This window comes from Agromyces capsici (assembly GCF_058349965.1).
This window is the reverse complement of record NZ_JBYRET010000001.1, coordinates 2,442,598-2,498,718: the sequence shown is the minus strand read 5'-3', so window position 1 is coordinate 2,498,718 and position 56,121 is coordinate 2,442,598. Positions and strand designations below refer to the sequence as shown.

The 56,121-nt window shown below is 72.3% G+C and carries 51 protein-coding genes, 1 tRNA gene and 1 pseudogene; 28 read left to right on the top strand and 25 right to left on the bottom strand.

Going from position 1 to position 56,121, the window contains the following annotated elements:
- Positions 1-255: 255 nt before the first annotated feature.
- Positions 256-1,773, bottom strand: a complete 1,518-nt coding sequence (locus AC3RKB_RS11665) for a glyceraldehyde-3-phosphate dehydrogenase (protein ID WP_491436308.1) — start codon at positions 1,771-1,773, stop codon at positions 256-258.
- Between the two features lie 244 nt (positions 1,774-2,017).
- Positions 2,018-2,317: a hypothetical protein gene (locus AC3RKB_RS11660; RefSeq protein ID WP_491436307.1), complete on the bottom strand. Its 300-nt coding sequence runs from the start codon at positions 2,315-2,317 to the stop codon at positions 2,018-2,020.
- 138 nt (positions 2,318-2,455) lie between these two features.
- Here AC3RKB_RS11660 and AC3RKB_RS11655 point away from each other — a divergent pair, with 138 nt between their 5' ends.
- Together AC3RKB_RS11655 and AC3RKB_RS11650 are read left to right on the top strand one after the other, a co-directional pair.
- On the top strand, positions 2,456-3,895 hold the full coding sequence (locus AC3RKB_RS11655) for an aldehyde dehydrogenase family protein (RefSeq protein ID WP_491436306.1): 1,440 nt from the start codon (positions 2,456-2,458) through the stop codon (positions 3,893-3,895).
- A gap of 107 nt (positions 3,896-4,002) precedes the next feature.
- Positions 4,003-4,590 carry a TetR/AcrR family transcriptional regulator gene (locus AC3RKB_RS11650; protein ID WP_491436305.1) on the top strand — a complete coding sequence of 196 codons (588 nt, stop codon included), beginning with the start codon at positions 4,003-4,005 and terminating at the stop codon, positions 4,588-4,590.
- 64 nt (positions 4,591-4,654) lie between these two features.
- On the opposite strand, the gene AC3RKB_RS11645 is transcribed toward AC3RKB_RS11650, so the two are convergent.
- Positions 4,655-6,736: a primary-amine oxidase gene (locus AC3RKB_RS11645; protein WP_491436304.1), complete on the bottom strand. Its 2,082-nt coding sequence runs from the start codon at positions 6,734-6,736 to the stop codon at positions 4,655-4,657.
- A 69-nt stretch (positions 6,737-6,805) separates the two neighbouring features.
- Between AC3RKB_RS11645 and AC3RKB_RS11640 the strand changes: the two genes are divergently transcribed.
- Complete coding sequence (locus AC3RKB_RS11640) at positions 6,806-7,387, top strand: hypothetical protein (protein WP_491436303.1); 582 nt, start codon at positions 6,806-6,808, stop codon at positions 7,385-7,387.
- Here the strand turns inward: AC3RKB_RS11640 and AC3RKB_RS11635 are convergent.
- On the bottom strand, positions 7,384-8,922 hold the full coding sequence (locus tag AC3RKB_RS11635; protein ID WP_491436302.1) for an APC family permease: 1,539 nt from the start codon (positions 8,920-8,922) through the stop codon (positions 7,384-7,386). The genes AC3RKB_RS11640 and AC3RKB_RS11635 overlap by 4 nt on opposite strands.
- 210 nt (positions 8,923-9,132) lie before the next feature.
- On the opposite strand from AC3RKB_RS11635, the gene AC3RKB_RS11630 reads away from it, so the two are divergent.
- The 4 genes from AC3RKB_RS11630 (at position 9,133) to AC3RKB_RS11615 (ending at position 13,040) form a co-directional block, all read left to right on the top strand.
- Positions 9,133-10,098, top strand: coding sequence for an AraC-like ligand-binding domain-containing protein (locus AC3RKB_RS11630; RefSeq protein WP_491436301.1), 966 nt, complete (start codon positions 9,133-9,135; stop codon positions 10,096-10,098).
- Positions 10,099-10,248: 150 nt separating this feature from the next.
- The gene (locus AC3RKB_RS11625; RefSeq protein ID WP_491436300.1) at positions 10,249-11,916 is read left to right on the top strand and encodes a thiamine pyrophosphate-binding protein; all 1,668 of its coding nucleotides are present in this window, start codon (positions 10,249-10,251) and stop codon (positions 11,914-11,916) included.
- 60 nt (positions 11,917-11,976) lie between these two features.
- Entirely contained in the window at positions 11,977-12,576 is a 600-nt protein-coding gene (locus tag AC3RKB_RS11620) for a DUF4232 domain-containing protein (protein WP_491436299.1), read from the top strand.
- 245 nt (positions 12,577-12,821) lie between these two features.
- Entirely contained in the window at positions 12,822-13,040 is a 219-nt protein-coding gene (locus tag AC3RKB_RS11615; protein WP_491436298.1) for an amphi-Trp domain-containing protein, read from the top strand.
- Between the two features lie 15 nt (positions 13,041-13,055).
- Here the strand turns inward: AC3RKB_RS11615 and AC3RKB_RS11610 are convergent, their stop codons facing one another.
- Positions 13,056-14,435, bottom strand: a complete 1,380-nt coding sequence (locus AC3RKB_RS11610; RefSeq protein ID WP_491436297.1) for an MFS transporter — start codon at positions 14,433-14,435, stop codon at positions 13,056-13,058.
- Positions 14,436-14,590: 155 nt separating this feature from the next.
- Between AC3RKB_RS11610 and hpaH the strand changes: the two genes are divergently transcribed.
- From hpaH to AC3RKB_RS11555, 11 genes are all read left to right on the top strand, one after another.
- A complete protein-coding gene (hpaH, locus tag AC3RKB_RS11605; protein WP_491436296.1) occupies positions 14,591-15,376 on the top strand; it encodes a 2-oxo-hept-4-ene-1,7-dioate hydratase in 786 nt (261 codons plus the stop codon).
- Entirely contained in the window at positions 15,361-16,179 is an 819-nt protein-coding gene (locus tag AC3RKB_RS11600; protein ID WP_491436295.1) for an aldolase/citrate lyase family protein, read from the top strand. The genes hpaH and AC3RKB_RS11600 overlap by 16 nt, the downstream gene beginning before the upstream one ends.
- A 64-nt stretch (positions 16,180-16,243) precedes the next feature.
- Positions 16,244-17,767: a fumarylacetoacetate hydrolase family protein gene (locus AC3RKB_RS11595; RefSeq protein ID WP_491436294.1), complete on the top strand. Its 1,524-nt coding sequence runs from the start codon at positions 16,244-16,246 to the stop codon at positions 17,765-17,767.
- A complete protein-coding gene (locus AC3RKB_RS11590) occupies positions 17,764-18,516 on the top strand; it encodes a GntR family transcriptional regulator (protein WP_491436293.1) in 753 nt (250 codons plus the stop codon). Before AC3RKB_RS11595 ends, AC3RKB_RS11590 begins: the two co-directional genes overlap by 4 nt.
- The gene (hpaE, locus tag AC3RKB_RS11585; protein WP_491436292.1) at positions 18,513-20,045 is read left to right on the top strand and encodes a 5-carboxymethyl-2-hydroxymuconate semialdehyde dehydrogenase; all 1,533 of its coding nucleotides are present in this window, start codon (positions 18,513-18,515) and stop codon (positions 20,043-20,045) included. The genes AC3RKB_RS11590 and hpaE overlap by 4 nt, the downstream gene beginning before the upstream one ends.
- 78 nt (positions 20,046-20,123) lie before the next feature.
- Positions 20,124-21,290, top strand: a complete 1,167-nt coding sequence (gene hpaD / locus AC3RKB_RS11580) for a 3,4-dihydroxyphenylacetate 2,3-dioxygenase (RefSeq protein WP_491436291.1) — start codon at positions 20,124-20,126, stop codon at positions 21,288-21,290.
- 64 nt (positions 21,291-21,354) lie between these two features.
- Positions 21,355-21,792, top strand: a complete 438-nt coding sequence (locus AC3RKB_RS11575; RefSeq protein WP_491436290.1) for a sugar 3,4-ketoisomerase — start codon at positions 21,355-21,357, stop codon at positions 21,790-21,792.
- The gene (locus AC3RKB_RS11570) at positions 21,789-22,994 is read left to right on the top strand and encodes an NAD(P)/FAD-dependent oxidoreductase (protein WP_491436289.1); all 1,206 of its coding nucleotides are present in this window, start codon (positions 21,789-21,791) and stop codon (positions 22,992-22,994) included. Before AC3RKB_RS11575 ends, AC3RKB_RS11570 begins: the two co-directional genes overlap by 4 nt.
- A complete protein-coding gene (locus AC3RKB_RS11565; protein ID WP_491436288.1) occupies positions 22,991-23,872 on the top strand; it encodes a glycosyltransferase family 2 protein in 882 nt (293 codons plus the stop codon). Before AC3RKB_RS11570 ends, AC3RKB_RS11565 begins: the two co-directional genes overlap by 4 nt.
- Positions 23,873-24,070: 198 nt before the next feature.
- Positions 24,071-24,319, top strand: a complete 249-nt coding sequence (locus tag AC3RKB_RS11560; RefSeq protein WP_491436287.1) for a hypothetical protein — start codon at positions 24,071-24,073, stop codon at positions 24,317-24,319.
- Between the two features lie 119 nt (positions 24,320-24,438).
- Positions 24,439-24,603, top strand: coding sequence for a hypothetical protein (locus tag AC3RKB_RS11555; RefSeq protein WP_491436286.1), 165 nt, complete (start codon positions 24,439-24,441; stop codon positions 24,601-24,603).
- A gap of 83 nt (positions 24,604-24,686) precedes the next feature.
- Here the strand turns inward: AC3RKB_RS11555 and AC3RKB_RS11550 are convergent, their stop codons facing one another.
- From AC3RKB_RS11550 to AC3RKB_RS11525, 6 genes and pseudogenes are all read right to left on the bottom strand, one after another.
- Positions 24,687-25,193 carry a MarR family winged helix-turn-helix transcriptional regulator gene (locus AC3RKB_RS11550; RefSeq protein ID WP_491436285.1) on the bottom strand — a complete coding sequence of 169 codons (507 nt, stop codon included), beginning with the start codon at positions 25,191-25,193 and terminating at the stop codon, positions 24,687-24,689.
- 26 nt (positions 25,194-25,219) lie between these two features.
- Complete coding sequence (locus tag AC3RKB_RS11545; protein ID WP_491436284.1) at positions 25,220-25,993, bottom strand: alpha/beta fold hydrolase; 774 nt, start codon at positions 25,991-25,993, stop codon at positions 25,220-25,222.
- 104 nt (positions 25,994-26,097) lie between these two features.
- A pseudogene (locus tag AC3RKB_RS11540) lies at positions 26,098-26,676 on the bottom strand (isochorismatase family protein); the annotation flags it as partial.
- A 104-nt stretch (positions 26,677-26,780) separates the two neighbouring features.
- Positions 26,781-28,304, bottom strand: coding sequence for a D-alanyl-D-alanine carboxypeptidase/D-alanyl-D-alanine-endopeptidase (locus AC3RKB_RS11535; RefSeq protein ID WP_491436283.1), 1,524 nt, complete (start codon positions 28,302-28,304; stop codon positions 26,781-26,783).
- Between the two features lie 40 nt (positions 28,305-28,344).
- On the bottom strand, positions 28,345-29,520 hold the full coding sequence (locus AC3RKB_RS11530) for a M20/M25/M40 family metallo-hydrolase (protein WP_491436282.1): 1,176 nt from the start codon (positions 29,518-29,520) through the stop codon (positions 28,345-28,347).
- Positions 29,517-30,506 (bottom strand): Gfo/Idh/MocA family protein, encoded by a 990-nt coding sequence (locus AC3RKB_RS11525; RefSeq protein WP_491436281.1) that lies wholly within the window; start codon positions 30,504-30,506, stop codon positions 29,517-29,519. Before AC3RKB_RS11525 ends, AC3RKB_RS11530 begins: the two co-directional genes overlap by 4 nt.
- 117 nt (positions 30,507-30,623) lie before the next feature.
- Here AC3RKB_RS11525 and AC3RKB_RS11520 point away from each other — a divergent pair, with 117 nt between their 5' ends.
- Genes AC3RKB_RS11520 through AC3RKB_RS11510 form a run of 3 tightly spaced genes read left to right on the top strand, consistent with a single transcriptional unit; the run spans position 30,624 to position 32,821 of the window.
- Positions 30,624-31,439 (top strand): SGNH/GDSL hydrolase family protein, encoded by an 816-nt coding sequence (locus tag AC3RKB_RS11520; RefSeq protein ID WP_491436280.1) that lies wholly within the window; start codon positions 30,624-30,626, stop codon positions 31,437-31,439.
- 14 nt (positions 31,440-31,453) lie between these two features.
- Complete coding sequence (locus AC3RKB_RS11515) at positions 31,454-32,395, top strand: SGNH/GDSL hydrolase family protein (RefSeq protein WP_491436279.1); 942 nt, start codon at positions 31,454-31,456, stop codon at positions 32,393-32,395.
- A gap of 36 nt (positions 32,396-32,431) precedes the next feature.
- Positions 32,432-32,821: an OsmC family protein gene (locus AC3RKB_RS11510; RefSeq protein WP_491436278.1), complete on the top strand. Its 390-nt coding sequence runs from the start codon at positions 32,432-32,434 to the stop codon at positions 32,819-32,821.
- Between the two features lie 242 nt (positions 32,822-33,063).
- Here AC3RKB_RS11510 and AC3RKB_RS11505 read toward each other — a convergent pair.
- From AC3RKB_RS11505 to topA, 5 genes are all read right to left on the bottom strand, one after another.
- Positions 33,064-33,136: transfer RNA gene (locus AC3RKB_RS11505), tRNA-Thr, on the bottom strand.
- 118 nt (positions 33,137-33,254) lie between these two features.
- Positions 33,255-34,733, bottom strand: a complete 1,479-nt coding sequence (locus AC3RKB_RS11500) for an alpha/beta hydrolase (RefSeq protein ID WP_491436818.1) — start codon at positions 34,731-34,733, stop codon at positions 33,255-33,257.
- 59 nt (positions 34,734-34,792) lie between these two features.
- Positions 34,793-35,977, bottom strand: a complete 1,185-nt coding sequence (locus AC3RKB_RS11495) for a DNA polymerase III subunit delta' (protein WP_491436277.1) — start codon at positions 35,975-35,977, stop codon at positions 34,793-34,795.
- Positions 35,978-36,027: 50 nt separating this feature from the next.
- Complete coding sequence (gene tmk / locus AC3RKB_RS11490; protein WP_491436276.1) at positions 36,028-36,648, bottom strand: dTMP kinase; 621 nt, start codon at positions 36,646-36,648, stop codon at positions 36,028-36,030.
- Positions 36,645-39,431, bottom strand: coding sequence for a type I DNA topoisomerase (gene topA, locus AC3RKB_RS11485; RefSeq protein WP_491436275.1), 2,787 nt, complete (start codon positions 39,429-39,431; stop codon positions 36,645-36,647). Before topA ends, tmk begins: the two co-directional genes overlap by 4 nt.
- Positions 39,432-39,631: 200 nt before the next feature.
- On the opposite strand from topA, the gene AC3RKB_RS11480 reads away from it, so the two are divergent.
- A complete protein-coding gene (locus tag AC3RKB_RS11480) occupies positions 39,632-39,865 on the top strand; it encodes a hypothetical protein (RefSeq protein ID WP_491436274.1) in 234 nt (77 codons plus the stop codon).
- Between the two features lie 114 nt (positions 39,866-39,979).
- Here AC3RKB_RS11480 and AC3RKB_RS11475 read toward each other — a convergent pair whose 3' ends face one another.
- The 4 genes from AC3RKB_RS11475 to AC3RKB_RS11460 are packed head-to-tail and all read right to left on the bottom strand — an operon-like array spanning position 39,980 to position 44,330.
- On the bottom strand, positions 39,980-41,110 hold the full coding sequence (locus AC3RKB_RS11475) for a bifunctional 2-methylcitrate synthase/citrate synthase (protein ID WP_491436273.1): 1,131 nt from the start codon (positions 41,108-41,110) through the stop codon (positions 39,980-39,982).
- A gap of 35 nt (positions 41,111-41,145) precedes the next feature.
- Positions 41,146-42,045 carry a methylisocitrate lyase gene (gene prpB, locus AC3RKB_RS11470; protein WP_491436272.1) on the bottom strand — a complete coding sequence of 300 codons (900 nt, stop codon included), beginning with the start codon at positions 42,043-42,045 and terminating at the stop codon, positions 41,146-41,148.
- 10 nt (positions 42,046-42,055) lie between these two features.
- On the bottom strand, positions 42,056-43,588 hold the full coding sequence (locus AC3RKB_RS11465; RefSeq protein WP_491436817.1) for an MmgE/PrpD family protein: 1,533 nt from the start codon (positions 43,586-43,588) through the stop codon (positions 42,056-42,058).
- Positions 43,589-43,646: 58 nt separating this feature from the next.
- Entirely contained in the window at positions 43,647-44,330 is a 684-nt protein-coding gene (locus AC3RKB_RS11460; protein WP_491436271.1) for a GntR family transcriptional regulator, read from the bottom strand.
- Positions 44,331-44,535: 205 nt separating this feature from the next.
- Here AC3RKB_RS11460 and AC3RKB_RS11455 point away from each other — a divergent pair, with 205 nt between their 5' ends.
- From AC3RKB_RS11455 to AC3RKB_RS11430, 6 genes are all read left to right on the top strand, one after another.
- Positions 44,536-46,518 carry an AMP-binding protein gene (locus tag AC3RKB_RS11455; RefSeq protein ID WP_491436270.1) on the top strand — a complete coding sequence of 661 codons (1,983 nt, stop codon included), beginning with the start codon at positions 44,536-44,538 and terminating at the stop codon, positions 46,516-46,518.
- A 283-nt stretch (positions 46,519-46,801) separates the two neighbouring features.
- Entirely contained in the window at positions 46,802-48,631 is a 1,830-nt protein-coding gene (acsA, locus tag AC3RKB_RS11450) for an acetate--CoA ligase (RefSeq protein ID WP_491436269.1), read from the top strand.
- Positions 48,628-49,680 carry a pyruvate dehydrogenase (acetyl-transferring) E1 component subunit alpha gene (gene pdhA, locus AC3RKB_RS11445; RefSeq protein WP_491436268.1) on the top strand — a complete coding sequence of 351 codons (1,053 nt, stop codon included), beginning with the start codon at positions 48,628-48,630 and terminating at the stop codon, positions 49,678-49,680. The genes acsA and pdhA overlap by 4 nt, the downstream gene beginning before the upstream one ends.
- A complete protein-coding gene (locus AC3RKB_RS11440; RefSeq protein WP_491436267.1) occupies positions 49,677-50,657 on the top strand; it encodes an alpha-ketoacid dehydrogenase subunit beta in 981 nt (326 codons plus the stop codon). Before pdhA ends, AC3RKB_RS11440 begins: the two co-directional genes overlap by 4 nt.
- Positions 50,650-52,179 carry a dihydrolipoamide acetyltransferase family protein gene (locus AC3RKB_RS11435; RefSeq protein ID WP_491436266.1) on the top strand — a complete coding sequence of 510 codons (1,530 nt, stop codon included), beginning with the start codon at positions 50,650-50,652 and terminating at the stop codon, positions 52,177-52,179. The genes AC3RKB_RS11440 and AC3RKB_RS11435 overlap by 8 nt, the downstream gene beginning before the upstream one ends.
- A complete protein-coding gene (locus AC3RKB_RS11430; RefSeq protein ID WP_491436265.1) occupies positions 52,176-52,418 on the top strand; it encodes an acyl carrier protein in 243 nt (80 codons plus the stop codon). The genes AC3RKB_RS11435 and AC3RKB_RS11430 overlap by 4 nt, the downstream gene beginning before the upstream one ends.
- A 296-nt stretch (positions 52,419-52,714) precedes the next feature.
- Here the strand turns inward: AC3RKB_RS11430 and AC3RKB_RS11425 are convergent, their stop codons facing one another.
- The 5 genes from AC3RKB_RS11425 to AC3RKB_RS11405 form a co-directional block, all read right to left on the bottom strand.
- A complete protein-coding gene (locus tag AC3RKB_RS11425) occupies positions 52,715-53,137 on the bottom strand; it encodes an Rv3654c family TadE-like protein (RefSeq protein WP_491436264.1) in 423 nt (140 codons plus the stop codon).
- A gap of 107 nt (positions 53,138-53,244) precedes the next feature.
- Positions 53,245-53,553: a TadE family type IV pilus minor pilin gene (locus AC3RKB_RS11420; protein WP_491436263.1), complete on the bottom strand. Its 309-nt coding sequence runs from the start codon at positions 53,551-53,553 to the stop codon at positions 53,245-53,247.
- Positions 53,554-53,569: 16 nt separating this feature from the next.
- Complete coding sequence (locus AC3RKB_RS11415) at positions 53,570-53,848, bottom strand: DUF4244 domain-containing protein (RefSeq protein ID WP_491436262.1); 279 nt, start codon at positions 53,846-53,848, stop codon at positions 53,570-53,572.
- Positions 53,849-53,903: 55 nt separating this feature from the next.
- Positions 53,904-54,905 (bottom strand): type II secretion system F family protein, encoded by a 1,002-nt coding sequence (locus AC3RKB_RS11410; protein WP_491436261.1) that lies wholly within the window; start codon positions 54,903-54,905, stop codon positions 53,904-53,906.
- The gene (locus AC3RKB_RS11405; protein ID WP_491436260.1) at positions 54,899-55,855 is read right to left on the bottom strand and encodes a TadA family conjugal transfer-associated ATPase; all 957 of its coding nucleotides are present in this window, start codon (positions 55,853-55,855) and stop codon (positions 54,899-54,901) included. The genes AC3RKB_RS11410 and AC3RKB_RS11405 overlap by 7 nt, the downstream gene beginning before the upstream one ends.
- Positions 55,856-56,121: the final 266 nt, after the last annotated feature.

Below are 56,121 nucleotides of genomic sequence, written 5' to 3'. Positions count from 1 at the left end.
CGGCCGCCTCGCGAGGGTTGAGGAGCGAGCGCAGCGAGCGTCTCGAAACCCGGAGCCGCGCGGCCGCCTCGCGAGGGTTGAGGAGCGAGCGCAGCGAGCGTCTCGAAACCCGGAGCCGCACGCGCACCGCCGGGTTTCGAGACGGCCGCAAGCGGCCTCCTCAACCCTCACAAGCGAGACGGCCGCGAGCGGCCTCCTCAACCCTCGCAAGCGAGACGGCCGCGAGCGGCCTCCTCGACCCTCACACGATGCGGCTCAGCCGACCTCGGCGACCTCGGGCACGGCGGCCGCGACGACCTGTTCGACGCGCACCGGCTGCCGCTCGGGCAGCACCACCGGGTGGGTGCCCGCCATCGCCTCGATGACGCGCACGACCTGGCACGAGTAGCCGTACTCGTTGTCGTACCAGACGTAGAGCACGACGTCCGTGCCATCCGCGATCGTGGCCAGGCCGTCGACGATGCCAGCACGGTTCGAGCCGACGAAGTCGGTCGAGACGACTTCGGGCGACTCGATGTAGTCGACCTGCTGACGCAGCGGCGAGGTGAGCGAGACCTGACGGAGGTACGCGTTCAGCGTCGCCTTGTCGGTCGGCCGCTCGAGCTGCAGGTTCAGGATGGCGAGGCTCACGTCGGGCGTCGGCACCCGGATGGCGCTGCCGGTGAGCTTGCCCTCGAGCGCGGGCAGCGCCTTCGACACGGCCTTCGCGGCGCCCGTCTCGGCGATCACCATGTTGAGCACCGCGGAGCGGCCGCGGCGGTCGCCCTTGTGGAAGTTGTCGATGAGGTTCTGGTCGTTGGTGAACGAGTGCACCGTCTCGACGTGGCCGCGCACGATGCCGTAGGCGTCCTCGATCGCGGCGAGCACCGGGGTGATCGCATTGGTCGTGCAGGAGGCCGCCGACAGGACGCGGTCGTCGGGGGTGATGGCGTCGTGGTTGATGCCGTGCACGATGTTCTTGATCGCGCCCTTGCCCGGCGCGGTGAGCAGCACCCGCGCGACGCCTGCGGACTCGAGGTGGCGCGAGAGCCCGGCCTCGTCGCGCCAGCGGCCCGTGTTGTCGACGACGATCGCGTCGGAGATGCCGTACGCCGTGTAGTCGATCGAGCCCGGGTCGTCGGAGTAGATGACCTGGATGAGCGTGCCGTTCGCGAGGATGGTGTTCGCCTCCTCGTCGACCGTGATGGTGCCCTGGAACGGGCCGTGCACCGAGTCGCGGCGCAGCAGGCTGGCCCGCTTCTGCAGGTCGTTCTCGGCACCCTTGCGCACGACGATCGCGCGCAGGCGCAGGCCCTGGCCGCCGCCCGAGTGGGCGATCAGGATGCGCGCGAGCAGCCGCCCGATGCGGCCGAAGCCGTAGAGCACGACGTCGGTGCCGGATGCCGCGGGGCGGGCGCCGTCGGCATCGGGGTCGACGAGCACGGGCGCCAGCTCGGCGCGCAGGAAGTCGACGAGGTCGGTGCCGGGCTCGGCGGCGTGGAACCGGGCGACGAGCCGGGCCACGTCGATCGACGCGGGAGCCGGCTCGACCTCGGTCAGCGCCTCGAGCACGCGCATCGTGTCGTCGAGCGCGAGCTCGACGTCGCCGGCCTGGCGCGCGAAGCGGTGGGCCTTCAGCAGGTCGATCGCCGAGGCGTTGATCAGGCGACGGCCGTGGATGCTGGTCACCACCCCGTGGCGACGGTAGAGGCCGCCGACGAGCGGGATCATCCGCTCGGCGAGCTCCTCTCGGGCGATCCAGTCCTCGCGGCGGGATTCGAACTCGTGGCTCACGTCAGGCCCTTCTCGGCCGCGCGCGTGGTGGGCAGCGTCGACCGCACTCAGTTTTGGGGGTGTACAGAATCGTATCGGCCCGTGCGAGCGGGAAGGGCGTACACGGCGGTACCTCGAGCCGCTGCCAGTGTACTCGACGTCCAGCGACCGGCGTTCATGGCACGACTCACGCGAAACGGCCCTACCAGGGGCGATTTCGCGTGAGTCGGAGGACGACGGATGGCGCGGGGGCGCGCCATCCGGATCAGAAGACGTCGTCGACGAGCGAGATGTCGTAGACCGCGACGCGCTGCGGCACGCCGTCGAACGCCGCCGCCCGGGCGTCGGACGCGAGGTACTCCTGCTCGAGCGCGCGGAAGGCGTCGGCGTCGCCGGGCGCGCTCACGGCCCAGACGAACCGGTTCGACTCGCGGAGCCCGTACGCGAACTCGATCGTGAAGCCCGCCTCGGGCCGCACGACCGGCATCCACTCCTGCCACCACGCCACGAAGGCGTCGTACTCCCCGTCGACGAGCGTGTAGTTGCGCAGCTGGATGGTCTTCACCCGAGCCATTCTGCCGTGCCGGTCGAGCGGATGACGCACCCATCCCTGCGCGGTCGGTCAACCGCGGCGCGCACCGCGACAAGTCGCGGCGCGCGCCCGTCCATAGCGTGGGTGGCCACGACTCGATGTGGAGGAGACATGACCATCGACACCCCGACCCGCGTTCTCGAGGCGCCGTACGCCGGCCTCCTCGACGCGATCACGCCCGAGACCGGCGAGACGCGCGAGATCCTCGACCCGGCGACCGGCGACCTGATCGGCCGGGCGCCCGTGCACACCGTCGACGACCTCGACCGCGCCGTCGCGACGGCCACGGTCGCGCAGCCGGCCTGGGCGGCGCTCGGGCACGACCGCCGGAGCGAACTGCTCCTCGCGGCCGCCGACGCGATCGACGCGAACGCCGAGGCGCTCGCGCAGTTGCTCTCGCGTGAGCAGGGCAAGCCGCTGAACGGACCGAACGCGCGCTTCGAGGTGGGCGGGGCATCCGGATGGATGCGCGCCGCGGCCGCGACGCCGCTCGAGACCGAGGTGGTGTTCGACGACGGGCAGACGCACGCCGAGCTGACCTACCGCCCGATCGGCGTCGTCGGCGCGATCGGTCCGTGGAACTGGCCGCAGATGATCACCGTGTGGCAGATCGCACCGGCGCTGCGCATGGGCAACACCGTCGTCGTCAAGCCCTCCGAGTACACGCCGCTCAGCGTGCTCGCGCTCGTGCACGTGATCAACGGCGTGCTGCCCGAGGGCGTGCTCCAGGTGGTCAGCGGCGGCCGCGACGTCGGCGCCGCGCTCTCGACGCACCCGTCCGTCGGCAAGGTGATGTTCACGGGCTCGACCGCGACGGGCAAGGCGATCATCCGCAGCTCCGCCGACACGGTCAAGCGCCTCACGCTCGAGCTCGGCGGCAACGACGCCGGCATCGTGCTGCCCGACGTCGACCCGAAGGCCATCGCCGAGGGCCTGTTCTGGGGTGCGTTCATCAACACCGGGCAGACCTGCGCCGCTCTCAAGCGCCTCTACGTGCACGACGACGTCTACGACGCCGTCTGCGACGCGCTGGTCGATGTCGCCCGGGCGATGCCGATGGGCGTCGGCCTCGACGAGGAGAACGTGCTCGGGCCACTGCAGAACCGGCAGCAGTTCGACATCGTCGACCGCCTCGTCGAGTCGGCCAAGGCCTCGGGCGCGCGCGTGCTGCTCGGCGGCGACCCCGACCGCGACCAGCCGGGCCACTTCTACCCGACCACGCTGGTCGCCGACATCGACGACGATGCCCCCCTGGTCGCCGAGGAGCAGTTCGGGCCGGCGCTGCCGATCATCCGGTACCGCGACCTCGACGACGTGATCCGGCGGGCGAACGGCGTCGACGTGGGCCTCGGCGCCTCGGTCTGGTCGTCGGATCGCGAGCAGGCTCGCGCGGTCGCCGCACGGATCGACGCCGGCACCGTCTGGATCAACTCGCACGGCGCGGTGCACCCCATGGTGCCGTTCGGCGGCGCCAAGCAGTCGGGGTACGGCCTCGAGTTCGGCGTCGAGGGACTGAAGGCGCTCGGCGTGCCCCAGGTGATCAACGGCTGACGCCACCTTCGCCACGACACGGCGGCCGCACGGAACCCCATCCGTGCGGCCGCCGTCGCGCTCCCCCGTATCGTGGAGCACGAGCGCACCGACATCCGGGAGAGGCCATGCCGAAGATCGTCGACCACGATGAGCGCCGTCTCTCGATCGTGCACGCGACGTGGCGGCTCATCGCCGCGAAGGGGTTCCGCGCGACGACCATGCGCGAGATCGCCAAGGCGTCGGGCGTCGCGAACGGCGGCCTGTTCCCCTACTTCCGGAACAAGGAGGAGCTGATCGGCGCGACGTTCGAGCACGTCTTCGCGGCGACGAACGAGCGCTTCGCGGCCGTGCGCGCCGACCTCGAGGGCCTCGCCGCGCTGCGCGCCCTCATGCTCCAGATCTTCCCGCTCGACGAGGAGCGGCTGCTCGAGGCGCGCATCGTCATCCCGTTCTGGGAGTACGCGGCGAACGAACCCGAGCTGCTGGCGCTGCACGAGCGCACGATGCAGCAGTGGCGCGGCGAGATCACCGACCACCTCGAGACGGCCAAGCGGCTCGGCGAGGTCCGCGACGACGTGGACGTCGCGAGCGTGACCGACCTCTTCATGGCACTCGTCGACGGCGTCCAGGTCGTCGCGGTGGTCTCTCCCGCGAGCTCGTCGGCGGAGCGCCTCACGCGCCTGCTCGACGGGTACCTCGACCTGCTCCGCTGACGAGACGTCGAGGGGCGGATGGCGCTGCTCGCGCCATCCGCCCGCCAGGAGCCCGGACTCGAGGTCAGTGCGCGTGGCCCTCGCAGGTGCACGCGCCGGCGGCGCAGTCGCACGCGCCCGCGTGCGACCCGTGCCCCGCGACATCCGTGTGGCAGGCCATGCCCATCGACTCGGACGACGGCACGTTGAGCGTGGGGTTGCGGTCGAAGAAGCCGTACGGCTTGAGCGTGAACTTGGCGTAGTCGACCGGCATGACGGGCCAGTCCTCGACGCGGGGGAAGTGCGTGGGGCCGAAGGTGTGCCACACGACCACGTCCTCGCCGTCGATGGAGCGGTCGGCCGCGGTATAGCGCGGCAGGCCGTCGCCGCCCGGGTTCTGGTTCACCAGGTCGCCCGCAGGGTACCGCTCGTCCTGCGCGTAGCGCGTGACCCACAGGTGGTTGCGCGTGAAGCCGGCGCGCTTGGCGATGACCGACTCGGGGTCGGCCATGAGCGTCGGCCCTCCCTGCGCGAGCAGCTCGTAGGCGACCGGCTGGCCGAGGCGGTTCGTCTTCTCGGTGTTCACGATGTGCCAGGCCCGGCCCACGCTGAGGTCGGCGTCGCGCACGGCCTCCGACTCGGTGCGCAGGCGCGTGCGCTTCTTGGTGAACGCGTTGCCGTACTCGTTCCCCTCGCCCATCGGCACGCGCACGGCGTCGACCTCGTCGACCGCGTTCGCGACGCCGTCGACCATCATGTCGAGGCGCGCGCTGAAGAGGTGCTGGTGGTAGGGCGCCCCGAGCCCGGGCGCGACCTGGCTGGCGTAGTCGCCGGCCTCGGGGTCGAAGGCCGAACTGAACAGCACGCCCGTGAGCTTGGCCTCGCACTCGATCGTGCCGTCGAGGTAGAGGTACCAGTAGAACCCGTAGTCGTAGTTGCCGACGGTGGTGAAGAAGCTGATCACGAGACGGCGCTGGCGGCGCACCTCGTTCGAGCCCGTGTAGATGTCGGTGTGCTTCCAGAGGGTGCCGTAGTCCTCCTCGTGCATGCAGATCGCGTTCGGGATGACGCGGGGGTTGCCGAACTCGTCGGCGAGCGTCGCGTCGAAGTAGCGGATCTCGCCGAGGCAGTCGCAGCCCAGCACGAGCGAGTTGGCGTACCGGCCGAACACGTACTCGCCGGTGTCGAAGTAGTTCTGCCAGAACCGCGCGGGCGACGGGTCGCCGTAGGGCACGACCATCTCGGCGATGGACGCGCGGTAGATGATGTCGCGCTCCTCGCCGCCCTGGTCGGCGTCGGCGTAGCGGATGCGGCGCAGCACCAGCCCCTCGCGCGCGTCGAACGCGAGCGAGAACCGCCAGTTCGCCCACGAGACCTGGTCGCCCTCGACCGTGAAGCTCGGGCCCTCGGGCTGCGTGATCGCGATGGGCTTGAGGGTGTCGAGCGGCGCGCCCTGCACCTCGGGGTCGTCGAAGTTGCCGCCCTCGGCCGGGATCTCGTAGACCTTGTGGTCGACGAGCTTGAACATGCGGCCCTCGACCATGTCGACGTAGGCGCACAGGCCGTCGACGGGGTGGGCCCAGCAGTGGTCCTGTTCGTACTGCCGCATGAAGGCGAGCACCCGGATGACGCGGCGCCCGCGCTCGTCCTCGAAGCCGTACTGGCCCGCCGAGAGCGGCGCGAGCGCGACCTGGTCGTGCGTGATGCCGCGCTTCGCGAGCGCGGCGTGCCATTCCTCCTCCGCCCCGAGCATGTCGTAGATCGACTCGAACTCGACGTCGAGGATCGGCAGCTGGCCGTCGGCGCCGTCGATCTCGTCGGCGCGCAGGACCGCACGTTCGGTGAGCGAGACGCGCGCATCGTGCGCCGCGCCCGTGGCCTGGTCGAGCAGCAGTGCCCGGATGACGCGGGGCAGGTCGCCGCCGGCGAGCACGTGGGCCTTGTCGGGCTCGTCGACGCCGACGTAGACGAAGCGCGTGGTCTCGGCGACGAGGCCGGCGGCGGCGAGGATCTCGCGGGTCGCGACGATCTCGTCGGCGGCGAGGCCGCGGAGCGGGTCGCCCGAGCCCGAGACGGACGCGGCGGTCGCGGTCGCGGTCGCGGCAGCGGCGTCGTCGGAGTGGTCGGCGTGCGAGTGGTGGGCCTGAGCGGCAGACATCGTCGTCATGCTGGGGTTCCTTTTTCTCTACGTTTGTTGAGTAATATAGCTCGCAATCACGAGACAGGGAAGTCCGAGATGAGCGAACTCGCACACGGCGCGATGCTCGTCGGCGCGCTCGGCGCCGCGGGATGTGTCGCGATCAGCCGGCGCACGGCGCTCGACCTCGCGGCATCCGCGGCCATGCTCGCCGCGATGGCCGACATGGCGTTCACCCGGCTCGTGCCCCCGCTCGCCTGGACGGCTGTGCTCACGGGCCTCGGCCTCGCGCTCGGCGCACGCCTGCGGCCCGCTCGGGGCGGCCACGGCGCCGGGCTCCCCCGCGGGCGACGCGAACACGCGCTGCACCGCGCACTCGCGTTCATCGTCGGCGCCTGGGCGTTCGCGGTCGCGGGCGCCCCCGCACCCGGAGCGGCGGCGGGCGGCCACGTGCATGCCGACCCGGCCCTCGCCGGCCTCGCGTTCATCGTCGCCGCGATGGCGATGACGGCATTCGGCGGATGGCTCGTGGCCGTCGAGCTCCGCGCCCGCCGGGCCGACCGCGGCGCGCCGACGCACACGAGCCGGACGGGGTCGGTCCGGCACGCGGCCGAGGCGGCGAGCACGACCGTCATGCTCGCCGCCATGGCCGTTCCGGGCGTGCTCGCCGCCCTCGCCTAGATGCCGCGGTGCGGCTCGTGGTCGAAGGCCGCGGCCTCGGCCTCCTCGATGCCGTGCCCGATGTTGCGGTACAGCTCGGGGTCGCGGCGACGGAGCACGAAGGCCCAGATCACGCCGAGGATGCCGGGCACGATGAGCAGCGCCGGCAGGACGAACGTGAGCGCCGAGGGCTCGGTCTGCCCGAGCAGCACGTCGAAGTTCGCCACGATGAGCCCGAACACCGTGAACAGCACGATCGCGGAGATGCCCGGCGCGATGACGGCCGCCCAGGTGCTCACGCCGCGGCGGTCGCGACGGAAGAAGCCGATCACGGCGATCGCGATGATGCCCATGAGCAGCACGAGCCCCATCGCGCCCGTGTTGGTGAGCCAGGTGAACATCGTGAGCACCGGGTAGAGGAACTCGACCGGCGCGAAGTCCGCCTTGAGGCCGAGCCCCTCGCCGGCGATGACGAACGCGAGGGTCACGATGAGCGCGATGACGCTCTGGGCGACCGAGCCGGCCCACGGCGCACGCGACTGCGTGCGGACCGCGCCGAGCCCGCGGTGCAGCACGCCCTCGCGCCCGAGCGAGTAGAGGTAGCGCGCGACCGCGTTGTGGAAGGACTGCAGCGCCGCGAACAGGCTCGTGAGGAAGAGCACCTGCATGATGTCGCTGATGATCATGGGGGCGTGCTCGCCCATGAACGCGAACATCAGGTCGGGGCCCGCCGCTCGCGACGCCTCGACGATCTGCGACGGGCCGATGCCGACGGTGAACGCCCACGCGCTGAACGCGTAGAACACGCCGATGATCGCGACGGCCGAGTACGTGGCCCGGGCGATCGTGCGCTTCGGGTCCTTCGCCTCCTCGCCGTAGATGGCGGCCGACTCGAAGCCCATGAACGCCGCGATCCCGAACGCCAGCACGGCGCCGACGCCGGGCACGAAGAGGTTCGCCGGCTGCAGGGCTGCGGTGCTGAGCCCCTCGGGCGCGACCGAGAGCGAGACGAGGTCGAACACGAGCACGGCGACGAACTCGAGCGCGACCAGCGCGCCCAGCACCTTCGCCGAGAGGTCGACGCGGTTCACGCCGAGGATGCCGACGATCACGATGCAGACGAGGATCCAGACCCACCACGGCGTGACGATGCCGAGCTTCGCCTCGAGGAACATCGACATCTGGAACCCGAACAGGCCGTAGATGCCGATCTGCATCGCGTTGTAGGCCACGAGCGCGATGAGCGAGGCGCCCACGCCGAACGGCCGGCCCAGGCCCTGCGCGATGTAGGCGTAGAACGCGCCGGCGTTCGTGACGTACCGGCTCATCGCGGCGTAGCCGACGGCGAACACGGCGAGCGCGGCGGCGAGCAGGAGGAACGAGAGCGGCACGCCGATCACGCCGGTCACGGCGAAGGTCGTCGTGACACCGCCGGCCACGACGGTGAGCGGCGCCGAGGCCGCGATGATCATGAAGGTGACGGATGGCACGCCGAGACGGCGATGACCGAGTTCACCGGTCGTCGTCGTCGGCGGCATCGTCGGCGCTGAAGTCATGGCAGGAGCCCTTCGTTGGGTCGGAGCGAAGCCGGGGCAGCCTCGCACGATGCCCGTCATCATCGTCGCGCATCACGGCGGCCGGTTGTCCGAGCGCGTACGCCGCTTGTCCTCCGATGCACGCTCGGCCTGTCGCTTTTGGCACTACAGGCGTAGAATTACCGGACCCGTGCCGGACGAGGACGTCCGGAGGAAGACCGAGGTCACGCCGTGCCCCACGTCCCCGAGACATCCGCCGCCGCCCCCACCACGACCGCGCCGCTCGACTTCACGGAGTTCAGCGCGATCGTGTCGCAGTCGTTCGTGCCGCTGCGCGTGCACTCCGACCGCCCCGATCCGTTCCGCGGCGAGGTCCGCACCGCGGCATCCGACGACGTGCACCTGTCGGTCGTGACCGCCGACGCGCATGACATCCAGCGCACACCCGCGCTCGTCGCCCGCAAGGAGCAGCGGTACTTCAAGCTCGGGCTGCAGCTCTCGGGCACGGGCCTGCTCATCCAGGACGGTCGCGAGGCCGTCGTGCGCCCCGGCGACCTGGCCATCTACGACACGAACACGCCCTACTCGCTCGTGTTCGAGGAGCGCTTCAGCACGGCCGTGCTCATGGTGCCGCACCGGCTCATCGAGCTGCCCACCGACGCCGTGCGCGGCATGACCGCGACGACGCTCTCGGGCGAGGACGGCCTCGCGCGCGTCGTCTCCGGGTTCCTCGGCGGCCTCGCGGGGCAGCTCGACCAGCTCGACGGCCCGGTCGGCGCGCGCCTCGCGCGGAACGCGGTCGACCTCGTCACGACGATGTACGCGCAGCAGCTCGACGTCGCACGCGACGCCGACAAGCCGCACCGCCCCATGCTGCGCCGGGTGCAGTCGTACATCGACGAGCACCTCCCGCTGCCCGACCTGAACCCCTCGACCATCGCCGCCGCGCACTTCATCTCGACGCGCCACCTGCACGCGATCTTCCACGAGGAGGGCCTCACGGTCTCGTCCTGGATCCGCGCGCGGCGGCTCGACCGCTGCCGGCGCGAGCTCGTCGACCCGCTCGCCGCGCACCGGCCGGTGGGCGAGGTCGCGGCCCGGTGGGGCTTCCCGGATGCCGCGCACTTCAGTCGCGCGTTCCGCGCCGAGTTCGGCGAGCCGCCGTCGGTCGTGCGGGCGCGAGCGATCGCGGGCTGACCCGGCCGGTATACTCGGCTCCGTCCAGGCGAGCCTCCTTCGAGGCGGCGCCGGCGCTCGAAAAATGGGCGCGAAGCGTCGCCGATGCCGGCGTCGGCCGCGAGACACATACGGAAGCACGACATCCGTCACGTCTCGAAAGGCTCCGCCATGCCCACCGTCTCCGCGCACGTCGCCCGCACCCTCGCACTCCATGTCGACCACGTCTTCGGCGTCATGGGCAACGGCAACGCCTACTTCCTCGACGCGCTCGAGCGCGACACCGGCGCGACCTTCACCTCGGTGCGCCACGAGGCGGGCGGCGTGGTCGCCGCCGACGCGCACTTCCGCGCCTCGAACCGGCTCGCCGCGGCGACCGCGACGTACGGCGCCGGGTTCACGAACACGCTGACCGCGCTGGCCGAGGCCGTGCAGGCGCACGTGCCGCTCGTGCTCGTCGTCGGCGACGAGCCGACGTCGGGCCCGCGCCCGTGGGACGTCGACCAGATCGCGCTGGCCTCGGCGGTCGGCGCCCGCACGTATACCGTCGGACGAGCGGATGCCGCGGCCACGACCGTGATCGCGGTCGAGCACGCTCTGACCTACCGCGTGCCGACCGTGCTCGCGATCCCGTACGACGTCGCCGCGCTCGAGGCAGGCGCCGTGCCGCCGGCGCCGGCGCCACGCGTGCCCGGTCCGCTCACTCCGCGCAGCCCGTTCGCGCGGCGTGCGATCACCGACCTCGCACGCGCGCTCGCGGGCGCGCGCCATCCGCTGCTGCTCGCCGGACGCGGCGCCTGGCTCGCCGGCGCGGGCGACGCGCTCGGCGCACTCGCCGATGCGACCGGCGCGATCACCGCGACGACGGCGCTCGGCCGTGGCGTCTTCCCCGACAGCCGCTACGACCTCGGCGTGACGGGCGGCTTCGGCGCCGAGGGCGCGATGGAGCTCATCCGCGAGGCCGACGTCGCGGTCGTCTTCGGCGCCTCCCTCAACCAGTTCACGATGCGCTTCGGCGAGCTCTTCGCGCCGGGCACGCGCGTCGCGCAGGTCGACGTGGGCGCGGCCGCGACGCATCCGAACGTCGGCGCATTCATCCAGGGCGACGCGGCGGTCGTCGCGCGCGCCCTCGTCGACGAGCTCGCAGCGCTCGGAACGGCAGGTTCCGGATGGCGCGACTCAGTCGACCTCGTGCCGCTGCGCGCGGTAGACCCCGGCGTCGGCGTCGTCGAGGCCGACGGGCGCCTCGATCCGCGCTCGGTCGCCGCGCGCCTCGGTGAGCTGCTGCCCGAGGATCGCGTCGTCGTCTCCGACGGCGGCCACTTCATCGGCTGGGCCAACATGCACTGGCCGGTCGCCTCGCCCGACCGCATGATGATGATCGGCACGGCGTTCCAGTCCATCGGGCTCGGGTTCCCCAGCGTCGCGGGCGCCGCCGCCGCGAAGCCCGACGCGACGATCGTCCTGACATCCGGCGACGGAGGCGGCCTCATGGCCATCGCCGACCTCGAGACCGCGGTGCGCACCGCCGGCGGACGCGGCATCGCCGTCGTCTGGAACGATGCCGCCTACGGCGCCGAGATCCATCTCTACGGCCGCAAGGGCCTCGCCGAACCGCCGATGCGCATTCCCGAGACCGACTTCGCCGGCATGGCGACGGCGCTCGGAGCCGAGGGGGTGGTCGTGCGCGAACTCGCCGACCTCGAGCGCCTCGCCGCGTGGGCGGCCGAGCCGGTGCACGAGCGCCGCTTCCTGCTCCTCGACTGCCGGATCTCCGACACCGTCACGGCGCCGTACCAGGAGGAGATCCTCCGCGTGAACTCCGCACCGCGCGACTGAGACGAGCCCGGGGGCCCATTGGCCCACGCGGCACTGCGGACTCCGCCGTACGGTGAGGGCATGCGCGCACGGGTGGTCGCCGCCGCCCAGGCCGTGGCGATCGGCCTGCTGCTCTCGGCCTGCACCCCGGGCGTCGAGACACCACCCGCCTCCCCGAGCCCGACCCCGTCGGCGTCGGTCAGTGGGCCCTCGACGGAGTCGCCCGTCCCCATGGATCCGTCGGCACCGTCCGGCCATTGCGCCGACCAGGCCCTCCGGGTCACGATCGAGTCCAATCCCGAGGGCGACAGCACCGGGCACGTCGTCTGGAACGTCGTGTTCACGAACACCGGCAGTTCGTCGTGCGAGTTGCGGGGTGCGCCGTCGGTCGCCGTGATCGATGCGAGCGGCGCCGTCATCGGCGCCTCCGCGTCCAGCCTCGAGGGGCCTGCACCCGAGACGATCACGATCGAGCCGGGCGGCCGGGCCATCGCCGGCCTCTCCGTGGCGGACATCGGCGACGACGGCGGTCCGCTCGGCGAGGAGTGCCCCACGGTCGCCGGCTCGGCGTACCGGATCCTGCCGCCGCACGGCATCACTCCCTCGGAGGTACCGGGCGACGTTCCGGCGTGCGACGGCGAGGTCCCCTGGATGACCGTGACCGTGGTCAGGGCCGGATGACGCATCGCTCGGAGGTCCACTCGCACCCGACTCCAGGGACTTCGACAAGATCAGCGCCGACGGGCCGGGTCTCACGCTCCGATTCGAACGCCGCGCGCACGAGCGCACCATTCGGGATCTGATCAACGGTTGGCGTTGGAGATCCTCGCGGATCGAGGCGCGAAGGGGGTCCACAAGCGCGACGTGCTCGTGCGCGGCCCCGCAGAGGTCGGTACCGTCGAGAGACGACACCAGGGAGAGACACCATGGACCTGTTCGAGATCGCCGACGCCCAGCGCATGAGCCGCGAGGAGGCAGCCGCCAAGCTCCACGCACTCGCCGACGCCTTGGCGAAGAACAACTCGGTCGAGTTCAGCCGCGCGGGGCGGCTCATCACCGTGCGCGTCCCAGACGAGGTCGACCTCAAGGTGGAGGTCGAGCTCGGAGAGGATGGCAACGAGCTGGAGGTCGAGCTCACCTGGTGACCGCCTCCGGGGCCGCTACCTCTCCCAGACGAAGTGCCGCTTCGACTGCTCGGTCTCGTGGTCGGGACCGAGCGGGATGCCCGTGCGGTCGCGCAGCAGCAGCGTCGCGATGAACGCGATGATCATGACGCCGGCGATGTAGAACGACACCGAGGTCGCGGTGCCGGTCGACTGCACGAGCCAGGCGGCGATCGTCGGGGCGAACGCGCCGCCGATGATCGCGCCGATCGCGTAGGTGATCGAGACGCCCGAGTAGCGGATCGACGCCGGGAACAGCTCGGTGAAGTACGCCGCCTGCTGCCCGTAGGTGAAGCCGTTGCCGATCGCGAAGAGCGAGACGCCGAGGAACAGCAGCCAGGGGTTGCCCGTGTTCGTGAGCGGGAAGAGCAGGAACACGGTCGCGAGGAACGCGATCCAGCCGATGATGTAGGTGTTCTTGCGGCCGATGCGATCGGAGACGGTGCCTGCGGCGAAGGTCGTGATGAGCCAGACGATCGACGCGCCGGCCACCGCGAGCAGCACGGGCGTGCGCTCCATGCCGACCAGGCCGCCGTCCTCGACGGGCATCGTGGCGTAGTTCTGCAGGTAGCCGCCCGTGGTCATGTAGCCCGCGGCGTTGTTGCCCGCGAAGGTGAGCGCGGCGAGCACGACGAGGAGCCAGTGCCGGCGGAAGAGCGTGAGGATCGGGGTCTTCGCCTTCTCCTTCTTCGCGGCGATCTCCTGGAACACGGGGCTCTCGTCGACCGCACGGCGAACGACGATGCCGACGATGATGAGCACGAAGCTCAGCAGAAACGGGATGCGCCAGCCCCACTCGAGGAATGCGTCGCCGGGCGAGATCACGCCGGTCATGAGCGCGAGCACGCCGGAGGCGAGCAGCAGGCCGATCGGCACGCCGATCTGCGGGAACGCGCCGAACCGGCCGCGCTTGCCGCCGGGCGCGTGCTCGACGGCCATGAGCACGGCGCCGCCCCACTCGCCGCCGGTCGAGAGGCCCTGGAGGATGCGCAGGAGGATGAGGAGCACCGGCGCGGCCATGCCGATCTGCTCGTAGGTCGGGAGCACGCCGATGAGCGTGGTGGCCGCGCCCATGAGGATCAGCGTGATGACGAGCATCGCCTTGCGGCCGATCTTGTCGCCGTAGTGGCCGGCGAGGAATGCGCCGAGCGGGCGGAACAGGAAGCTGATGCCCACCGTGGCGAACGCGAGGATCGTCGCGAACTGCGGGCCGGCCGGCGCGAAGAAGAGCGCGCCGAACACGAGGCCGGCGGCGCTCGCGTACAGGAAGAAGTCGTACCACTCGATGGTCGTGCCGATCACGGTGGCGAAGGCGACGCGCCGCAGCTCGTGCGGTCTCGTCGCGGCGTGGAACTCGGTGCCGGGTGTCGCGGTCATGGCGGGGTTCGACTCCTCTGTCGGTCCGCGGATGGGTGGATGCCACCTCGATACGAGGCAGGTTCGGAGACTATCGTATATGATTTCGGATACCAAATGTGATGTCGATTTCGCGTAGCATCACCCGCAGGCCTCGACGACGGAGTGGAGACACATTGCTCGACCCAGCACGCATCACCGAGATCGCCGACGAGCTGCTCGCGGCCGACCGCGACCGCACGACCGTTCCGCTGCTCACGGCGCGCAACCCCGGCATGACCGTCGACGACGCCTACGCCGTCCAACGGCTGTGGGCCGACCGTGCGATCGAGGGCGGCCGCCGCCTCGTCGGCCGCAAGATCGGCCTGACATCCAAGGTCATGCAGGTCGCCACGGGCATCACCGAGCCCGACTACGGCGTGATCCTCGACGACATGGTCTACGAGTCGGGCACCGTGGTCGAGTTCGACCGATTCTCCAACGTGCGCATCGAGGTCGAGCTCGCCTTCGTGCTCGCGAAGCCGCTGACGGGCCCGGGCACCACGATCTTCGACGTGCTCGACGCGACGGCCTACGTCGTGCCGGCGCTCGAGATCCTGAACTCGCACATCGAGATGCAGGGCCGTACGATCGTCGACACGATCTCCGACAACGCCGCGATGGGCGCCATGGTCGTCGGCGGCACCCCCGTGAAGCCCGACGCCGTCGACCTCCGCTGGGTCTCGGCGCTGCTCTACCGCAACGAGACCATCGAGGAGTCGGGGGTCGCCGGCGCGGTGCTCGGCCACCCCGCGATGGGCGTCGCCTGGCTCGCCGACAAGCTCGCGCAGCACGGCCAGTCGCTCGAGGCGGGCGAGATCATCCTGGCCGGCTCGTTCACGCGCCCGATGTGGGTCGAGCGCGGCGACACCGTCCACGCCGAGTACGGACCCCTGGGGGCGATCACGTGCCGATTCGCATGAACCTGCCCGACACCTTCGCCGCGCGCCTCGCCGCGGCCGACCGTCCGCTCGTCGGCCTCTGGGTCTGCTCGGGCAGCCCCGTGATGGCCGAGATCACCGCGGGCAGCGGCGTCGACTGGGTGCTCATCGACGCCGAGCACTCCCCCAACGGGCTCGAGTCGATCCTCGCGCAGCTCTACGCCGTCTCGGCGTACCCGGTCGCGCCCGTCGTGCGCGTGCCGATCGGCGACACCGTCATCATCAAGCAGGTGCTCGACCTCGGCGCGCAGAACCTGCTCGTGCCGATGGTCGACTCGGCGGCGCACGCCGAAGAGATCGTGCGCGCCATCCGCTACCCCTCCGGCGGCGTGCGCGGCGTGGGCGCCTCGCTCGCGCGCTCGTCACGCTGGAACCGCGTTCCCGGCTACCTCGCCGGAGCGTCGTCGACGATCAGCCTCACCGTGCAGGTCGAGTCGGCTGCGGCCGTGGCGGCGGTCGACGAGATCCTCGCGGTCGACGGCGTCGACGCGATCTTCGTGGGGCCCGCCGACCTCGCCGCATCGATGGGGCGGCTCGGCGAGCCATCCCACCCCGAAGTCGTCGAGGCCGTGCTCACGGCCCTGCGCGCCGCGCGCGCCGCGGGCACGCCGGCCGGCGTGAACGCGTTCGTGCCCGAGGAGGCCGAGCGGTACCTCGCCGCAGGCGCGGCGTTCGTCGCGGTGGGCGCCGACGTGGCGATCCTGGCGCGGGCGTCCGAGGCGCTGGCCGACCGGTTCATCGGCGATGCCGGGGCGACGGATGGCGCGCCTCGCGCCTCCTACTGACGACCCCTTGCATCATCCGAACAGATCGTATACGATTTCAGATACGAAGAGACGAGGACGCTCCATGGCCATCGACGGCATCGCCACGCCCGGCAAGATCATCGCCGTGCACCTGAACTACCCGTCGCGTGCCGCCCAGCGAGGCCGCACCCCTGCCGCGCCGAGCTACTTCTTCAAGCCCGCCAGCTCGCTCGCCCCGACCGGTGGCACGCTCGAGCGCCCCGCGGGCACCGAGCTGCTCGCCTTCGAGGGCGAGATCGCGCTCGTCATCGGCGAGCCGGGTCGCCGCATCTCGCCGGCCGACGCGTGGTCGCACGTGGCCGCGGTCACCGCCGCGAACGACTTCGGCCTGTACGACCTGCGCGCCGCCGACAAGGGCTCGAACGTGCGCTCGAAGGGCGGCGACGGCTTCACGCCGATCGGCCCCGCGGTCATTCCTGCCGCCGAGGTCGCGCCCGAGAGCCTTCGCGTGCGCACCTGGGTCAACGGCGCCCTCGTGCAGGACGACACGAGCGGCACCCTGCTGTTCCCCTTCTCGCAGCTCATCGCCGACCTCTCGCAGCTCATGACGCTCGAGACCGGCGACGTCATCCTCACGGGCACGCCCGCCGGCTCGTCGGTCGTCGTCCCCGGCGACGTCGTCGAGGTCGAGGTCGACGCTCCGGATGCCGCGGGCTCGCCCACGTCCGGACGACTCGTGACGCGCATCGCCCAGGGCTCCGCACCGTTCGGCGACCACGGCACGACGCCCTCGGTCGACGACCTGCAGCGGGTCGAGGCGTGGGGTTCCGAGGAGGAGCTCGCCGCGGCGATCGCGGCGGGGCGGGCGACGGCGCCGGGTGGTGCCGCGTCTCGAGACGGCGCCGGCGCGCCTCCTCGACCCGCACAGGGGTTCGAGCTCAGCGACGAGCTGCGCGAGCGCCTCGGCCGCGTCGGCGTCGCGACCCTCTCCGTCGCGCTCCGCAAGCGCGGCTACCACGACGCGGTCATCGAGGGCGTGCACGCGCTCCGACCCGGCCAGCGTCTGGTGGGCCCCGCGAAGACCCTGCGCTTCATCCCGTTCCGCCCCGACCTGTTCGCCTCGCACGGCGGCGGCTTCAACGCGCAGAAGCGCGCGTTCGACGCGGTCGAGCCCGGCGAGGTGCTCGTGGTCGAGGCCCGCGGCGAGCGCCGCACCGGCACCGTCGGCGACGTGCTCGCCCTGCGCGCCAAGTTCCGCGGGGCCGCCGGCGTCGTGACCGACGGCGGGGTTCGCGACGCCGACGCCGTGGCCGAGATCGGCCTTCCCGTCTTCTCGCAGGGCCCCCACCCGGCGGTGCTCGGCCGTCGCCACGTGCCGTGGGAGACCGACGTCACGATCGCGTGCGGCGGTGCGGCCGTGCAACCCGGCGACGTCATCGTGGGCGACGGCGACGGCGTCATCGTGATCCCGCCGGCGCTCGTCGAGGAGGTCCTCGCCGAGACCGAGACGCAGGAGCGCGAGGACGCGTGGATCGCCGAGCAGGTCGCGCGCGGCGAGTCCGTCGACGGCCTCTTCCCCATGAACGCCGACTGGCGGGCACGATTCGAGCGAGAGGTCGAGCGATGAGCGCCGAGAGCAAGTCCCAGCGGGCGTACCGCTTCCTCCGCGAGCGCATCGACGACGGACGCTACGTGCCCGGTTACCGGCTCGTGCTCGCGCAGATCGCCTCCGAGCTCGACGTGTCGGTCGTGCCCGTGCGCGAGGCCATCCGCCGCCTCGAGGCCGAGGGCCTCGTCACGTTCGAGCGCAACGTCGGCGCGCAGGTCGCGCTCCAGAAGGAGGCCGAATACCTGCACACGATGCAGACGCTCGCGCTCGTCGAGGGGTTCGCAACCAGCCTGTCGGCGCCGTACCTCAGCGCCGACCACGTGGCCCGGGCTCGCGAGGTCAACGAGCGGATGCGCCGCACGCTCGACGACTTCGACCCGCACCGCTTCACCGAGCTCAACCTCGAGTTCCACGCGATCCTCTTCGAGGAATGCCCGAACCCGCACGTGCTCGACCTCGTGCACCGCGGCTGGAACCGCATGCGCGTGCTGCGGGACTCCTCGTTCAGCTTCGTGCCCGGCCGCGCCCGCGACTCCGTCGCCGAGCACGCCCGCATCCTCGACCTGATCGAGCAGAGCGCCGCCCCGCTCGAGATCGAGCTCGCCGCACGCGAGCACCGCACGGCGACGCTCGACGCCGTGCTCGCCTACCAGTCGGCGCACAAGCCGGCGACGGATGGCGCGCCCGCACCCGCCACGACCGAACCCGTTCCCCAGCCCGGCGCCGCCGCCGCGGCATCCGCATCGAACCTGGAGGCCACCGCATGACCCAGCACATCCCCGAGGGACTGCCCGACCGCATCCGCCACTACATCGACGGCGAGTCCGTCGACTCGATCGGCGGCGAGACGTTCGACGTGCTCGACCCGGTCAGCAACGAGACGTACGTGCAGGCGGCCGCCGGCCAGAAGGCCGACATCGACCGCGCGGTCGAGGCCGCCCGTCGCGCCTTCACGGAGGGCCCGTGGCCGCGGATGCTGCCGCGTGAGCGTTCGCGCGTGCTGCATCGGATCGCCGACCTCGTCGAGTCGCGCGACGCCCGGCTCGCGGAGCTCGAGTCCTTCGATTCAGGACTGCCGATCACGCAGGCCCTCGGGCAGGCGCGGCGCGCCGCCGAGAACTTCCGGTTCTTCGCCGACCTGATCGTCGCCCAGTCCGACGACACCTACAAGGTGCCCGGCCGCCAGATCAACTACGTGAACCGCAAGCCGATCGGGGTCGCCGGCCTCATCACGCCGTGGAACACCCCGTTCATGCTCGAGTCGTGGAAGCTCGCTCCGGCCCTCGCGACGGGCAACACGGTCGTGCTCAAGCCCGCCGAGTTCACGCCGCTCTCGGCCTCGCTCTGGGCCGGCATCTTCGAGGAGGCCGGCCTGCCCAAGGGCGTGTTCAACCTCGTCAACGGCCTCGGCGAGCAGGCGGGCGACGCGCTGGTGAAGCACCCCGACGTGCCGCTGATCTCCTTCACCGGCGAGAGCCGCACGGGGCAGATCATCTTCGGCAACGCCGCGCCGTTCCTGAAGGGCCTCTCGATGGAGCTCGGCGGCAAGAGCCCGGCGGTCGTGTTCGCCGACGCCGACCTCGACGCCGCGGTCGACGCGACGATCTTCGGCGTGTTCTCGCTGAACGGCGAGCGCTGCACCGCCGGCAGCCGAATCCTCGTCGAGCGCGCGATCTACGACGAGTTCGTCGAGAAGTACGCCGCGCAGGCTGAGCGCGTCGTCGTGGGCGACCCGCACGACCCCAAGACCGAGGTCGGCGCGCTCGTGCACCCCGAGCACTACGAGAAGGTCATGAGCTACGTCGAGATCGGCAAGACCGAGGGTCGACTCGTCGCCGGCGGCGGCCGCCCCGAGGGCTTCCCGACGGGCAACTACGTCGCCCCGACCGTGTTCGCGGATGTCGCGAAGGACGCGCGCATCTTCCAGGAGGAGATCTTCGGCCCCGTCGTGGCGATCACCCCGTTCGACTCCGACGAGGAGGCGCTCGAGCTCGCCAACGGCGTGAAGTACGGCCTCGCCGCCTACATCTGGACCAACGACCTCAAGCGCGCCCACAACTTCTCGCAGGCCGTCGAGGCGGGCATGGTGTGGCTGAACTCCAACAACGTGCGCGACCTGCGCACGCCGTTCGGCGGCGTCAAGGCCTCCGGCCTCGGCCACGAGGGCGGCTACCGCTCGATCGACTTCTACACCGACCAGCAGGCGGTGCACATCACCCTCGGCGCCGTCCACAACCCGACCTTCGGCAAGCAGGACCCGCACGAGACCGACCTCGACGACCCGGACCCGCGCTGAACTCCAGCCACATCGCTGATCGAGTAGGCGCGCAGCGCCGTATCGAGATCCGCCATCCACGAAAGCAAGGAAGCTGACATGACCAACCGCGACGACAAGACGCTCACCTCCTCGGGCTTCTACGTGAGCCAGGAGGCCCCGATCCACACCGAGAACCCGATCCCGACGCCGACGGCGCCGGCCCCCGACATCCTGCGCTGCGCGTACATGGAGCTCGTCGTGACCGACCTCGCGGCCTCGCGGAACTTCTACGTGGAGGTGCTCGGGCTCACGGTCACCGAGGAGGACGAGAACAGCGTCTACCTCCGATCGCTCGAGGAGTTCATCCACCACAACCTCGTGCTGCGGAAGGGCCCGGTCGCGGCGGTGGCCGCGTTCTCGTACCGCGTGCGCACGCCCGAGGACCTCGACAAGGCCGTCGCGTTCTACACCGAGCTCGGCTGCCGCGTCGAGCGCCGGGCCGAGGGCTTCACGAAGGGCATCGGCGAGTCGGTGCGCGTGGAGGACCCGCTGGGCTTCCCGTACGAGTTCTTCCACGACGTCGAGCACGTCGAGCGGCTCGCGTGGCGCTACGACCTCTACACGCCGGGCGCGCTCGTGCGCCTCGACCACTTCAACCAGGTCACGCCCGACGTGCCCCGGGCGGTCGCGTTCATGCAGGACCTCGGCTTCCGCGTGACCGAGGACATCCAGGACGACGAGGGCACCGTGTACGCGGCCTGGATGCGTCGCAAGCCCACCGTGCACGACACCGCCATGACCGGCGGCGACGGCCCCCGCATGCACCACGTCGCGTTCTCGACCCACGAGAAGCACAACATCCTCGCCATCTGCGACAAGCTCGGCGCCCTGCGGATGTCGGACGCGATCGAGCGCGGACCCGGCCGCCACGGCGTCTCGAACGCGTTCTACCTGTACCTGCGCGACCCCGACGGTCACCGCGTCGAGATCTACACGCAGGACTACTACACGGGCGACCCCGACAACCCCGTCGTGACGTGGGACGTGCACGACAACCAGCGCCGCGACTGGTGGGGCAACCCCGTCGTGCCGAGCTGGTACACCGACGCCTCGCTCGTGCTCGACCTCGACGGCAACCCGAAGGAGCTCGTCGCCCGCACCGACGCGAGCGAGATGGCCGTCACGATCGGCGCCGACGGGTTCTCGTACACGCGGCACGACGAGGGCGAGTCCTCCATGCCGGAGTGGAAGCAGGGCGAGTACAAGCTCGGCAACCAGCTCTGACCGACCCCCGGACGGGAGGCGCTGGGGGCCCTCCCGGCCGGCGCCGGCAGGCTACAGTCTGAGCATGCCGGCCGAACGAACCCCGCTCCTCGACGGACAGGTCCGAGTGCTCGAACTCGACCGCTTCCACGACGAGCGGGGTTCGCTCGTCCCGCTGAGCTTCGACGGCCTCGGCTTCCGCGTCGCCCGCACGTTCGTCGTCCATGCGCCGCGAGGCGCCGTGCGCGGCGGGCACGCACACCGACGGGTGCGCCAGGTGCTGTTCCGAGCGAGCGGCACGATCGAGGTCGAGGTCGGCCTCGGCGACGCGCGCGCCCGCGTCATCCTCGACGAGCGGCGGCCCGCCCTGCTGATCGAGCCCGGCGTCTGGGCGCAGCAGACCTACCTCGACGAGGGCTCGACGCTCGTCGTCTTCGCCGACGGGCCGTACGAGCCCGCGGAGTACGTCTCCGCCGACGCGCACGACTCGCACCGCACGCCCGCGGCCGGGGACCGCGCGTGAGCCGCCGCCGGGTCGCCGTCCTCGGGGCCGGGATCATGGGCAGCGCCACGGCGATCGAGCTGGCCCGCCGCGGGCTCGACGTCACGCTGGTGGATCGCGAGGACGCCCCCATGGCGGCCACGAGCCGCTGGAACGAGGGCAAGATCCACCTCGGGTACCTCTACGGCGCCGATCCGACCACGGCGACCGCGGAGCACATCCTGCCCGGCAGCCTCCTGTTCGCCGAGCGGGCGAGGGAGCTCATCGGCGAGGACCTCGCCGGCCACACCACGACCGACGACGACGTGTACCTCCTGCACCGCGACTCGGTCGTCGATACGGACGCCATGCGCGCGCGGTTCGGCGCGATCAGCGAGCTCATCCGGCGTCACCCCGATGCCGGCCGGTACCTGGTGGACGTCTCGGACGCCCGGGTGACCGAGCTCGCCCCGGGAGAACTGGCGGGAATCGCCGGCGACGACGTCGTCGCCGGGTTCCGCGTGCCGGAGCGCTCCGTCGACACCCGGTGGTTCGCGGACCGGCTCGCCGGCGCGGTCGCCGCCGAACCCGGCGTGACGCTCCGAATGGGCACGGCCGTCGTCGCCGCCGAACCGTTCGATTCGGCGGACGGTCGGTGGCGGGTGCGCACCGGCGAGGGCGACGTCGAGGAGTTCGACCTCGTCGTGAACGCGCTCTGGAACGGCCGGCTCCCCGTCGACGTCACGGCGGGGATCACGCCGGAGCGACCGTGGAGCCACCGCATGCGACTGTGCGTGTTCGTGCGCACCCGCACGGAATGCGACCTGCCGAGCGCCATCGTCGCGGTCGGCCCCTTCGGCGACGTCAAGAACTACAACGGGCGGGACTTCTACCTCTCGTGGTATCCGGTCGGACTCGTGGCCCAGGGCGACGAGCTGGAACTCGCGACGCCCGCTCCGCCGGCCGGACCGGAGGCCGAGGCGTTCATCGGGCGCGTCCGCGACGCGCTCGAGCGCGTCATTCCGGGCACGGGTCGGGTGTTCGACGACGCCGAATCCGCGATCGTGCACGGTGGCCATGTCTTCGCGCGAGGGACGGGCGCGCTCGACGACCCGCGGTCGGGCCTGCACCGCCGCGACCGCTACGGGGTGCAGCGTCGCGGGTCCTACTTCTCGGTCGACACGGGGAAGTACTCCACCGCACCGTGGAGCGCGCGCTTCCTCGCCGAGGAGATCGCCCGTTGAGCGCGGCAGCACGGACGTCGACGGGAACACGGGAGTGGACGCCCCTGGTCACCGCACTGGTGCCCACCTACAACGGCGCCGGCTTCATCCTGCGAACGCTCGAGAGCCTGGCCGCGCAGACCTGGCCGTACCTCGAGATCCTCGTCGGCGACGACGGTTCGACGGACGACACGCTGGAGGTGGTCCGCCGATTCGCCGCCGAGCATCCGAACACCCGGATCCTGGAGCGCGAGTCGAACCTCGGTTGGCTGCGGAACTCCAACGACCTCATGGCGAGCGCACGGGGCGAGCTGATGTTCTTCGCGTTCCACGACGACGTCGTCGCGCCGGCCTACGTCGAGAAGCTCGTCGGCGCACTCGCCGAGAACGATCGGGCCGTGCTCGCCTTCAGCGACATGCACGTCCACGAACTCGACGGTTCGGTCGAGCTCCAGGTGTTCGACGCCCTCGACGGCCTCGACACGGCGATGGAACGGGGCCGGGTGATGATCCGCCGACCGGGGTACTGGTGGGTTCCGAACCGCGGGCTCTTCCGCGCCTCGGGCTTCACGGCGGTCGATGGGATCCACCCGAACGAACGCGGTGAGTACTCGGCGGACTGGACGTGGCTGCTGGGCCTCTCGCTGGTCGGCGATTTCGTCCGAGTACCCGAAGTCCTGTGCACGAAGTACTACATGCGAGGCAGCCTCTCGAAGCGGTGGCCTCACGACGCCTCGCAGCGGCTGGCGCTGCAGCGTTCCGGCATCGCCGAGGTCCGGCGGAGCCGGCAACTGAACGCCCTGCAGAAGGCGCGGCTCACGGGCCACCTGCGCCGCCGCGTGCTCGGTCGTGGCCTGCCCGGGGGCGCCAAGCGGTTCCTGCGACGGATGGGCCTCTGATGCGTCGCCGCGCAGCGTAGCGCAACGCGGCACTCCGGCGAAATGCCTAGACAATCTAACTACATTGTGGTCTTGTAGTTCCTGTGATCGCGGACAAGGGAACGACCGCTCAGCGGGCGATCACGACCGGGGGGATGACCCCGGGGGGCCGAGGCCCCCCGGGCCTCCGCACAGGCGCCGTCGGCTACAGTTGCACGAATGGACAGCACGGACGGCGTGATCGGCATCGCCGGCGGCCGCGAACTCATCGACTTCGAGCGTCTGCTCGAGCGGATGAGCGAACGCTACCCCGCGATCCCCCGGGCCGAGATCCATGCGGCCGCGCTGATCGAACACGATGCCATCACGGGCGGCGAGCTCTTCGCCGTCCCCGCCGAGCTCGAGGAGGGCCTCACCGAGGCACTCGATGCGTACGGCGGAGCCGACGCACCCACCAACGCAGCCTGAACCGGCCCTCGGCCGAGCAATCGACGACGCGCCGAGCACGACGGGACCGAGCGCGATCCCCGTCACCATCCTGGAAGCACCGCGACCAGCGGTGTCATCGCCGAGAGAAAGGCACTTCCGTGAACACCCTGCTCATCATCGTCGCCATCATCGCCGTCATCCTGCTGTTCACCGGCGGCTTCGTCCAGTCCCTGAACTTCCTGCTCTGGGTCGGCATCATCCTGCTCGTGCTGGCGGTCATCGTCTGGCTCGTCAGGATGCTCACCGGCAACAAGAGCGCCTGAACCATGGCCGTGCGGGCCCGCCGCAAGGGGGCGGCGGCCCGCACGGCGACTCCGTGCGTCGCGGCCCTCAGCGCGTCTCGCCCTCAGTGGGCCTCGGCCGACTCGACCGCGTCGATCATCCCCGCGAGGAACCGCGCGACGACGCGCAGCTCGTCGCGCTCGAGCGAATCCGCGACGTCGATCATCGCGCGGTGCATGCGCCCGAGCGTCTCTCGCACCTCGGCGTCGCTGCCCGTCGTGCTCACGACGACCAGCGAGCGCCGGTCGGTCGGGTGCGGCGTGCGCGCGAGGTGACCGCTGCGCTCGAGCCGGTCGATCAGCACGGTCGTCGAGGCCGTGGAGATCCCGATCCGCTTCGCGAGCATGCCCGGCGTGAGGAGCACGCCCTCGCGCTCCGCCTTCAGCACGTAGCGCAGCGCGAGCAGGTCGGTCTCGCCCATGCCCATGGAGTCGCGCGTACGACGACGCATCTCCTGGTCTGCGGCGCGGTAGCGGCGAAGCAGGTTCAGCACGTCCACGCTGCCGATGCGCGTGGCATCGGGTTCATACCAGTAGCCGCTCGATTCGAAGCCGGTGGAGGAACTCAACACCATGACACCCTAATCGTCGCGGCCGATCACGCAAGAAACGAGATCGCCGCGTCCTTGAACGCCCGCGCCGTGAGGGTCGAGAGGTGGTTGCGGCCGGGGATCGTGACGAGGTCGCTCCCCCAGTCGAGCGCGAGTTCCTGCACGCCGCGCGGCACCGGGTCGTCCTCGCCCGCGACGAAGAGTACGGGGATGCTGCCCGGGATGGCGAGCGGTGCCCCCTGGACGCCCTCGATGCAGGCCAGCAGCGCATCGCGGTCGGCGCCGGCGCGGATCGCCGGCGCCAGCACCTCGGCGATGAGCGGGTTCGACGGGGGCACGTCGTCGACGAGGTACGCCCGCGCCTCGTCGAGGCTCCAGGTCGCGAACAGCTCGGACGGGCCCGCGCCGCCGATCACGACCCGACGCACGCGCTCGGGGGCCAGCTCGCAGAGGGCCGACACGACGCGGTTGCCCATGGAGTAGCCGACGACGTCAGCGACCGGCACCCCGGCCGAGTCGAGCACGGCGGCGAGGTCGGCGCCGAGCCGGTCGGGCGCGTACGCGTCGCCGTCGGTGGGCTTGTCGCTCGCGCCGTGCCCCCGGAGGTCGACCGTGACGACGGCGTGGCCGGCGTCGCGCAGCGCGCGGACCCAGCCGGTGCCCTCCCACGTGACCACCGAATCGGACGCGAACCCGTGCACGAGCAGCACCGGAGGCCGGCCGTCGCCGGTCGCGAGCTCGCCGTGGATGCGGTACGCGATGAGGACGCCGTCGGGCGCCTCGGCGTGGAGCACGGGCGCGGACGAGTCCGCCGGCATCATGCCTGGGCTCCGGCTTCGCCGCCGCCGGAACCCTCGACGCCCTCGGCGCCGTCGCCGCCCTCGTCGGCCTCGGGCGCCTCCACGACCTCGGTGGTCGGCAGGGCGCCGGACTCGACGATCGCGGCACCCGCGTGCCCGAGCTCGGCGAGTGCCGCCTCGGAGGTCGTGGCCGCGACGCCCGCGATCAGGTCGCGCAGCACGCGCACGTGCTGGCCGTGCTCGAGCGCGTCGAGCGCGCTCGCGCGCACGCAGTAGTCGGTGGCGATGCCGACGACGTCGACGTCGGTGATGCCGTGCTGCGCGAGCAGGTCGCTCACCGATGCGCCCGCGTCATCCGTGCCCTCGAAGATCGAGTACGCCGGCACCCCCTGGCCCTTCCGGATGTGCGCATGAACGCCCGTCGTGTCGAGCGCCGGGTGGTAGTCGGCCCCTGGCGTGCCCGCGACGCAGTGCACCGGCCAGGTGGAGACGAAGTCGGGCGCGCCATCCGTCGCGAAGTGGCCGCCGTTGTCGTGATCGGGGTGGTGCCAGTCTCGGGAGGCCACGATCAGGTCGTAGCTCTCGCCGTGCTCCGCGAGGTACTCGCTGATGCGCGCGGCCACCGCCGCACCGCCCTCGACGCCGAGCGCACCGCCTTCGGTGAAGTCGTTCTGCACGTCGATGATGAACAGGGCCCGACTCATGATCGGCTCCTTCGCTCCTCGGGTCCCGGCGGTTCGGTCCGCCGTCCGTTCCATTCTGTCGCGGATCGCGGTGGTCGGGGCGGGCCCTCGGTCACGTGGGCGGCTCAGCCGTTCGCGAGCTCGTCCCCGCAGCGGTAGAAGCCGGTCGCGAGCGTGTCGATCGCCTGCTTGGCGGCGTCGGTGACGTCGCCGAGCGCGTAGATCGCGAACGTGAGCGTCGATCCGTCCTGCGCGTGGATGATGCCGGCGAGCGTGTAGCCGGTCGTGATCCATCCGGTCTTGGCGAGCACCGCGCCGTCCGCCACCGCGTTGTCGCCCGCGAACCGGTCGGCGTATGAGAGCGACCCCTTCTGCCCCGACACCGGAAGCCCGTCGAGGATGACGCCGAGCTGGCCCTCACGGGCGTTCACCTTGGCGAACAGCCGCGTGAGGTAGGCGGGCGGCACGGCGTTCTCGGGCGAGAGTCCCGAGCCGTCGACGACGCGGATGCCGCCGCGCGCGACCCCGTACGTCGCGAGCGCCTGCCGGACCGCCGGGTCGATCGCGGCGAACGTGTTGCCGGTGCCGACCTCGATCGCGACCAGCCGGGCGAGCATCTCGGCCGCCGTGTTGTCGGAGACCACGAGCGACTTGTCGACCAGCTGGGCCACGGTCGGCGACCAGACCTGCCCGAGGGTCGCGGCTCCGGATGGCGCGGTGCCGAGCTCGACCGTGCCGATGCCGCCGAGCTCGGCAGCGAACGCCTGGCCGGCACGCCCCACCGGGTCGGTCCCGCGCGCCGACGTGTTGGCGTACGGGTCCTGCCGGTCGCCGTCGACCATGAGGGCGGTGATGTGCGGCATGTAGCCGAGCTCGCGCTCGGCCGGATCCCAGCTCGCATGCCACGTCTCACCGGCGAACAGCGAGCTGTCGAGCACGAGCTTGGTCAACGGCGGGTTCGACGGGTCGGCGTCCCACGCGGCGCGCACCTGCCGGGCGAGATCATCGAGGTGCGCGGCGCCCGGGTAGACGGTCTCGCTGCCGCTCGGCGTGCGCGACAGGGTGAGATCGCCGCCGCCGACGAGCACGACCGATCCGCGCTCGGCGCCCTTGACGACGGTCGTCGCGAAGCGGTGATCGGGGACGAAGACCGCGAGTGCGGCCGCCCCGGTGAGCACCTTCATGACGCTCGCCGTGCGCGAGGCGCTCAGGCCGCCGCGGTCGAAGAGCACCTCGCCCGTGCCGGCGTTCATCACCTGCGCCTGCAGGTTCGCCAGCCGCGGGTCGGCGGCGAGCGCGGCCACCGAGCAGGTCCGCACGCGCGGCGGCGGCTCGGGGGTCGCGGGCGCGGCCTCGGGGGTCGGCGTGGGCGTCGGGATCGGCGTGGCGGTGTCGGTCGGCAGCGGCGCGGGCGCCGCGGCGGGCGGGCCGGCGAGCGCGGAGCCGACCGCGACGGCTCCCCCGCCGATGACCGCGACGGCGACGAGCGCGGCCGCCGCGGCAAGGACCCGGTGCCGGGCGATCAGGGCCCGGATGCCGCGAGGCGCGGGCTCGCCGGAGGTCGGCGCGCCGGGCGCGCCGGCCGGGCGGCCGTCGTCGGCCGCCTCGGCCGGGGTCCCGGCGTCCGTCTCGTCACTCACTCGCGGCATTGTACGGACCGAGTCCGGACGGGGCCCGGGAGCCCGTCGCTCAGGGACGGCCGCAGACCTCGCGGATGACGGCGCCGATCACGTCGACGAGCCTGCGGAGCGACTCGGCTGTCACCCACTCCAGGTCGGCGTGGGCGCCGCCGCCCGACGGCCCGACGAGCACGACCGGGAGCCCGGCGTCGGCGATCAGCCCGGCGTCGGTCCACCACGGGTCGCCGCGGCGGACCGCGGGCGCGCCGGTGGCCCGTTCGACCGCGTCGAGCACGGCGCGGGCGACGCGCGAGTCGGCGTCGGCGTCCATCGCGGGCCGGGACACGAGCGTCGTGACGCTCGCCGGCCGCGAGGGCGCGAGCACGCGTTCGAGCTCGGCGGCCGGGTCGGGTTCGCCGGGGAGGGTGCGTCGCTCCACGACGAGCACGCACCGGTCGGCGACGGTCGCGGCATCGGCCCCGCCCTCGATCGTGGCCACGCGCACGCTGCCGGTACCGAGCAGCGGATGGCGCGGCCCCGCGGCGATCGCGGCACCGAACTCGCGCAGCGCGACGAGCCCGTCGACGGCCCGGTCGATGGCGTCGACGCCGAGCTCGGGCTGCGACCCGTGCGCCGCGACGCCCTCGTACTCGACGCGGAACCAGGCGAAGCCGCGGTGCGCGAGCGTGACCTGCAGGTCGGTGGGTTCGAGCACGATCGCGCCGTGCGCCGGCTGGTCGGGGCCAGCGGCGAGCTCGGCGAGGAGCTCCTCGATGCCGACGGAGGCGAACTCCTCGTCGGCGGCGAAGGCGAGCACGAGATCGCCGGGCAGGTCGTCCGGCGCCGACGCAGCGGCGACCATCGCCGCTGCGAGGCCGCCGGCCATGTCGTACGCGCCGCGTCCGACGATGCGGTCGGCTGCGGCGTCCGGCGCGACATCCGCCCCCGCGCCCGCGCCGTCGCCCGTGCCGCCGACGGTGTCGAGGTGACCGGCCAGCAGCAGCGTGCGCCCGCCGCCGGTGCCGCGCCGCCGGGCCAGCACACTGGGTCGCGCGGGGTCGGCACCGACGAGCCGCGCCTCGATGCCCCGTTCGCGGAGCCAGGCGGCGATGCGCTCGGCGAGCTCGCGCTCGCCCGCTCCGCCCGGCACGAGCGACGGGTTGGTCGCGTCGATCGCGACCAGACGGCGGGTCAGCTCGACGACGTCGTCGTCGGTGCCGGGCCGGGACGCCGGCGAGTCGCTCATCCCTCGCCGGGGTAGCGCAGCCCGATCTCGGCGCGGATCCGGTCGAGCGTGCCCATGATCGCCACGGACTCCTCGGTGGAGAGGATGTCACCGCCATCGAGACGACCCTCGGCCACCAACTGCTCGAGCGCGGCCGCCTGGAAGTGCATGCCGCGACCGTTCACGTCGGCGCTGAACTCCTCGAGCACGCTGTCGTCGTGCGAGAGCACGCGGAAGGAGGCGTTCGAGTACCAGACGGGGTCGATCTCGATGCGGCCCTCCGTGCCGAGGACCACCGCACGGTTGGGCCCGCGTGCGTCGCTCGCCGAGAACGTCGATGCGATGCGGCCTCGCTCGTAGCCGAGTTGCACGGCGATCTGCACGTCGGTCCCGGTGTCGCGGAGCACCGCGGTCGACTGGATGGTCGCCGGCGCGCCGAACAGGTCCCACGCGAACGAGACGGGGTAGATGCCGAGGTCGAGCAGCGCGCCGCCGCCGAGCTCGAGCGCGTTGAGGCGGTGGTTCGGGTCGCTCGGCAGTTTCTGCGTGTGGTCGGCGATGAGCGTGCGCACCTCGCCGATCGTGCCGGCCGCGATGACCTCGTGGATCCGACGCATGTGCGGCAGGTACCGCGTCCACATCGCCTCGAGCGCGAGCACGCCGCGGTCGCGGGCGGCGTCGGCCACGCGGCGCGCCTCGGCCTGTGTGAGCGTGATCGGCTTCTCGATGAGCACGTGCTTGCCGGCCTCGATGGCCAGCAGCGCGTTCGCGGCGTGCCAGGGATGCGGCGTGGCGACGTAGATCGCATCGACCTCGGGGTCGGCGACGAGTTCCTCGTAGCTGCCGTACGCGGTCGGGATGTCGAAGTCGCTCGCGAACGCCTCGGCCGACTCGAGCGAGCGCGACCCGGCGGCGCGCACGTCGAAGCCGTTGAGCTTCAGGTCGTTGGTGAAGAGGCGGGCGATGCCGCCGGTCGCGAGGATGCCCCAGCGAAGTCCGTCAGTCATGCGCGCCAGCCTATCGGCGGGGGCGACATCGGCGACGACGTCCAAACGGAGCCTCGGTTCACGGTGACACCCGTTCTGGGATATGTGGATTGCTCGCGTTCTCGCTACGGTTCGGCCATGTCGGCACGTTCGATCCGAAGGAGCCGCGTCGTCGGCTCGACCGCCGCGGCCATCGTCGCCCTCGTCGCCGTCTTCGGCGCCGCCTCGCCCGTCGCCGCCGAGCCGCCCGAGCCCATCGCCCGGTACGTCGCACTCGGCGATTCCTACGCCGCCGGCCAGGGTGCCGGCCTCCCGCTCGATGACTGCCTGCGCAGCACCGCGGCCTACCCCGTGCTGCTCGACGCCGAGCCGCGCACGAACCTGCTGCGGCAGGCCTCCTGCTCCGGGGCCACCATCGCGGAGGTCGCGGCCACGCAGCTGTCGCAGGTGAACCGGGGCACGACCCTCGTGACGATCACCGTCGGCGGCAACGACCTCGACGTCGGCACGATCCTCGCGATCTGCGCACCCGATCCGGCCTCGCTCGCATGTGCGGAGGCGGTGGGCGATGCGCAAGCGCTCCTTGCGTCCGGCGCCATCGGGCAGGACCTCGGGGCACTCCTGCTCGCGATCGCCGAACGGGCACCGAGGGCGCACATCGTCGTGACCGACTATCCGGTTCCGTTCGTGAACGGATTGAGCCCGCTGACCGACACGATCAACGGCGCCACCCTCGCGCTCGACGCGCAGATCGCCGCGGCCGCGGCGGCAGCCGGAGCAGGCGGTGCCGATGTGGAGTACACCAGCCTCGCGTTCGCGTACCTCGGACACCAGGTCGGCGACCTCGACCCATGGCTCGGCGCCGATCTGAGCAACCCGCTGACGTTCCTGCACCCGACTGCGGTGGGCCAGGCCGTGTATCGGGACGCCATCCTCGTGGCACTCGCGAACTGACGATCGGAGCGATCATGCCGTCGACCACCGTCGCTCGAACGGCCGCACACCCCGAGCGCGAGGTACGGCGTCGCGCGGCACTGCTCGCCGCTGCGCTCCTGGCCGCGCTCGCGCTGATCCTCGGCGCCGCGGTCGCCGGTCCGGCCGATCCGGCGTCGGCCGCGGTGCCCGCCGCGAAGCCGCCGGACAAGCCCGGTGGCGGGAACGGCGGTGGGAGCGGCGGTGGAGGCGGGGGTACCACCGAGCTCGAGTACGCTGCGGTCGGCGACTCGTTCGCGGCCGGCACCGGCGCAGGAAGCTACCTCACGGGCAGCCCGTGCTACCAGAGCTCGAAGAGCTACCCGAAGCTGCTCGACGCCGACGCGAACCTCCGGCTCGTGAACTTCGCGGCGTGCTCCGGTTCGTCGACGGTGGAGACGGTCGCCCAGGTCGGCACGATCGCGACGACGGCGAAGGTCGTCACGGTCACGGTCGGCGGCAACGACGTGGGGTTCGACGACGTGATGCTGAACTGCTTCGCCTTCCCCTCCACGTCGGCGTGCCAGTCGGCGATCAACGACGGCGCGGCGACCGCAGCGTCGCAGGAGTTCCGCGACAAGGTGGCCGGAGTGATCGCCGCCATCCGGAACCGGACCGAACCCGATGCGAAGGTGATCGTGGCGGGCTACCCGCTCCTCTTCCACCTCAACTCATCGGGCGTGAACACCAAGTACGCGTGGGCCGACGAGGTGAACGCCGAGACCGTCGCGCTCAACGACGTCATCGAGTCGGTCGCCCTCGCGAACGGTGCGGTCTTCGTCGACGTCGAGGACGACTTCGCCGGCCACGGCGTCGGCAGCCCCAGCCCGTGGATCAACGACGTGAGGTACGTCTTCCGGTCGTACGAGAGCTTCCACCCGACCGCGACCGGCCAGGCCGCGTACGCGACCGCCATCCGCGCGGTGCCGATGAACTGAATGGCGGAGGGCTCGAGGCGCGGGCAGAATCGGCAGATGGAACTGTCCTCCTTCGGCGTGCGCGCCTCGGCCGGCACGCTCCGCGCCTCGGACGGCGTCGTGCTCGCGCATGCCTGGACCGACGAGGGGGTCGTCGCCGCACCGGCGACCAACGGAGCCCAGGTGCTCCACCTGTCGGTGGCGCTCTGCATCCTGAACGACACCTACCGGGAGGCCGCACGCCTCGGCATCGCGGTCGACGGGGTCGCCATCGAGGCCGACGGCGGGTTCGACGACGAGTGGCGCTCGCTCGGGATCGAGTACGCGGTGACGCTGGATTCACGGGCGTCCGATGGCGACCTCGCGCGCCTGCACGCGGCGGTCGACGAGGTGGCCGAGATCCCGCGTGCCATCCGTGCAGGGGCCCCGGTCTCGCGGCGACGGTGACCCGCACGCTCGAAGGACCACCCCCCGACGCCGTCCCTCAGCGTCGAGAGGTCGCAGATGCACGGTTCCACCGTGCATCTGCGACCTCTCGCGAGGGACCTCTCGCGAGGTACCCCACGAAGTCCGAGCAAGCCGAGAAGTCCCGAATGCACGGTTCCACCCTGCATCTGCGACCTCTCGGCGTGGTCGAGCACTCCCGCAACGTCGAACGGCCCGGACATCGTCCGGGCCGTTCGCATGGGAGCCGCCTGTGGGAATCGAACCCACGACCTATTCATTACGAGTGAATCGCTCTGCCGACTGAGCTAAGGCGGCGTGACCTCGTCGCGGTGGACCGGACGGGCACGAGAGACCATGTTAGCGGGTTTTCGGAGCGTGCATGACCACCTCGGCGAGCACTCCGGCGTGCGCCCGGCGGGCACCCGGCCGGCGCTCAGCACTGCGGGTCGGACGCGGGCACGGTGCCGTCGATGAGGTAGGCCTCGACGGTGTCGTCGACGCACGCGTTCGACTTGCGGTACGCAGTGTGCCCCTCGCCGTCGTAGCTCACGAGCACGCCGCTCTCGAGCCGGTCGGCGAGCGAGACCGCCCACTCGTACGGCGTCGCGGGGTCGCCCGTCGTGCCGACGACGAGGATGGGCGCGGCCCCCTCGGCGGTGATCGGCGCACGCTCGGCGTCGCTCGCGTCGGGCCACGCGGCGCACCCGATGTCGCCGAAGCCGAAGTACGGCCCGATGATGGGCGCAGCCTCGGCGAGCTCGGCGGCGTCGGCGCGCATGGTCGCCGGGTCGGCATCGTACGTGTAGTCCAGGCAGTTGATCGCCCGGAACGCCTCGGTCGAGTTGTCGCGGTAGGTGCCGTCCTCCTGGCGGCCGTTGTAGCCGTCGGCGAAGAACAGCGCGGTGTCGGCCTCGCCGAACATGACCGTCTCGAACATGTCGCTGAGGTAGGTCCACGATTCGGGGCTGTAGAGCGGGTAGATGATCGCGGTCACGAGCGCGTCGGCGCCGAGCTGCCGGCCGTCGCTGCCCTGCAGCGGGCTGGCCTCGACCGAGGCGAGGAGCCTCGCCACCTCGTCGGCGGCGTCGTCGACCGAGCCCGAGAACGGGCACTCCGGCCCGGCGAGGCAATCGGCGAGGTAGGCGCGCAGCGCCTGCTCGAATCCGACCGCCTGGGCGAGGTTGACCTCGTCGACGCTCGCGGCGGGATCGATCGCGCCGTCGAGCACCAGACGCCCGACCTTCTCGGGGTAGAGCCCGGCGTACGTGGCCCCGAGGAACGTGCCGTAGGAGTAGCCGAGGTAGTTGAGCTGTTCGTCCCCCAGGATGGCCCGGAGCAGGTCGAGGTCGCGGGCGGCGCTGACGGTGTCGACGTTCGCGAGCAGGTCGCCCGTGTTCTCGGCGCAGGCGGCGCCGAAGTCGCGGTTGGCCGCGTCGACGTCGGCGATCCACTCGTCACTGCCGCGCTCGGAGGGCAGGATGCCGTAGAGGAACTCGTCCATCTGCGCGGCGTCGTAGCAGCGCACCGAGGTCGACCGGCCGACACCGCGCGGGTCGAATCCGACGATGTCGTAGCGCTGCTGCAGGTCGGGTCCGACGGCGTAGTCGACGGATTCCGCGATGAAGTCGTACCCCGACCCGCCCGGACCGCCGGGATTGACCAGCAGGGACCCGATGCGGTCGCCGCGTGCGGGTGCGCGCACGAGCGCGAGCTCGATCTCGCCCTCGGACGGCGCCGCCCAGTCGAGGGGTGCGAGCGCGGTGGCGCACTGCTGGTCGCCGCACGACTCCCACTCCAGCACCTGCGTGTAGAACGGCTCGAGTTCGGCGGCGACCGTCTCGCCGGTCGGTTCGGAGCGCGCGGACCCGCCGCCGCCCAGGCCGAGGAACGACGGGACGGCGCATCCGGTCATCGCCAGGACCCCGGCCGCGGCGACCACCGCGAGCGCGCGTCGCAAGCGCGTGGCGCGGCTCACGAGCGCACCCCGCGCGCCGGTTCGGGCCGGCGGATCGCGCTGACGAGCATCGCCTCGAGGGCGAGCGCGGGCTGGACGTTGCCGTCGATACGGATGCGGGCCTCCTGAATGGCGTCGAGCGTCTCGAGCGTGCGCGCGGGCGTGGCGGATGCCGCGGCCCGGGCGATGTCGCCCGCGATCTCGAGGTTGACGAGCTCGACCTCGGCGCCGAGCTGGGTGATGAGGATGTCGCGGTAGAGCGACGCGAGGTCGACGAGGATGCGGTCGATGCCGTCGCGCAGGCTGCGCGTGGCGCGCCGCTTCTGGTCTTCCTCGAGCGCGCGCAGCTGCGAGCGCAGCGCGGCGGGCACCGACTGGCCCGGCGCGACGCCGAGCGAGCGGAGGGTGTGCTCGCGCTCCTCCGCGTCGCGGAGCTCGGTGATCGCCTTCGCGTCGTCGCCCGCGATCTCGAGCATGCGCGCGGCCGCGGCGACGGCGCCCGGCGTCGACCGCACGCCGAGCGCGAGCCGCAGCGTCTCGGCGCGGCGGTCGCGCGCCTCGGCGCTCGTGGCGAGGCGGTGGGCCATGCCGATGTGGCTCTGCGCCTCGCGCGCGGCCCGCTCGGCGACCGCAGGGTCGACGCCGTCGCGGCGCGCGAGGAGGTCGGCGACGTCGGCGATGCTCGGCACCTGGAGTCGCACCGAGCGCACGCGCGAGCGGATGGTCGGGATCAGGTCGGCCTCGCTCGGCGCGCACAGGATCCACACCGTGCGGTCGGGCGGCTCCTCGAGCTCCTTCAGCAGCACGTTCGACGTCTGCTCGGTCATGCGGTCGGCGTCTTCGACGACGATGACGCGGTGGCGGCCGACGGATGGCGCGTAGTGCGAGCGCTCCACGATCTTGCGCACGTCGGCGACCTTGATGATCACGCCCTCGGTGGCGAGCACATGCAGGTCGGGGTGACTGCGGGCGGTGACCTGGGCGTGCGTGGTCGCGTCGCCGTCGGGTTCGCCCGAGAGCAGCGCCTCGGCGAATGCGTAGGCGAGGTTGGATCGGCCGGAGCCGGGCGGGCCGGTGATGAGCCAGGAATGCGTCATGTCGGATGACGCGGGCGCACCGTGTGCGGCCGTCGACGCGGTCGCCGCCGCGCGCAGCACGGCGATGGCGGCATCCTGGCCGGTCAGGTCGCTCCAGACGGTCACGTTTCCACGCTACCCGCGGCCGCCGACGAGGGAGCCGCTCTCGGGCGCACTCACAGGAGCGGTTCGATGCGCTCGCGGATGCGCGCGGCGATCTCGTCGACGGGCAGCGTCGCGTCGACGACGACGAATCGCTCGGGCTCGGCCGCGGCGAGCGCGAGGTAGTGCTCGCGCACGCGCGTGTGGAACTCGCCCGCCTCGGCCTCGAGCCGGTCATAGCGCGTGCGCGCGCGGTCGAGTCGGGCCCGTGCGATCTCCGACGGCAGGTCGAGCAGCACGGTCAGGTCGGGGACGAGGCCCTCGGTCGCCCACTCGGAGAGCGAGCGGACCTCGGCCGGGTCGAGCACCCGGCCCGCGCCCTGGTAGGCGACGGACGAGTCGATGTAGCGGTCCTGGACGACGACCTCGCCGCGCGCGATCGCCGGGCGCACGACCTCGGCGACGTGGTGGGCGCGGTCGGCCGCGTAGAGCAGCGCCTCGGCGCGCGGCGCGATGTCGCCGCGGTGGTGGAGCACGATCTCGCGGATCTCGAGGCCGACGGGCGTGCCGCCGGGCTCGCGCGTGCGCACGACCGTGCGGCCGTGTTCGACGAGCCACTGCTCGAGCAGGCTCGCCTGCGTGGACTTGCCCGAACCGTCGCCGCCCTCGAGGGTGACGAACAGCCCGCGGCTCACGCCGAGCTCTTCTTCGCTGAACGCGTGGTCGTCGCGCGCTTCGCGGGGGTCTTCGCCGTGGTCGCGCGCTTCGCGGGCGCCTTGGCCGGGCCCTTGTCGCGCTTGGCCTGCAGCAGCTCGACCGCGCGCTCGAACGTGATCTCCTCCACGGACTCGCCGCGCGGGATCGTGGCGTTGGTCGTGCCATCCGTGACGTAGGGGCCGAACCGGCCGTCCTTCACCTTGATGGGCTTGCCGCTCACCGGGTCCTCTGCGAACTCCTTGAGCGCACTCGACGCGCGACGCGCGCCGTACTTCGGTTGCGCGAGCAGCTCGAGCGCCCCGGCGAGGTCGATCTCGAAGATCGCGTCCTCGCTCGGCAGCGTGCGGGTCTCGGCGCCCTTCTTCAGGTACGGGCCGTACCGGCCGTTCTGCGCGGTGATCTCGTCGCCCGATTCGGGGTCGGCGCCGACGACGCGCGGCAGGTCGAGCAGCTTCAGCGCGGTGGCGAGGTCGACCTCCTCGATCTGCATGCTCTTGAACAGCGACGCGGTGCGCGGCTTGGGCGCGGCGGCCTTCTTCGCACCGCGCTTCGCCTTCGGCGGCTCCACGACCTCGCCCGTCGCGGCGTCGACGACGGGAGCGGCCTCCTCGGGCGCAGGCTCGAGCTCGGTCACGTACGGGCCGAACCGGCCGTCCTTGACGACGACCTCCTTGCCGTTCTCGGGGTTCACTCCGAGCACGCGGTCGCTCTGCACGGGCGCTTCGATGAGTTCGCGCGCCTTCTCTGCCGTGAGCTCATCGGGCGCGAGGTCCTCCGGGAGGTTGACGCGGCGCGGCGCCGCGTCGGGCGCGGCGTCGGGATCGACGGCCTCGAGGTACGGGCCGTACTTGCCGATGCGCAGGGTGACGCCCGGGGCGATCTCGACCGAGTTGATCTCGCGGGCGTCGATGTCGCCCAGGTTGTCGACCACCTGACGCAGTCCGCGGTGCGTCTCGGAGCCGAAGTAGAAGCCGTTCAGCCAGTCGACGCGGTCGGCCGCGCCGGACGCGATGCGGTCGAGGTCGTCCTCCATCTCGGCCGTGAAGTCGTACTCGACGAGGTCGCCGAAGTGCTCTTCCAGCAGGCGGACGACCGAGAACGCGACCCAGCTGGGCACGAGCGCCTGGCCGCGCTGCGTGACGTAGCCGCGGTCGAGGATGGTCGAGATGATCGACGCGAAGGTCGACGGGCGGCCGATGCCGAGCTCCTCGAGCCGCTTGACGAGGCTCGCCTCGGTGTAGCGCGGCGGCGGGCTGGTCTCGTGGCCCTTGGCCTCGAGCTCGGCGAGCCCGACCGCCTGGCCCTCCTTCAGCGGCGGCAGCTTCGCCTCGCCGGGCGTCTCGTCGGCGTTGCGCTCCTCGTCGCGGCTCTCCTCGTACGCGGCGAGGAAGCCGCGGAACGTGATGACCGTGCCGCTCGCGGTGAACTCGGCGATGGTGCCGCCGACCGGTGCGGTCGGCGCGGCGGGCGCCGCGGCGTCGGCGGAGGTCGGCCCGACCTCGATCGTGACGGTCGCGGTCTGGCCCTTGGCGTCGGCCATCTGCGAGGCGACCGTGCGCTTCCAGATCAGGTCGTACAGCTTGAACTCGGTGCCGCGCAGCGCGTTCTGCAGCTCGGACGGCGTGCGGAACACCTCGCCCGACGGTCGGATCGCCTCGTGCGCCTCCTGCGCGTTCTTCGACTTTCCGGCGTAGGCGCGAGGTTTGTCGGGGATGCTGTCGGCGCCGTAGAGGTTGACCGCCTGCGTGCGCGCGGCCTGGATCGCCTGCTGCGACAGCGACACGGAGTCGGTGCGCATATAGGTGATGTAGCCGTTCTCGTACAGCGACTGCGCCACGCGCATGGTGTCGCGGGCCGAGAGGCGGAGCTTGCGCGCGGCCTCCTGCTGCAGCGTGGAGGTCGTGAACGGTGCCGCGGGACGGCGCGAGTACGGCTTGGACTCGACCTTCGAGACCCGGCGCGCCACCGTGTCGTCGCGCAGCGCCTCGGCGAGCGCGTGCGCCGTCGGCTCGTCGAGCACGACGGCCTTGCCCTTCAGCCGGCCGGCGTCGTCGAAGTCGCGACCGGTGGCGACGCGCTCACCGCCGACGCGGACGAGCCGGGCCTCGAACCCGGTCTGCTCGCTCGTGAAGCGGCCGATCAGGTCCCAGTACGACGCGGCGACGAAGGCGAGGCGCTCGCGCTCGCGGTCGACGACGAGCCGCGTCGCGGCGGACTGCACGCGGCCGGCCGACAGGCCCGGGCCGACCTTGCGCCAGAGCACGGGCGAGACCTCGTAGCCGTAGAGCCGGTCGAGGATGCGCCGGGTCTCCTGCGCGTCGACGAGCGCGGTGTCGAGTTCGCGCGTGTGGTCCTTCGCCTTGAGGATCGCGTCTTTCGTGATCTCGTGGAACACCATGCGGCGCACGGGTACCTTGGGCTTGAGCTCCTGCAGCAGGTGCCACGCGATGGCCTCGCCCTCGCGGTCTTCATCGGTGGCGAGCAGGAGTTCGTCGGCGTCCTTCAGGGCGCGCTTGAGTTCGGCGACCGTCTTCTTCTTGGAGTCGGAGACGACGTAGTACGGCTCGAAGCCGTTCTCGACGTCGACGGAGAACTTGCCGAGCGAGCCCTTCTTCAGCTCGGGCGGGAGGTTCTTGGGCTCGATGAGGTCGCGGATGTGGCCGACCGAGGAGAGCACCTCGTAGCCGTCGCCGAGGTATGCGGCGATCGACTTCATCTTCGTCGGCGACTCCACGATCACGAGCTTCTTCGCGCCTGGCACCGGACTCCTTATTGCTGATGACACTGGACGGGGAACGCACGACGTCGCCTCGCCCCCGAGCGGTGTGCTGAACAGTCGGCGGCATCGCGCCGACAGGCACACCATACACATTCCGGCCGTGAGCGCACCCACTGCGACACCGAACGACCCGCGGGACGCAAGACCCTTGCAGTTGTGGAGGAGGGGTGCAGAATGGCGGCATGGACACGTCATCGGGCACGTACACGGCCAAGTTGATCGACGGACCACTCGAGGGCAAGACGGTCTCGACCGGCTTCCTCGACACGGGCGACCCGCAGCCACGGCTCGAGCTCTCGGGCGACGGCGGCAAGCACTACATCTACTCCCGCGGCGCGGGCCTCGAGTTCGAGACCCCGGGCGACGACCGCCCCAGCGCCGTGGAGTACCGCTTCATCGAGACCGTCTTCGACTGACGGATGTCGCGGTGCGGGGCGGTCCGCTCGTCACGCCCGCCCCGCACCGCGCCCCGGGTCTCGATACGCTCGCTGACGCTCGCTGACGCTCGCTACTCGACCATCGAGAGTGGTTCAGACGTGCCGCTCGTCGACGCCGTCGTACGCCGACAGCGGGCGGATGAGCGCATTGGACGCGGCCTGCTCGATGATGTGCGCGGTCCATCCGGTGACGCGTGACGCCACGAACAGCGGCGTGAACATCTCGGTGTCGAAGCCGATCAGGTGGTACGCCGGCCCCGACGGGTAGTCGAGGTTGGGGTGGATGCCCTTGCGGGCGACGAACTCGCGCTCGAGCGCGTCGGAGAGCGCCGCGACATCCGGCCGGTCGTAGTACTCGATGAGCGTGTCGAGCGCGGCCGTCATGGTGGGCACGCGCGAGTCGCCGTTCTTGTAGACGCGGTGCCCGAAGCCCATGATCTTGCGCTTCTCGGCGAGCGCGCGGTCGAGCCAGGGCACGACGTTCGACGCGTCGCCGATCTCGTCGAAGACGTGCATGACGGCCTCGTTGGCGCCGCCGTGCAGCGGGCCCTTGAGCGCGCCGATCGCGCCGACGACCGCGGAGTACAGGTCGGAGAGCGTCGAGGTGATCACGCGCGCCGTGAAGGTCGAGGCGTTGAACGAGTGCTCGGCGTACAGGATCATCGACACGTCGAAGGCGTCGACGACGAGCTGGTCGGGCACGTCGCCGAACGTCATGTACAGGAAGTTGGCCGAGTAGTCGAGGTCGTCGCGCGGCGGCACGGGCTCCTGCCCGCGGCGACGGCGCTGGTCGTAGGCGACCACGGCGGGCAGCGCCGCGAAGAGCGCCATCGCCTTCGCGAGGTTCGCCTCGGGGGTCGGGTCGTCGGCGGCCGGGTCGGAGGCGCCGATGACGCTGACGGCGGTGCGCACGACATCCATCGGATGGCACGTGGCGGGCAACAGGTCGATGGCGGCCTTCACGTTGGGCTGCAGCGCCCGCCCCGCGCGCTCGGCGGCGCGGAACTCGGCCAGCTGCGCGGCATCCGGCAGCTCGCCGTGCCAGAGCAGGTACGCGACCGCCTCGAACCGCTTGTGGGCGGCGAGCTCCTGCACGGGGTAGCCGCGGTAGAGCAGCGAGTTGGTCTCGGGGTTCACCTTCGAGATCGCCGTGGTGTCGACCACGACGCCGGCGAGGCCCTTGCGGATCTCGGGCGCCGGCGCGGTCGTGAGGGTGTCGGTCATGGTCGGCTCGCTTTCCCTGGTCGTCGTGCGCGCACTCAACGCGCGACGGTGAAGTTGAAGATCGAGGTGTCGAAGTGGTTGTAGCCCTCGTAGTCGATGAGCTCGTAGAGGTCGGCGCGGTGCTGCATCTCGCCGAGCTTCGCGGTGAGCGCACCGGCCTCCGACAACTCGTCGAGGCCGCGACCCGCCGCGCCCATCGCGATGCGCAGGAGCGACACCGGCCAGATCACGATGTTCATGCCGACGTCGGCGAGCTGCTGCGCCGTGAACAGGTCGCTCTTGCCGAACTCGGTCATGTTCGCGAGCAGCGGCACGTCGACCGCGGCACGGATCGCCGCGAACTCCTCGAGCGAGCGCATCGCCTCGGGGAAGATCGCGTCGGCGCCGGCGTCGACGAGCGCCTTGGCCCGGTCGATCGCGGCGTCGAGCCCGTCGACGGCCGCGATGTCGGTGCGCGCCATGATCAGGAAGTTCTCGTCGCGCCGGGCGTCGACGGCTGCGGCGATGCGCTGCAGTGCGGTGTGCTCGTCGACGACCTGCTTGCCGTCGAGGTGGCCGCACCGCTTCGGGTTGACCTGGTCCTCGATGTGCAGGCCCGCGAGGCCCGCGTCCTCCATCTCCTGCACGGTGCGCGCGACGTTCATGGGCTCGCCGAAGCCGGTGTCGGCGTCGATGATCGCGGGCAGCTCGGTCATCCGCGCGATCTGCCTGCCGCGGCCGGCGACCTCGGTGAGCGTCGTGAGGCCGATGTCGGGCAGGCCCAGGTCGGCCGAGAGCACGGCTCCCGAGATGTAGACGCCCTCGAAGCCCTTGCGCTCGATCAGGCGCGCCGAGAGCGGGTTGAACGCGCCGGGGAAGCGGAGCAGCTCGCCGGTCGCGAGGCGCTCGCGGAAGAGCCGTCGCTTCTCGTGCGCGGGGGTCTGTGCGTACAGCATGAGGGTCCTCCTAGAAGATGCCGACGGGCGTCGGGGCCGAGGCGAGCACGCCGGGCGCGGCCGTGATGGTCAGCTGCCCGAGCTCCTCGGGCGTCAACAGTGGCAGGCGCTGCGCGACATCCAGGAACCGCTCGATCTCGGCCGCCTCGAGCACGTCGCCCGCGAGCGTGCGGAACTTCTGCACGTACTGCTCGCGGCCGAACGGGCGCGCGCCGAGCGGGTGCGCGTCGGCGACCGCGATCTCGTCGGCGATGGTCGTGCCATCCGTCAGCGTGATCACGACGCGACCGCCGAACGCCTTCTCGGCGATGTCGAGCGAGTGGTAGCGGCGCGTCCACTCCGGGTCCTCGACCGTGGTGACCGAGCGCCACAGTGCGACGGTCTCGGGGCGGCCTGCGCGCTCGGGCGCGTACGAGTCGGCGTGGTGCCAGGTGCCGTCGAGGAACGCGACGGTGAAGATGTACGGGATGGAGTGGTCGAGCGTCTCGCGCGAGGCGGTCGGGTCGTACTTCTGCGGGTCGTTCGCCCCCGAGCCGATCACGACGTGCGTGTGGTGCGAGGTGTGGATGACGACGCTCGCGATCTTCGACGGGTCGGCGACGAGCTCGGGGTGCTCGCCGTGGAGCTTGCGGGCGAGGTCGATCCACGCCTGCGCCTGATACTCGGCCGAGTGCTCCTTGGTGTAGGTGTCGAGGATGGCGCGCTTCGCCTCGCCGCGCTCGGGCAGCGGAACGTCGTACGCGGCATCGGGCCCGTCGAGGAGCCAGGCGATCACGCCGTCCTCGCCCTCGTAGATCGGGGTCGGGCTGGTCTCGCCGCGCATCGCCCGGTCGACGGACTCGACCGCCATCTTGCCCGCGAAGGCCGGGGCGTGCGCCTTCCACGTCGAGATCTCGCCCTTGCGCGACTGCCGCGTCGCGGTCGTCGTGTGCAGGGCCTGGCCGATCGCCTGGAAGATCGTCTCGGGGTCGAGGCCGAGCAGCGTGCCGATGCCGGCCGCGGCCGACGGCCCGAGGTGGGCGACGTGGTCGATCTTGTGCTTGTGGAGCGAGATGGCCTTCACGAGGTCGACCTGGATCTCGTAGCCGGTCGCGATGCCGCGCACGAGGTCGCGACCGGTCAGCCCGCGCGCGGCGGCCAGGTGCTGGGCCACCGCGACGATCGGCGGGATGTTGTCGCCGGGGTGCGAGTACTCGGCGGCCAGGAACGTGTCGTGGAAGTCGAGCTCGCGCACCGCGACGCCGTTGGCCCACGCCGCCCACTCGGGGCTCGTGCGGCGCTCGGGGTCGAGGCCGAACACCGTCGCCCCGTCGCCGTGCACCGAGACCGGGTGGCTCAGCGCCTGGCTGCGCGCGGCCACGACCGGCCGCCGGGTGAGGGATGCCGCGGCCACCGACGCGTTGTCGATGACGCGGTTGACCACCATCTCGGTGACCTCGTCGGTCACCTCCACCGGGTCGGCGGCGACCTCGGCGATCTTCCAGGCGAGCTGGCCGTCGCGGGCCAGGTTCTCGTCGCTGCGGTGGACGCGCACGTGGTGCATCTGCACGGTGGGACCTTTCGTGTTCGGTGCGGGGCCGGGGATCCGGCGCGCGTGCGGGTCAGGCGACCCGCGGACTGGGCGACGCTCCCCCGTCGGGGCCGGCTTCGGCGTCCGACGCGGTGGCGAGCGCGTTGGTCAGGCTCATGTGCAGGTGCACATGCGTGGCGTGCGAGGCGAGCTCGGGGTCGCGCGCGAGGATCGCGTCGACGATGAGCAGGTGCTCGCCGGCGGCGGCGCGCAGCCGCTCGGGGTTGTGGCGCGAGAAGCGCCGGATGCGGGCGGAGTGCAGTTGCACGCTGCGCAGCGCCGACGCGAGGAACGGGTTGGCGACCGCCGCCTCGATCGCGTCGTCGAGCTCGTCGACGATCGCGAAGTAGGCGACGAGGCCCTCCTCGCCCTGGGTGAGCAGCTGCGGCGCCTCGCGGAGCCGGTCGCGGATGCGCTCGAAGGGCGCGTCGTCGTGCCGCTGCGCGGCGAGGCCCGCGGCCTTCGCCTCGAGCGCCTCGCGCAGCTCGTAGAGCGAGACGATGTCGTCGCGGTCGACGCCCGTGACGACGGTGCCGCGGCCGGATGCCTCGACCAGCCCGTCGGCGGCCAGCTGGCGGAGCGCCTCGCGGACGGGGGTGCGGCTCACGCCCAGGCGGGTCGACTGCTCGACCTCGGCCAGCACCGTGCCGGGCTCGAGCACGCCGTCGAGGATCTCGGTGCGGAGGGTGCGGTAGGCGCGGTCTCCAGCTCGCATCGGTTCCTCCTTCGACGTCGGCGTCACGTCTTCAATGTATACACGGATGGCACGATTCGCGCAATTCTCGGCGGTTTCTCGGGTTCAGACTGGCGCTCGCGCCATCCTGTGTATACATTGGTCGCACCCCGCCAGAGTCGGCGGGCATCGACAGCACGTCCCGAGGCAGTGGCACCGTCGCCCTCCTCGGTGGGGAGGAACGGCGATGGGCACGACCGCGACGCGCACGTACGCGACCGAGTACCGACGGAGCATGGAGCATCCGGGCGACTTCTGGCTCGAGGCATCCGGTCTCGTCGATTGGATGCGCCCGCCCGCACGCGCACTCGACGACTCCGCCGCGCCGATCTACCGGTGGTTCCCGGATGGCACGCTGAACGTCAGCGCGAACGCGCTCGACCGGTGGGTGGCCGCCGGCCGCGGCGACCAGGTCGCGCTCGCGTACGACTCGGCCATGACGGGCTCGAAGCGCACCTTCACGTACTCCGAGCTGCTGCACGAGGTCGAGCTCTTCGCCGGTGTGCTGCGCCGCAACGGCGTCGAGCGGGGCGACCGGGTCGCGATCTACCTGCCCATGACGCCCGAGGCCGTCATCGCGATGCTCGCGTGCGCGCGCCTCGGCGCCGTGCACTCGGTGATCTTCGGCGGCTTCGCGGCGAACGAGCTCGCCGTGCGCATCCAGGACGCCCAGCCGAAGGTCATCGTGACCTCCTCGGGCGGGCTCGAGCCGGGGCGCACCGTCGAGTACCTGCCGATCGTCGAGAAGGCGCTCGCGATGATCGTGGGCGACCGGTCGGTGACGGATGCCGTGACCTCGTCGATCTCGGTGGTCTCCGAGGACGAGCTCAGCGTCGAGACCGTAATCGTGCGCAACCGGGAGGCCGTCGCGGGGAACGCGGCGGCCTTCGACGGCCGGGTGGGCGTGCGCTGGGTCGACTGGGAGGCCGAGCTCGCCGCGGCGTCGCCGGTCGGCCCCGTCGAGGTCGCCGCGACCGACCCGCTGTACATCCTCTACACGTCGGGCACGACCGGCACGCCCAAGGGCGTCGTGCGCGACCACGGCGGCTACGCGGTCGCGCTCGCCTGGTCGATGCGGAACATCTACGACATCCACGCGGGCGACGTGATGTGGACCGCATCCGACGTCGGCTGGGTCGTCGGCCACAGCTACATCGTCTACGGGCCGCTGCTCGCCGGCGCGACGACCGTGCTCTACGAGGGCAAGCCGGTCGGCACGCCCGACGCGGGCGCGTTCTGGCGCATGGTCGAGGAGTACCGCGTCAAGGTGCTGTTCTCGGCGCCGACGGCGGTGCGCGCCATCCGTCGCGAAGATCCGGGCCTGGAGCACCTGACGCGGTACGACACGTCGAGCCTCGAGGCGCTGTTCCTCGCGGGCGAGCGCCTCGACACCGAGACGTACCACTGGATCAACGACGCGCTGCACTGCCCGGTGGTCGACCACTGGTGGCAGACCGAGACCGGATGGGCCATCGCCGCGAACCCGCGCGGCATCGAGCCGCTGCCGGTGAAGCCCGGCTCCCCCACCGTGCCCGTGCCCGGCTACCGCGTCGCGATCGTCGACGGCAAGGGCCGGCCGGTCGCCACCGGCAAGGAGGGCAACATCGTGCTCGAGCTGCCGCTGCCGCCGGGCAGCCTGCCGACGCTCTGGGGCGACGCCGGCGACGGCGACGACCGGTACGTGTCGTCGTACCTCACCGCGTTCCCGGGGCACTACGCGACGGGCGACTCGGGCTACCTCGACGACGACGGCTACGTGTACGTCATGGGGCGGACCGACGACGTCATCAACGTCGCCGGGCACCGGCTCTCGACGGGCGGGCTCGAGGAGGCGCTGAACCACCACCCCGCGATCGCCGAGGTCGCCGTGATCGGCGTCAAGGACGCGCTCAAGGGCCAGCGCGCCGCCGGGTTCGTGACCCTCAAGCACGGCACCGTGATCGACCACGACGTGCTCGTGACGGAGCTCGTCGCGCTCGTGCGCGAGACCGTCGGGCCCGTCGCGGCGTTCCGCGACGTGACCGTGCTCGACCGGCTGCCGAAGACCCGCTCCGGCAAGATCCTCCGTAAGACCATGCGGCAGATCGCCGACGGCGAGCCGTACAAGGTGCCCGCCACGATCGAGGACCCCACCGTGCTCACCGCGCTCGAGGCGGCGCTCGGCCGCTAGGCGCGCTCGCTGCCATCCGCTCGCTGAGCACGCCGCGCCATCCGCTCGCTGAGCGCGCCGCGCCATCCGCTCGCGCCCATCCGCCCCCTCGGGATTTCAGGAAACCGTGCGATTCACAGGACGGAATCCGCGATCCGGTCCTGCAGATCGTCCGTTCTCCTGAGAACCCGAGTGCGCGGCGGGCGGCGGCGGGGGCCGGCGGCGCGCGGGCGGCGGCGGCGGCGAGGGCCCGCGGGACGAAGGGCCCCACGGCACCCCGCCCCTGCCTGCCTAGGCTCGGGCCATGGAGGCGACGACGCCGTCGACGACCCGCTGGGCTCCCATTCCGAAGGATGTCGCGGCACTCGGGGTGCGCCCGAACCTGGTCGACTACGAGGCCGAGTGCGCCGCGTTCTCGTGGGACGACGCGCGCCGCGCGCTCGACGGCCTGCCGGGCGGCGGCGTCAACATCGCGCACGAGGCCGTGGACCGGCACGCGACCGGCCGGCTCGCCGATCACGAGGCGCTGCGTTTCGTTCGGGCCGACGGCACGACGCGGTCGCTGACCTACCGCGAGCTGGCCGGCGAGGTCGCGCGGTTCGCGGCAGTGCTGCGCCGGCTCGGCGTCGAGCGCGGCGAGCGCGTGTACTCGCTGCTCGGCCGCATGCCGCAGCTGTACGCGGCGGTGCTCGGCACGCTCAGGCACGGCGCCGTGTTCTGCCCGCTGTTCTCGGCGTTCGGCCCCGAACCGGTGCGCCAGCGCATGCAGATCGGGTCGGGCGTCGTGCTGGTGACCACCCGTGCGCTGTACAAGCGCAAGGTGCTGCCCGTCCGCGACGAGCTGCCCGCGCTGCGGCACGTGCTCCTGGTCGACGCGGATGGCACGCCCGAGCCGGGCACGCTCGACCTCGCCGAACTGCTGGCCGACGCGGCCGACGCGGCCGACGCGACCGGCTCGGGCGCCGAGCCGACACCCCCGGCCGCGACCGGCCCCGAGGACATGGCGCTCCTGCACTTCACGAGCGGCACGACCGGTCGACCGAAGGGCGCCATCCACGTGCACGATGCCGTGACCGCGCATTTCGCGACCGGCCGCTACGCGCTCGACCTGCACCCCGACGACGTGTACTGGTGCACGGCCGACCCGGGCTGGGTGACCGGCACGTCGTACGGCATCATCGCGCCCCTCGTGCACGGCGTCACCGCGATCGTCGACGAGGAGGAGATGGATGCCGAGCGGTGGTACCGCATCCTCGACGAGCAGCACGTGACGGTCTGGTACACCGCGCCGACGGCGCTGCGCATGCTCATGAAGGCCGGCGCCGAGCGCGCCGAGGGACACGACCTGTCGGCGCTGCGATTCGTCGCGAGCGTCGGCGAGCCGCTCAATCCCGAGGTCGTCGTGTGGGGGCAGGAGGCGTTCGGGCTGCCCGTGCACGACAACTGGTGGCAGACCGAGACCGGCGGCATCATGATCTCGAACTACCCGGCGATGCCGATCCGACCGGGGTCGATGGGCCGGCCGCTGCCGGGCATCGAGGCGGCGGTCGTCGCTCGCGACCAGGCGGGGGCGCCCGTCGTCCGCGACGGCGAGGCGGTGCTCTGCGAGCCGGATGTCACGGGCGAGCTGGCGCTCCGTCCGGGCTGGCCGTCGATGTTCCGCGGCTACCTCGACGAGGAGGCGCGGTACCGGAAGTGCTTCGCCGGCGGCTGGTACCTCACGGGCGACCTGGCGCGCCGGGACGCGGACGGGTACTTCTGGTTCGTCGGCCGCGGCGACGACGTGATCAAGTCGTCGGGGCACCTGATCGGGCCGTTCGAGGTCGAGAGCTGCCTGATGGAGCACGAGGCGGTCGCCGAGGCCGCCGCGATCGGCGTGCCCGACCCGGTGGCCGGCGAGGTCGTGAAGGCGTTCGTGGAGCTGAAGCCGGGGCACGAGCCATCCGACGCCCTTCGCCTCGAGCTCATCGGGTTCACGCGCAAGCGGCTCGGCCCGGCCGTTGCGCCGCGGCTGCTCGACTTCGCGCCCGCGCTGCCCAAGACCCGCAGCGGCAAGATCCTGCGGCGCCTGCTCAAGGCGCGCGAACTGGGGCTGCCCGAGGGCGACACGTCAACGCTGGAGGCCGGACGATGACGCCGGCGATGTCGCCCGAGGAGCGCGCGGCGCGCATCGCGGCCGACCCCGAGCGCGCGGTCGACCTGCTGCGGCAGATGGTGCGCGTGCGCCGGCTCGAGGAGCGCTGCGTCGAGCTGTACTCGGCGTCGAAGATCCGCGGGTTCCTGCACGTGTACATCGGCGAGGAGGCCGTCGCCGCGGGGCTGATGTCGGCGCTGCGACCGGATGACGCGGTCGTCGCCACGTATCGCGAGCACGGGCACGCGCTCCTTCGGGGCGTGCCGGCCGAGTCGATCATGGCCGAGATGTTCGGCCGGCGCGAGGGATGCTGTCGCGGGCGGGGCGGGTCGATGCACCTGTTCGACGCCGGCACGCGGTTCTACGGCGGCAACGCGATCGTCGCGGGCGGGCTGCCGCTCGCGGTCGGGCTCGCGCTGGCCGACAAGATGAGCGGCCGCGACCGGGTGACGGCGTGCTTCTTCGGCGAGGGCGCGATGGCCGAGGGCGAGTTCCACGAGAGCATGAACCTCGCGGCCCTCTGGGACCTGCCCGTGCTGTTCTGCTGCGAGAACAACCTGTACGCGATGGGCACGGCGCTCGAGCGGTCGGAGTCGCAGACCGACCTCGCGCTGAAGGCGTCGGGCTACGCGGTCGCCGCGTGGGCGGTCGACGGCATGGACGTGCTCGCGGTCGAGGAGTCGGCGCGGCGCGCGGTCGACGCCGTGCGGGCGGGCGGCGGCCCGCACTTCCTGGAGCTGCGCACCTACCGGTTCCGCGCGCACTCGATGTTCGACCCTGAGCGCTACCGCGACAAGGCCGAGGTCGAGCAGTGGATGGAACGCGACCCGATCGCGCTGATGCGGCGCGAGCTCGAGGAATCCGGTCACCTCGCCCCCGAACGCTGGTCGGCGCTGCAGGAGGAGGTCGACGCCGAGATCGACGCCGCCGTCGCGTTCGCCGAGGCCGGGACGCTCGAGCCCGTCGAGGAGCTCGCGCGGTTCGTGATGTCGGAGCGGGGCGGTGCGCCGGGGCCGGCCGCTGCCGGCGGGACGGGAGCGGCGCCGTGAAGACGACCTACCGCGAGGCGATGCGCGCCGCGATGCGCGACGCGATGCAGCGCGACGAGCGCGTGTTCCTCATGGGCGAGGACGTGGGCCGCTACGGCGGCGGCTTCGCGGTCAGCCTCGGGCTGCTCGAGGAGTTCGGGCCGTGGCGCATCCGCGACACCCCGCTCTCGGAGGCCGCGTTCGTCGGGGCCGGCATCGGCGCGGCGCTCGGCGGCATGCGGCCCATCGTCGAGATCATGACCGTCAACTTCAGCCTGCTCGCGCTCGACCAGATCGTGAACAACGCCGCGACGATCCTGCACATGTCGGGCGGGCAGCTGAACGTGCCGCTCGTCATCCGGATGACGACCGGCGGCGGCCGCCAGCTCGCGGCGCAGCACTCGCACAGCCTCGAGGGCTGGCTCGCGCACATCCCGGGCCTGCGGGTGCTCGCGCCGGCGACGCTCGAGGACGCGCGCGGCATGCTGTGGACCGCGCTCGAGGATCCCGACCCGGTGCTGATCTTCGAGCACGGCTCGCTCTACAACGTCGCGGGCGAGCTGGCGGATGACGCGGGGCCGGTCGACATCGACCGCGCCGCAGTGCGTCGGACCGGGGCGGATGTCTCGATCATCACGTACGGCGGCACGCTGCCGACCGCGCTCGAGGCGGCGGAGTCGCTCGCCGCGTCGGGGATCGACGCGGAGGTGCTCGACCTGCGCTCGCTGCGTCCGCTCGACGATGCCGCGATCCTCGCGACCGTCGCGAAGACGCATCGCGCGGTCGTGGTCGACGAGGGATGGCGCAGCGGCAGCCTCTCGGCCGAGGTCAGCGCGCGCATCACCGAGTCGGCGTTCTACGACCTCGATGCGCCGGTCGGCCGCGTCTGCAGTGAGGAGGTGCCGATCCCGTACGCCAAGCACCTCGAGGAGGCGGCGTTGCCGTCGGTCGCCCGGGTCGTCGCCGCCGCGCGGGAGGCGGTGGGCGCGAGTGCCTGACCTGCGCATGCCGTCGCTGGGCGCCGACATGGAGCACGGCAAGGTCGTCGAGTGGCTCGTGGAGCCCGGCGCGTACGTGCACCGCGGCGACCTGGTCGCGGCGGTCGACACCGAGAAGACGGTCATGGAGATCGAGTCGTTCGAGGAGGGCGTGCTCGCCGAGTACCTCGTCGACCTCGGCGAGACGGTACCGGTCGGTACCCCGATCGCGCGCGTGACCGGCACGCCGGCGGATGTCGCGGGGCCGGGGCCGGCGGTGCCGGTTGCCGAGGCGCCGGCCGCCGAGCCCGGGGTGAGCGCGGCGCCCGCGGCCCCGGGGGCGGCCGCCGCCGCGGTTTCGGCGCCCGCAGCGCACGTGGCTCCGCCTGTGCGCCACCTGGCGCACCAGCTCGGGGTCGACGTGGATCGCGTCCGCGGGTCGGGACCGGACGGCACGGTCACGCGGGCGGACGTCGAGGCCGCGGCGGCGCCGATCGCCGCGCCGCGTAAGCCGGCACCCGCTCCCGGCGACCGTGTCCGATCGTCTCCGCGGGCGCGCCGCCTCGCTGAGCAACTCGGCCTCGATCTCGCGACCGTCGAGGGAAGCGGGCCGGGCGGTGCGGTGACGGAAGCCGACCTGCATCGCGCGGCCGAGGCCCGCGCGGCGGCCGAGGCGCACGCCGCGGCGGAGCCGAGCGCACCGGAGCCGCCTCACGCGGCGCGCGCGCCGAAGCCGCGACGCAGTCGCGCCACGCGTGCGCACGAGCAGCCTGCCGCGCCGAGTGAGCGCGCCGCCGCGCCATCCGAGGCCGCAGCCACAGCCGCAGCCGCAGCCACCGAACGCGCGCCGGCAGCAGCGGCGGCGAGCGCCGCCGAGCGCGTCGCGAGCCTGCGTCGTGCGATCGGGGCGTTGATGGCGCGATCGAAGCGCGAGATCCCGCACTACTACCTGAGCACGACGATCGACCTCCATGCGGCGCTCGAGTGGATGCGGCAGGCGAACGCCGGCCGGCCGCTGTCGGAGCGGCTCGTGCCGGCGGCGCTGCTCATGGCGGCGAGCGCCCGCGCGGCGAAGGACGTGCCTGAGATGAACGGGTTCTTCGTCGACGGAGGGTTCCGCCCGAGCGAGGCCGTGCACCTGGGCGTCGCGGTCGCGTTGCGCGGCGGCGGACTGGTGGCGCCGGCGATCCACGATGCCGACCGTCTCTCGCCCGACGAACTGATGACGGCGCTGCGCGACCTGGTCGCCCGCGCCCGGGCCGGGCGCCTGCAGCGCGCCGAGATGAGCGACCCGACGATCACGGTCACGAACCTGGGCGATCTGGGCGTGGAATCGGTGTTCGGGGTCATCTACGCGCCGCAGGTCGCGCTCGTCGGGTTCGGGCGGGTGGTCGAGCAGCCGTGGGCGACGGATGGGCTGCTCGGCGTGCGCCCGGTCGTCACGGCGACGCTCTCCGCGGACCACCGCGTGAGCGACGGCCTGCGCGGCGGCCGCTTCCTCGCGCGCGTCGACGAACTGCTGCAGAAGCCGGAGGAACTGTGAACGAGACGGATGCCCGTGCGGCCGTGTTCGCGGCCTTGAACGAGGTCGCGCCCGACGTCGAGACCGACGACCTCGACGCGTCGGCACGCCTGCGGCAGGATCTCGAGCTCGACTCGCTCGACTTCCTGCGCCTGCTCGAGGTGCTCGCCGGATCGACCGGCGTGTCGACCCCGGAAGGGGACTACGCGGGGCTGATCACCGTGCAGGCTCTCATCGACTACGTCGCCGCGCGCGCGTGACGGGGGCCGCGACGGCATCGCCGACCCGTGCCGCCACCGACCGCGCCGCCGACCGACGAACGTCAACCGGCGGACGGAGTCGCCGTGTGACGCCGCGGGTTGTCGAGACTGAGGGTTGCTCAGCATGATGGGCGCGGACTAACCACCGTCCTGTCCTCGGGGGTCGCGGCGTTTCCCTCACCTGGCGCCGCGACCCCGCGACGGGCTCGAACAGCGCGGTCGTTCGCTCGATCCCCCGACTCACCCGCTCCGTCCACCTCACCCGGTCCCGTCCACGTCACTCGGTCCCGTCCACGTCACTCGACCCCGTCCACTTCACCCGGCGGGCCGGCACGCGCCGACGCCGACGCCGAGAACGCGGCGCGCTCGACCACGACCGAGACGGTCGCCACTGCGCCCGACACCTCGCACCCGGTGATCCGCGCCCCGTTCCGCGCGGCGAGCTGCCCGGCGAGTGCGCACGGCTCCCCCGCCACGGCGCCGGAGATCGCATCCGCTGCGGCGAGCGCCGCGGCGTCTGCGGCGTTCGCCGCATCCTGCGACGCCACGGACACCGCGAGGACCGCGACGAGCGCCGCCGCGAGCGCGACGATCGCGCCCACGATCGCCAGCGCGAGCACCGTGGCCGCGCCGCGTTCCCCCGCCGCGCCGCCGAGCGGAATGGCCGCGAAGCCACCGGCTCGGCGCGGTCGCCGCAGACGCGATCGCCTTGGCGACACCGGGAGAAAGGTATCCGCCGGATACCTTTCCCCCGGCTTCCCCTCAGGAGTGCCGCACCGACCACGAACCGGCTCGGTCGGCGTGATCGCCCACCGGGTCCCGGTGCTCACAGCCCGCCCCGCATCGCGCACGACTCGGCGCGCAGTTCGAGCGCCGACAGCACGCCGCCGGCGCGCCCGGTCAGCGTCGCGCAGACGAAGGGCTCGTCGACGCTGGTCGACAGCGACGCCCCGGCCGCGTTCCGTGCGGCGATGCCCGCGGCGACCGACGCGCTCTCGCCGCGGCCGAGCGCACGTGCAGCGTCGGCTGCGGCATCCGCGAGCCGAACCTGCACGGCCGCGACGTGCACCGCTGCGAGCGACGCGGCGAGCACCAGCGCGATCGCGGGCAGCGCGACGGCGAACTCGGCCGTCACGCTGCCGCGCTCGCGCTCAGCCCACCGTGAGCGCATTCCGCACGAGGTCGGTGAGGATGCCGCGAACCTCGTCGCCGCGCAAGATCACGACGAGCAGGCCCGCGAACCCGACGGCGGCCATGGTCGCGACGGCGTACTCCGCGGTCGCGGCACCGCGTTCACCGGCCAGCCGGCGGGTCAGGTGCCGGAGCCGGAGCCGCGCCCGGTTCGGCGCGTTGCCGCCACTGGTGCGACCGTCATCGGTCGCGGACACGCGAGGGCGCCCGGTGGATCGGTTGGTCGGGACGTTCGACATGTGGTTCCTTTCAGAGGGCCGCGGATGCGGCGTCGGTGGCACGAGCCAGGAGTCGTCATACGGCCCCGCCGAGGGTGCCGGTGACGACGGAGATCATGAGCGGCGCGACGCCGAGCAGCACGAAGGCGGGCAGCACGCAGCACCCGAGCGGGATCATCAGGCGCACGCCGAGCGCCGCCGCCCGTTTCGAGCCGTCGGCGCGCGCCGCACCGCGGAACCGGGCGGCTTCGGCTCGGAGCAGGTCGGCCACCGGAGCGCCGGCCTGCTCGGCCACTCTCAGCACGGCAGCCGCATCGGAGGACGCCGCGAGCTCGGGCAGGTGCGTCTCGAGCGCGGCGGCCACGAGCTCCTCCGCCCGGGCGAGCGACGCACCGCTGCGCAGCGCCACCGCGAGGAGCTCGAGCTCGAGCCCCGCTGCAGGCCGGGCGACGGCCGCGCGGCGCACGAGGGAACGGTTCCACCGGGCGCCGGCCCAGAGCAGCGCCGAGCCCGCGGCGAGGCACGCGAGTCCGACCGGGTTGCCGACGAGCACGCCGAACGTGTCGAAGCCGAGGAGCGCTCCGAACGCGACCGCGATCACGGGCAGCGCGGTCACCAGCCGCGCACTCGCGGCCGGCCCCGCGAGTGCGGCCTCCGCCTCGCGGCGCAGCTGCGCCTCGTCGCGCAACGCTGCGGCGAGCACGCCGAGCGTTCCGGCGAGCGGTGAGCCCGCGGCATCCGCCACCGCCCAGGCCGCCGCGAGCGTCGACCACGCGGGCGACGCGTCGCGGTGCACGCCGCGGGCCTGCTCGATCGCGTCCGCGACCGGCGCGCCGTCCGAAGCCGCTGCCGCACCGGCGGCCACGACGCCTGCGTCGCCCCGATCGCCCGCGTCGCCCGCAGCGACGTTCCGCCACGCCGCCGCCGGCGCGAGTCCCGCCGTGAGCAGGGCCGCGAGCCGTTCGGCGGCCGCCGCCACCCGATCGATCACCGCCGCGGGGTCGGCTCGCCGCGCGCGATGCCACGCGAGGAACACCCGCACCGGCCCGGCGGCACCACGCCGTCGCCGGCTCAGCACGGCGCCATCCCGAGCCGGCCGTCGTCGAGCCTGAACCGGCCGATCGCCGCCACCCGTCGACGCCCGTCGACGCGCTCGAGGTGCACGACGAGGTCGAACGCGCTCACCGCCTGGCGTGCGACCGCGTCGGCCGACATGCCCGCCGTCGAGCCGAGCGCCTCGAGCCGCGCGGGCACGTCGTCGAGCGAGTTCGCGTGCAGCGTTCCGGCGCCGCCGTCGTGCCCGGTGTTCAGTGCCGCGAGCAGTTCGCGCAGCTCGGGCCCGCGACATTCCCCGACGACGAGCCGATCGGGGCGCATGCGCAGCGCCTCGCGGAGCAGCACGTCGAGCCCGATCCGTCCGCTTCCCTCGAGGTTCGCCTGCCGCGCCTCGAGCGCGACGACATGCGGATGCCCGATCCGGAGCTCCGCGACATCCTCGAGCAGCACGACCCGCTCGCGCGGCCCCGCCTCACCGAGCAGGGCGCCCAGCAACGTCGTCTTGCCCGTGCCGCCCGCGCCCGTCACGAGGACGTTGCGGCGCTCGGCGACCGCGCCGCGCAGCAGCACCTCCTGCTCGCGATCGAGCATGCCCGCCCTGGCGAGCGCGGCGAGCGAGAAGTCCGCGACGCGCGGCACGCGCACCGAGACGAGGGTGCCCATGGAGGACAGCGGTGGGAGCACGACATGCACCCGGATGCCGCGCCCCACGCGCACATCGACGGCGGGCGTCGCCTCGTCGACATGCCGGCCGCCGCGGGCGATCAGCTGCACGGCGAGCGCCCGCACCTCGGATTCGGCGGCGGTCCACGACGGCTCGTGCTCGGCACCCGTGCCGCGATCGATCCACAGGCCCCGGTCGCCGTTGACGAACAGGTCGGTCACCGGGCCGGATGCCGCGTACGGCGCGAGCGGCCCGAGGAGGGCGAGCTCGTCGGCGGTGACGCCGCCGGTCGCAGGCGCGGGCCCCACGCGTCCGACCGCTCCGGCCGGTGCGGCGAGTGGGGCGGGTCCGGAGGCTGGCGCCGGGCCGCCGGGGCGGGACGCCGCAGAAATCGACGGGCGGTCCGGCGCCTCGGGCGCCCACGGCGAGACCTCGCGAGTCCGGCCATCCCCTTCGGCTGCCGCGGGGCCAGGCACCGTCGCGGCCGCAGTCGCGGCGGCACCGAGCCCGTCCGCGAGCGCAGGCTCGCGCGGCGAGGACTCCCACGAGGGGACGGGCACGAATGGACGCGGCA

Coding starts and splice junctions, on each gene's coding strand:
- AC3RKB_RS11655 (WP_491436306.1), top strand. CDS start 2,456: ATGACCATCGACACCCCGACCCGCGTTCTCGAGGCGCCGTACGCCGGC.
- AC3RKB_RS11650 (WP_491436305.1), top strand. CDS start 4,003: ATGCCGAAGATCGTCGACCACGATGAGCGCCGTCTCTCGATCGTGCAC.
- AC3RKB_RS11645 (WP_491436304.1), bottom strand. CDS start 6,736: ATGACGACGATGTCTGCCGCTCAGGCCCACCACTCGCACGCCGACCAC.
- AC3RKB_RS11640 (WP_491436303.1), top strand. CDS start 6,806: ATGAGCGAACTCGCACACGGCGCGATGCTCGTCGGCGCGCTCGGCGCC.
- AC3RKB_RS11635 (WP_491436302.1), bottom strand. CDS start 8,922: ATGACTTCAGCGCCGACGATGCCGCCGACGACGACGACCGGTGAACTC.
- AC3RKB_RS11625 (WP_491436300.1), top strand. CDS start 10,249: ATGCCCACCGTCTCCGCGCACGTCGCCCGCACCCTCGCACTCCATGTC.
- AC3RKB_RS11620 (WP_491436299.1), top strand. CDS start 11,977: ATGCGCGCACGGGTGGTCGCCGCCGCCCAGGCCGTGGCGATCGGCCTG.
- AC3RKB_RS11615 (WP_491436298.1), top strand. CDS start 12,822: ATGGACCTGTTCGAGATCGCCGACGCCCAGCGCATGAGCCGCGAGGAG.
- AC3RKB_RS11610 (WP_491436297.1), bottom strand. CDS start 14,435: ATGACCGCGACACCCGGCACCGAGTTCCACGCCGCGACGAGACCGCAC.
- AC3RKB_RS11595 (WP_491436294.1), top strand. CDS start 16,244: ATGGCCATCGACGGCATCGCCACGCCCGGCAAGATCATCGCCGTGCAC.
- AC3RKB_RS11590 (WP_491436293.1), top strand. CDS start 17,764: ATGAGCGCCGAGAGCAAGTCCCAGCGGGCGTACCGCTTCCTCCGCGAG.
- hpaE (WP_491436292.1), top strand. CDS start 18,513: ATGACCCAGCACATCCCCGAGGGACTGCCCGACCGCATCCGCCACTAC.
- hpaD (WP_491436291.1), top strand. CDS start 20,124: ATGACCAACCGCGACGACAAGACGCTCACCTCCTCGGGCTTCTACGTG.
- AC3RKB_RS11575 (WP_491436290.1), top strand. CDS start 21,355: ATGCCGGCCGAACGAACCCCGCTCCTCGACGGACAGGTCCGAGTGCTC.
- AC3RKB_RS11560 (WP_491436287.1), top strand. CDS start 24,071: ATGGACAGCACGGACGGCGTGATCGGCATCGCCGGCGGCCGCGAACTC.
- AC3RKB_RS11545 (WP_491436284.1), bottom strand. CDS start 25,993: ATGATGCCGGCGGACTCGTCCGCGCCCGTGCTCCACGCCGAGGCGCCC.
- AC3RKB_RS11535 (WP_491436283.1), bottom strand. CDS start 28,304: ATGCCGCGAGTGAGTGACGAGACGGACGCCGGGACCCCGGCCGAGGCG.
- AC3RKB_RS11530 (WP_491436282.1), bottom strand. CDS start 29,520: ATGAGCGACTCGCCGGCGTCCCGGCCCGGCACCGACGACGACGTCGTC.
- AC3RKB_RS11525 (WP_491436281.1), bottom strand. CDS start 30,506: ATGACTGACGGACTTCGCTGGGGCATCCTCGCGACCGGCGGCATCGCC.
- AC3RKB_RS11520 (WP_491436280.1), top strand. CDS start 30,624: ATGTCGGCACGTTCGATCCGAAGGAGCCGCGTCGTCGGCTCGACCGCC.
- AC3RKB_RS11515 (WP_491436279.1), top strand. CDS start 31,454: ATGCCGTCGACCACCGTCGCTCGAACGGCCGCACACCCCGAGCGCGAG.
- AC3RKB_RS11510 (WP_491436278.1), top strand. CDS start 32,432: ATGGAACTGTCCTCCTTCGGCGTGCGCGCCTCGGCCGGCACGCTCCGC.
- AC3RKB_RS11500 (WP_491436818.1), bottom strand. CDS start 34,733: ATGACCGGATGCGCCGTCCCGTCGTTCCTCGGCCTGGGCGGCGGCGGG.
- AC3RKB_RS11480 (WP_491436274.1), top strand. CDS start 39,632: ATGGACACGTCATCGGGCACGTACACGGCCAAGTTGATCGACGGACCA.
- AC3RKB_RS11475 (WP_491436273.1), bottom strand. CDS start 41,110: ATGACCGACACCCTCACGACCGCGCCGGCGCCCGAGATCCGCAAGGGC.
- prpB (WP_491436272.1), bottom strand. CDS start 42,045: ATGCTGTACGCACAGACCCCCGCGCACGAGAAGCGACGGCTCTTCCGC.
- AC3RKB_RS11465 (WP_491436817.1), bottom strand. CDS start 43,588: ATGCACCACGTGCGCGTCCACCGCAGCGACGAGAACCTGGCCCGCGAC.
- AC3RKB_RS11460 (WP_491436271.1), bottom strand. CDS start 44,330: ATGCGAGCTGGAGACCGCGCCTACCGCACCCTCCGCACCGAGATCCTC.
- AC3RKB_RS11455 (WP_491436270.1), top strand. CDS start 44,536: ATGGGCACGACCGCGACGCGCACGTACGCGACCGAGTACCGACGGAGC.
- acsA (WP_491436269.1), top strand. CDS start 46,802: ATGGAGGCGACGACGCCGTCGACGACCCGCTGGGCTCCCATTCCGAAG.
- pdhA (WP_491436268.1), top strand. CDS start 48,628: ATGACGCCGGCGATGTCGCCCGAGGAGCGCGCGGCGCGCATCGCGGCC.
- AC3RKB_RS11415 (WP_491436262.1), bottom strand. CDS start 53,848: ATGTCGAACGTCCCGACCAACCGATCCACCGGGCGCCCTCGCGTGTCC.